At 51.8% G+C, this 56624-nt stretch carries 56 protein-coding genes (1 of these 56 running past the window's edge); 25 read left to right on the top strand and 31 right to left on the bottom strand.

The annotated features are described in order from the left end of the window. Window positions 1-245: 245 nt before the first annotated feature. Window positions 246-1058, bottom strand: coding sequence for a cytochrome C assembly family protein (locus tag ACTHTA_RS08430; RefSeq protein ID WP_308887490.1), 813 nt, complete (start codon window positions 1056-1058; stop codon window positions 246-248). A 182-nt stretch (window positions 1059-1240) separates the two neighbouring features. On the opposite strand from ACTHTA_RS08430, the gene ffh reads away from it, so the two are divergent. Next, window positions 1241-2611, top strand: a complete 1371-nt coding sequence (ffh, locus tag ACTHTA_RS08435) for a signal recognition particle protein (RefSeq protein WP_003684000.1) — start codon at window positions 1241-1243, stop codon at window positions 2609-2611. A gap of 167 nt (window positions 2612-2778) precedes the next feature. On the opposite strand, the gene ACTHTA_RS08440 is transcribed toward ffh, so the two are convergent. From ACTHTA_RS08440 to ACTHTA_RS08500, 13 genes are all read right to left on the bottom strand, one after another. After that, on the bottom strand, window positions 2779-3474 hold the full coding sequence (locus ACTHTA_RS08440; RefSeq protein WP_308887491.1) for a thiol:disulfide interchange protein DsbA/DsbL: 696 nt from the start codon (window positions 3472-3474) through the stop codon (window positions 2779-2781). Window positions 3475-3644: 170 nt separating this feature from the next. Beyond that, entirely contained in the window at window positions 3645-5756 is a 2112-nt protein-coding gene (locus tag ACTHTA_RS08445; protein WP_308887492.1) for a TonB-dependent receptor, read from the bottom strand. Between the two features lie 159 nt (window positions 5757-5915). Next, complete coding sequence (locus ACTHTA_RS08450) at window positions 5916-6449, bottom strand: alpha/beta hydrolase (protein WP_250591520.1); 534 nt, start codon at window positions 6447-6449, stop codon at window positions 5916-5918. Between the two features lie 10 nt (window positions 6450-6459). Next, window positions 6460-6804: a hypothetical protein gene (locus ACTHTA_RS08455; RefSeq protein ID WP_308887493.1), complete on the bottom strand. Its 345-nt coding sequence runs from the start codon at window positions 6802-6804 to the stop codon at window positions 6460-6462. Then, on the bottom strand, window positions 6791-7570 hold the full coding sequence (locus ACTHTA_RS08460) for an exodeoxyribonuclease III (protein WP_308887494.1): 780 nt from the start codon (window positions 7568-7570) through the stop codon (window positions 6791-6793). Before ACTHTA_RS08460 ends, ACTHTA_RS08455 begins: the two co-directional genes overlap by 14 nt. A gap of 44 nt (window positions 7571-7614) precedes the next feature. Continuing rightward, window positions 7615-8928: an amino-acid N-acetyltransferase gene (argA, locus tag ACTHTA_RS08465; protein ID WP_308887495.1), complete on the bottom strand. Its 1314-nt coding sequence runs from the start codon at window positions 8926-8928 to the stop codon at window positions 7615-7617. After that, window positions 8925-9320, bottom strand: coding sequence for an MJ0042-type zinc finger domain-containing protein (locus ACTHTA_RS08470; protein ID WP_308887497.1), 396 nt, complete (start codon window positions 9318-9320; stop codon window positions 8925-8927). Before ACTHTA_RS08470 ends, argA begins: the two co-directional genes overlap by 4 nt. A 99-nt stretch (window positions 9321-9419) precedes the next feature. Continuing rightward, window positions 9420-10061 (bottom strand): orotate phosphoribosyltransferase, encoded by a 642-nt coding sequence (pyrE, locus tag ACTHTA_RS08475; protein ID WP_003682682.1) that lies wholly within the window; start codon window positions 10059-10061, stop codon window positions 9420-9422. 145 nt (window positions 10062-10206) lie between these two features. After that, window positions 10207-10677: a 23S rRNA (pseudouridine(1915)-N(3))-methyltransferase RlmH gene (rlmH, locus tag ACTHTA_RS08480; protein ID WP_003682681.1), complete on the bottom strand. Its 471-nt coding sequence runs from the start codon at window positions 10675-10677 to the stop codon at window positions 10207-10209. 163 nt (window positions 10678-10840) lie between these two features. After that, complete coding sequence (pyrH, locus tag ACTHTA_RS08485) at window positions 10841-11560, bottom strand: UMP kinase (protein ID WP_002243681.1); 720 nt, start codon at window positions 11558-11560, stop codon at window positions 10841-10843. A gap of 217 nt (window positions 11561-11777) precedes the next feature. Next, window positions 11778-12632, bottom strand: coding sequence for a translation elongation factor Ts (gene tsf / locus ACTHTA_RS08490; protein WP_012779539.1), 855 nt, complete (start codon window positions 12630-12632; stop codon window positions 11778-11780). Between the two features lie 123 nt (window positions 12633-12755). Then, window positions 12756-13484 carry a 30S ribosomal protein S2 gene (gene rpsB, locus ACTHTA_RS08495; RefSeq protein WP_002230071.1) on the bottom strand — a complete coding sequence of 243 codons (729 nt, stop codon included), beginning with the start codon at window positions 13482-13484 and terminating at the stop codon, window positions 12756-12758. Between the two features lie 177 nt (window positions 13485-13661). After that, window positions 13662-13904 (bottom strand): hypothetical protein, encoded by a 243-nt coding sequence (locus tag ACTHTA_RS08500; RefSeq protein ID WP_070608453.1) that lies wholly within the window; start codon window positions 13902-13904, stop codon window positions 13662-13664. A 78-nt stretch (window positions 13905-13982) separates the two neighbouring features. Here ACTHTA_RS08500 and ACTHTA_RS08505 point away from each other — a divergent pair, with 78 nt between their 5' ends. Both ACTHTA_RS08505 and ACTHTA_RS08510 read left to right on the top strand, forming a co-directional pair. Next, complete coding sequence (locus tag ACTHTA_RS08505; RefSeq protein WP_440364272.1) at window positions 13983-14573, top strand: 5-formyltetrahydrofolate cyclo-ligase; 591 nt, start codon at window positions 13983-13985, stop codon at window positions 14571-14573. A gap of 95 nt (window positions 14574-14668) precedes the next feature. Beyond that, window positions 14669-15256, top strand: a complete 588-nt coding sequence (locus ACTHTA_RS08510) for a GNAT family N-acetyltransferase (RefSeq protein WP_440364271.1) — start codon at window positions 14669-14671, stop codon at window positions 15254-15256. Between the two features lie 157 nt (window positions 15257-15413). Here the strand turns inward: ACTHTA_RS08510 and mnmG are convergent, their stop codons facing one another. Together mnmG and amgK are read right to left on the bottom strand one after the other, a co-directional pair. Further along, window positions 15414-17309 carry a tRNA uridine-5-carboxymethylaminomethyl(34) synthesis enzyme MnmG gene (gene mnmG / locus ACTHTA_RS08515; protein WP_440364270.1) on the bottom strand — a complete coding sequence of 632 codons (1896 nt, stop codon included), beginning with the start codon at window positions 17307-17309 and terminating at the stop codon, window positions 15414-15416. 82 nt (window positions 17310-17391) lie between these two features. Further along, on the bottom strand, window positions 17392-18396 hold the full coding sequence (amgK, locus tag ACTHTA_RS08520) for an N-acetylmuramate/N-acetylglucosamine kinase AmgK (protein ID WP_440364269.1): 1005 nt from the start codon (window positions 18394-18396) through the stop codon (window positions 17392-17394). 69 nt (window positions 18397-18465) lie between these two features. Between amgK and ACTHTA_RS08525 the strand changes: the two genes are divergently transcribed. The 3 genes from ACTHTA_RS08525 to ACTHTA_RS08535 all read left to right on the top strand — a co-directional run bounded on the left by ACTHTA_RS08525 (window position 18466) and on the right by ACTHTA_RS08535 (window position 22775). Beyond that, window positions 18466-20865, top strand: coding sequence for an LPS-assembly protein LptD (locus ACTHTA_RS08525; protein WP_372510574.1), 2400 nt, complete (start codon window positions 18466-18468; stop codon window positions 20863-20865). Then, the gene (locus tag ACTHTA_RS08530; RefSeq protein WP_308887505.1) at window positions 20862-21851 is read left to right on the top strand and encodes a peptidylprolyl isomerase; all 990 of its coding nucleotides are present in this window, start codon (window positions 20862-20864) and stop codon (window positions 21849-21851) included. Before ACTHTA_RS08525 ends, ACTHTA_RS08530 begins: the two co-directional genes overlap by 4 nt. Before the next feature lie 114 nt (window positions 21852-21965). Further along, window positions 21966-22775, top strand: a complete 810-nt coding sequence (locus ACTHTA_RS08535) for an alpha/beta hydrolase (protein ID WP_440364268.1) — start codon at window positions 21966-21968, stop codon at window positions 22773-22775. A 157-nt stretch (window positions 22776-22932) separates the two neighbouring features. Here ACTHTA_RS08535 and rsmI read toward each other — a convergent pair whose 3' ends face one another. Continuing rightward, on the bottom strand, window positions 22933-23811 hold the full coding sequence (rsmI, locus tag ACTHTA_RS08540) for a 16S rRNA (cytidine(1402)-2'-O)-methyltransferase (RefSeq protein ID WP_308887507.1): 879 nt from the start codon (window positions 23809-23811) through the stop codon (window positions 22933-22935). A 65-nt stretch (window positions 23812-23876) separates the two neighbouring features. On the opposite strand from rsmI, the gene ACTHTA_RS08545 reads away from it, so the two are divergent. From ACTHTA_RS08545 to ACTHTA_RS08570, 6 genes are all read left to right on the top strand, one after another. After that, window positions 23877-24224 carry a YraN family protein gene (locus tag ACTHTA_RS08545; protein WP_308887508.1) on the top strand — a complete coding sequence of 116 codons (348 nt, stop codon included), beginning with the start codon at window positions 23877-23879 and terminating at the stop codon, window positions 24222-24224. A 4-nt stretch (window positions 24225-24228) separates the two neighbouring features. Beyond that, the gene (locus ACTHTA_RS08550; protein ID WP_308887509.1) at window positions 24229-24822 is read left to right on the top strand and encodes a phosphoheptose isomerase; all 594 of its coding nucleotides are present in this window, start codon (window positions 24229-24231) and stop codon (window positions 24820-24822) included. Window positions 24823-24896: 74 nt separating this feature from the next. Continuing rightward, window positions 24897-25508 carry a BON domain-containing protein gene (locus ACTHTA_RS08555; RefSeq protein WP_440364267.1) on the top strand — a complete coding sequence of 204 codons (612 nt, stop codon included), beginning with the start codon at window positions 24897-24899 and terminating at the stop codon, window positions 25506-25508. A gap of 67 nt (window positions 25509-25575) precedes the next feature. Continuing rightward, a complete protein-coding gene (locus ACTHTA_RS08560) occupies window positions 25576-26181 on the top strand; it encodes a hypothetical protein (RefSeq protein WP_070631725.1) in 606 nt (201 codons plus the stop codon). Between the two features lie 42 nt (window positions 26182-26223). Then, window positions 26224-27024, top strand: a complete 801-nt coding sequence (gene map, locus ACTHTA_RS08565; RefSeq protein WP_440364274.1) for a type I methionyl aminopeptidase — start codon at window positions 26224-26226, stop codon at window positions 27022-27024. A 404-nt stretch (window positions 27025-27428) separates the two neighbouring features. Continuing rightward, complete coding sequence (locus ACTHTA_RS08570; protein WP_003680641.1) at window positions 27429-27725, top strand: helix-turn-helix domain-containing protein; 297 nt, start codon at window positions 27429-27431, stop codon at window positions 27723-27725. A gap of 94 nt (window positions 27726-27819) precedes the next feature. Here the strand turns inward: ACTHTA_RS08570 and ACTHTA_RS08575 are convergent, their stop codons facing one another. Genes ACTHTA_RS08575 through ACTHTA_RS08585 form a run of 3 tightly spaced genes read right to left on the bottom strand, consistent with a single transcriptional unit; the run spans window position 27820 to window position 30209 of the window. Then, window positions 27820-28770: a YheT family hydrolase gene (locus ACTHTA_RS08575; protein WP_440364266.1), complete on the bottom strand. Its 951-nt coding sequence runs from the start codon at window positions 28768-28770 to the stop codon at window positions 27820-27822. Between the two features lie 12 nt (window positions 28771-28782). Beyond that, window positions 28783-29409 (bottom strand): phosphatase PAP2 family protein, encoded by a 627-nt coding sequence (locus ACTHTA_RS08580; protein ID WP_070748568.1) that lies wholly within the window; start codon window positions 29407-29409, stop codon window positions 28783-28785. Then, window positions 29409-30209, bottom strand: coding sequence for a competence/damage-inducible protein A (locus ACTHTA_RS08585; RefSeq protein ID WP_440364265.1), 801 nt, complete (start codon window positions 30207-30209; stop codon window positions 29409-29411). The genes ACTHTA_RS08580 and ACTHTA_RS08585 overlap by 1 nt, the downstream gene beginning before the upstream one ends. A 110-nt stretch (window positions 30210-30319) precedes the next feature. Here ACTHTA_RS08585 and argG point away from each other — a divergent pair, with 110 nt between their 5' ends. The 5 genes from argG to ACTHTA_RS08610 all read left to right on the top strand — a co-directional run bounded on the left by argG (window position 30320) and on the right by ACTHTA_RS08610 (window position 33355). After that, window positions 30320-31663: an argininosuccinate synthase gene (argG, locus tag ACTHTA_RS08590; protein WP_070645264.1), complete on the top strand. Its 1344-nt coding sequence runs from the start codon at window positions 30320-30322 to the stop codon at window positions 31661-31663. Between the two features lie 42 nt (window positions 31664-31705). Then, complete coding sequence (locus ACTHTA_RS08595) at window positions 31706-31921, top strand: DUF4177 domain-containing protein (protein ID WP_003749376.1); 216 nt, start codon at window positions 31706-31708, stop codon at window positions 31919-31921. After that, complete coding sequence (locus tag ACTHTA_RS08600) at window positions 31914-32129, top strand: hypothetical protein (protein WP_107867925.1); 216 nt, start codon at window positions 31914-31916, stop codon at window positions 32127-32129. The genes ACTHTA_RS08595 and ACTHTA_RS08600 overlap by 8 nt, the downstream gene beginning before the upstream one ends. 129 nt (window positions 32130-32258) lie before the next feature. Beyond that, window positions 32259-32708, top strand: coding sequence for a DUF3290 domain-containing protein (locus ACTHTA_RS08605; RefSeq protein WP_440364264.1), 450 nt, complete (start codon window positions 32259-32261; stop codon window positions 32706-32708). Between the two features lie 14 nt (window positions 32709-32722). Beyond that, entirely contained in the window at window positions 32723-33355 is a 633-nt protein-coding gene (locus tag ACTHTA_RS08610; RefSeq protein ID WP_049336846.1) for a DUF421 domain-containing protein, read from the top strand. 72 nt (window positions 33356-33427) lie between these two features. Here ACTHTA_RS08610 and ACTHTA_RS08615 read toward each other — a convergent pair whose 3' ends face one another. The 3 genes from ACTHTA_RS08615 to ACTHTA_RS08625 all read right to left on the bottom strand — a co-directional run bounded on the left by ACTHTA_RS08615 (window position 33428) and on the right by ACTHTA_RS08625 (window position 36262). Next, entirely contained in the window at window positions 33428-33799 is a 372-nt protein-coding gene (locus tag ACTHTA_RS08615; protein ID WP_440364263.1) for a DUF488 domain-containing protein, read from the bottom strand. 64 nt (window positions 33800-33863) lie between these two features. Beyond that, window positions 33864-34646 carry an indole-3-glycerol phosphate synthase TrpC gene (gene trpC / locus ACTHTA_RS08620; RefSeq protein ID WP_440364262.1) on the bottom strand — a complete coding sequence of 261 codons (783 nt, stop codon included), beginning with the start codon at window positions 34644-34646 and terminating at the stop codon, window positions 33864-33866. A 143-nt stretch (window positions 34647-34789) separates the two neighbouring features. Continuing rightward, a complete protein-coding gene (locus tag ACTHTA_RS08625; protein WP_440364261.1) occupies window positions 34790-36262 on the bottom strand; it encodes a malate:quinone oxidoreductase in 1473 nt (490 codons plus the stop codon). Between the two features lie 431 nt (window positions 36263-36693). Between ACTHTA_RS08625 and ACTHTA_RS08630 the strand changes: the two genes are divergently transcribed. From ACTHTA_RS08630 to ACTHTA_RS08655, 6 genes are all read left to right on the top strand, one after another. After that, the gene (locus tag ACTHTA_RS08630; RefSeq protein WP_070590457.1) at window positions 36694-37188 is read left to right on the top strand and encodes a hypothetical protein; all 495 of its coding nucleotides are present in this window, start codon (window positions 36694-36696) and stop codon (window positions 37186-37188) included. 82 nt (window positions 37189-37270) lie between these two features. Beyond that, window positions 37271-37900: a 16S rRNA (guanine(527)-N(7))-methyltransferase RsmG gene (gene rsmG, locus ACTHTA_RS08635; RefSeq protein WP_219089095.1), complete on the top strand. Its 630-nt coding sequence runs from the start codon at window positions 37271-37273 to the stop codon at window positions 37898-37900. A 67-nt stretch (window positions 37901-37967) separates the two neighbouring features. Continuing rightward, window positions 37968-38738, top strand: a complete 771-nt coding sequence (locus ACTHTA_RS08640) for a ParA family protein (RefSeq protein ID WP_440364260.1) — start codon at window positions 37968-37970, stop codon at window positions 38736-38738. Window positions 38739-38981: 243 nt separating this feature from the next. Continuing rightward, window positions 38982-40040 carry a DNA cytosine methyltransferase gene (locus ACTHTA_RS08645; RefSeq protein ID WP_440364259.1) on the top strand — a complete coding sequence of 353 codons (1059 nt, stop codon included), beginning with the start codon at window positions 38982-38984 and terminating at the stop codon, window positions 40038-40040. Window positions 40041-40053: 13 nt separating this feature from the next. Continuing rightward, on the top strand, window positions 40054-41718 hold the full coding sequence (locus ACTHTA_RS08650; RefSeq protein ID WP_440364258.1) for a TIGR02391 family protein: 1665 nt from the start codon (window positions 40054-40056) through the stop codon (window positions 41716-41718). A gap of 7 nt (window positions 41719-41725) precedes the next feature. Further along, complete coding sequence (locus ACTHTA_RS08655; protein WP_440364257.1) at window positions 41726-42148, top strand: very short patch repair endonuclease; 423 nt, start codon at window positions 41726-41728, stop codon at window positions 42146-42148. 22 nt (window positions 42149-42170) lie between these two features. On the opposite strand, the gene hrpA is transcribed toward ACTHTA_RS08655, so the two are convergent. From hrpA to ACTHTA_RS08675, 4 genes are all read right to left on the bottom strand, one after another. Beyond that, window positions 42171-46835, bottom strand: coding sequence for an ATP-dependent RNA helicase HrpA (gene hrpA / locus ACTHTA_RS08660; RefSeq protein WP_440364256.1), 4665 nt, complete (start codon window positions 46833-46835; stop codon window positions 42171-42173). 108 nt (window positions 46836-46943) lie between these two features. Then, window positions 46944-47330, bottom strand: coding sequence for a ribosome silencing factor (rsfS, locus tag ACTHTA_RS08665; RefSeq protein WP_250581049.1), 387 nt, complete (start codon window positions 47328-47330; stop codon window positions 46944-46946). 58 nt (window positions 47331-47388) lie between these two features. Next, window positions 47389-47994 (bottom strand): nicotinate-nucleotide adenylyltransferase, encoded by a 606-nt coding sequence (nadD, locus tag ACTHTA_RS08670; RefSeq protein ID WP_308887522.1) that lies wholly within the window; start codon window positions 47992-47994, stop codon window positions 47389-47391. Beyond that, a complete protein-coding gene (locus tag ACTHTA_RS08675) occupies window positions 47991-48596 on the bottom strand; it encodes a beta-class carbonic anhydrase (RefSeq protein ID WP_308887524.1) in 606 nt (201 codons plus the stop codon). The genes nadD and ACTHTA_RS08675 overlap by 4 nt, the downstream gene beginning before the upstream one ends. A gap of 123 nt (window positions 48597-48719) precedes the next feature. On the opposite strand from ACTHTA_RS08675, the gene ACTHTA_RS08680 reads away from it, so the two are divergent. Continuing rightward, complete coding sequence (locus ACTHTA_RS08680; protein ID WP_308887526.1) at window positions 48720-49610, top strand: NUDIX hydrolase; 891 nt, start codon at window positions 48720-48722, stop codon at window positions 49608-49610. 15 nt (window positions 49611-49625) lie between these two features. Further along, on the top strand, window positions 49626-50567 hold the full coding sequence (locus ACTHTA_RS08685) for an ABC transporter ATP-binding protein (protein WP_440364255.1): 942 nt from the start codon (window positions 49626-49628) through the stop codon (window positions 50565-50567). Window positions 50568-50826: 259 nt separating this feature from the next. On the opposite strand, the gene ACTHTA_RS08690 is transcribed toward ACTHTA_RS08685, so the two are convergent. The 4 genes from ACTHTA_RS08690 to ACTHTA_RS08705 form a co-directional block, all read right to left on the bottom strand. Then, window positions 50827-51624 (bottom strand): hypothetical protein, encoded by a 798-nt coding sequence (locus tag ACTHTA_RS08690; protein ID WP_440364254.1) that lies wholly within the window; start codon window positions 51622-51624, stop codon window positions 50827-50829. A gap of 89 nt (window positions 51625-51713) precedes the next feature. Beyond that, complete coding sequence (locus ACTHTA_RS08695) at window positions 51714-54545, bottom strand: valine--tRNA ligase (protein ID WP_440364253.1); 2832 nt, start codon at window positions 54543-54545, stop codon at window positions 51714-51716. Between the two features lie 96 nt (window positions 54546-54641). After that, a complete protein-coding gene (gene zupT, locus ACTHTA_RS08700; protein WP_308887531.1) occupies window positions 54642-55451 on the bottom strand; it encodes a zinc transporter ZupT in 810 nt (269 codons plus the stop codon). Window positions 55452-55631: 180 nt separating this feature from the next. Then, window positions 55632-56624, bottom strand: the 3' portion of a protein-coding gene (locus ACTHTA_RS08705; protein ID WP_308887532.1) for a D-amino acid dehydrogenase. 264 nt of this gene lie beyond the right edge of the window; the window shows 993 of its 1257 coding nt (coding positions 265-1257); its start codon lies off the right edge, out of view; its stop codon occupies window positions 55632-55634.

A 56624-nucleotide genomic window follows, 5' to 3' on the forward strand; every position in this document is an offset into this window, starting at 1 on the left:
ACTGTCTGCTTCGTTTTCTTCACCGCGTCAGCAGCGAAGAACCGAACTATACACCTCACAACAAAACCAGTCAACACTTTTCTCGAAATTATTTTCAGAAAATTAATCACAGACATGTTTTAAAAGGGTTTTTATTTTATAAAAAACTCCAACAACCTTTCTACACTATCCATACATACAAAAAAAATACAAAACAAAGGCCGTCTGAATTGCTCTTTCAGACGGCCTGTTTACATGATTTCTATTTATCCAATACGTTGAAGGACAATTTCTAGGACAAATTTACTGCCTACATAGGCAAAAATCAGACTGACAAATCCGACAATAGTCCAAACGGCAGCTTTTTTGCCGCGCCATGCGGTCATACTGTGTTTCAGCAATAATGCACCATAAATCAGCCACGACATAATACTGAAGATGGTTTTATGCGTGAAGGTCATCGGCTTGCCGAAAACGGTTTCTGCAAAAAATGTACCGCTGATTACGGAATAGGTCAATAAAACGAACCCTGCCCACATACCTTGGAACATAAGTTTTTCCAAACTCAATAATGGCGGCAAGAAGCTGACCAATACGGAAAAGCGGCGTTTGTGCAGATTGCGGTCGAGCAAAAGGATCAGGATGGCAAATAAGGTAACAATGCCAAATAATCCGTATGCGAGCAATGATGATGCGATGTGCGACAGCGGCAATAAGTCTACGATTTGGCGGCCTGAAAAATCACCCGGGAAAAGGAAACCCAACAATAAGGTCAATGCGGCACAGGGATACAACAAGAGTTGCACTCCGCGCAGACAATAAAAGAAGCTGCCCAGGCAGTACATCATCAGCATCAGCCAAACTATCAGACTGAGCGAATAGCCAAAACCGGTAATCAATACCCTATCCTGCAATACCGGGAACATCAATGCTGCGCCATGTACCAATAATGCGCCACTCAAAATCAGCAGCTCGGTTTTCAGCGGGTAAGACTTATTATTGTGCTTTTTATGTTGCAACCAGGAAAATGCGCCCAATCCGGCATACACCAGCATAAGGCAGATTAAGACAATCGGCATAAATATCTTTCTCAATAGACATGTGAACACTTGGCGGACACCCAGCCGGGTTTCAGACGGCCTTAGTGTGCGTATTTGTGTTCTTGAGGCATAACTTCGGACTATCGTGTAAAATAATCCGAATTTTATTTTAACAAAGAATGCCCTATATTGGGCAGCTATTCTCATTATCAAGGATAAGTATGTTAGACAACCTGACCAACCGCTTCAGCAAGGTACTTAAAAATATTCGCGGCCAATCAACGCTGACCGAAGACAATATTAAAGAAGCCTTGCGCGAGGTTCGTCTTGCCCTGCTGGAAGCCGACGTTGCATTACCCGTCGTTAAAGAATTCGTCAACACAGTCAAAGAACAGGCCCTTGGCCAAGAAGTCGTTGGCAGCCTGACGCCTGACCAAGCCTTTATCGGCGTGGTCAACCAAGCCTTAGTCGAATTGATGGGCAAGGAAAACAAAACGCTGGATTTATCGGTTTCACCGCCTGCCATCGTTTTGATGGCCGGTTTGCAGGGTGCCGGTAAGACAACAACCGTCGGTAAACTCGCCCGCCTGCTGAAAAACGATCAGAAGAAAAAAGTCTTGGTGGTATCTGCCGACGTTTACCGCCCTGCCGCGATTGAACAGCTGCGCCTGTTAGCCGAACAGGTCGGCGTGGACTTTTTCCCATCCGATACCAACCAAAAACCGGTTGAGATTGCGACTGCCGCCGTCGATTACGCCAAAAAACATTTTTACGATGTATTGATGGTCGATACCGCCGGCCGTTTGGCAATCGATGAAGAGATGATGAACGAAATCAAAGCGCTTCATGCGGCGGTCAACCCGGTTGAAACTTTGTTCGTTATTGATGCCATGCTGGGTCAGGATGCGGTAAATACCGCTCAGGCATTTAATGAAGCCCTGCCGCTGACAGGTGTCGTATTGACCAAGATGGACGGCGACTCACGCGGCGGTGCGGCATTGTCCGTACGCCATGTAACCGGCAAACCGATTAAATTTATCGGCGTCGGCGAAAAAATCAATGGCCTTGAACCTTTCCACCCCGACCGTCTTGCCAGCCGTATCCTCGGCATGGGCGACGTATTGACCCTGATTGAAGACGTTCAAAAAGGTATTGATGAAGAAGCCGCCGCCAAAATGGCGAAAAAGCTGCAAAAAGGCAAAGGCTTCGACCTCAACGACTTTAAAGAACAAATCCAACAGATGCGCAATATGGGCGGCTTGGAAAACCTGATGTCGAAAATGCCGGGCGAACTGGGGCAAATATCAAAACAAATCCCCGAAGGCACGGCTGAAAAAGCGATGGGCAAAGTAGAAGCCATCATCAACTCGATGACCCCTAAAGAACGCGCCAACCCTGCCCTGCTCAAAGCCAGCCGCAAACGCCGTATTGCAATGGGTGCGGGTACGACCGTACAGGAAGTAAACAAATTGCTCAAACAGTTTGAACAAATGCAACAAATGATGAAGATGTTTAGCGGCAACGGCTTGGGCAAACTGATGCGCTTGGCCAAAGGCATGAAGGGAATGAAAGGCATGTTCCCAGGTTTGTAAGCTGATTTGACAGAAAACGCCGTCTGAAAAGTTTCAGACGGCGTTTTTGTTTTGTATTCTGATTAAAACCATGAGGCTTTAAACAACCATTTCTTTCTATAACGTCTAATATAAAAGGCCGCCTGAAATCCTATTTTCAGACGGCCTTTGCTTATTCAACCTTCAACTTATTGCGACTTTTTCTGCTCTTCGCGTACTTTGTCCACCAACTGGTCAATCGTGGTCATGCCGGACTGCCAGTCTTTAAATTCGACTTGGTATTTGCCGCCGACGATAACGGTCGGTGTGCCGCTGATTTGGAATTTATTGGTCAATTCTTCCATTTGAGCCGCACGTGCTTGGCTTTCGGGCGCTTCAAATGCAGCCAATACTTTTTTGCCGTCAAATGCAGTTTGCTCGGACAACCATTTTTTCAGGGTATCGGTATCGGCCAAGTTGATTTTTTGGTTAACCATCGCATCGAAAATATGGCTGTTGGCTTTATCTGATTCACCGGCCATTTCCACTGCGGCCGCCAAACGTGCCAAAGGTTTCATTTCATCACCCCACACGACATGCTCCCGGCGCATATAGGTATCGTCTTTAAACGTTTTGATGTGCTCGCTCAAGACCGGTTCAAGATGGGCGCAATGCGGGCAGAAGTAGCCGAAGAATTCCAATACTTCGATTTTGCCGGCCTGCTGTTGCGGAATCGGATTGGACAATACGGTGTAATTGACACCTTCGGTCAATGCGGCAGGGGCTGCCGGAGCGGATGCGCTGCTTTGGGCGCTGTCTGCCGGAACGCTGGTTTCAGCCTGTTTGCCGCAAGCGGCCAATGCCAACAGGGTCAATGAAGTCAAAGCTAAGGTTTTCAGTCTCATAGGTATCTCTTTACATTCAAATCAATGTGCGGATTTTATGGCATTTTGTTGAAGGCGTGTTCAATTTGAGTGAAAAAATGTGTTTAGTTTTATTTCAGCCTTTATAAAGGCCGTCTGAAATATGGCTTAGATAATTAGCCTTATTTTCAGACGGCCTTTGCCTGATTTCATCAGAAACGGTAATTTACCCGAGCAGTATAGCCGCGCGGATTACCCGGCATAGAGTCCGAACGCCAGTATTTTTGATTGAGCAGATTGGCTGCGGCAAAGGTAACGTTAACATTTTTATGGTTCCAGCCGAGCATGGCATCAACTCGGGCAAAGCCTGGAAGCGTGGTCACTTCTTTATTTCTTGAGTCGTAGCCGTAGCGTTTGCCTGTACCGGTTACGCCGATTTCGCCGTAGAGGTTTTCAGTCGGGGTATAACGGAAAAACAGGTTGCCGGTAACGTTACTGGTGTTGTCCAAATGGATGCCCACGCGGTTTGGATTTTCCTTGTCTTCAACCACTTTCGCCTGCATTACGCCCAACGATCCGCGCAGGTAGAGTTTTTTGGGGATGATTTGTCCGATGGCGGACAACTCCACGCCGCGCGAACGGTGTTTGCCGCTGACTGCCCAAGTGTAGGGATCATTTTGCGCGTCGGGGCGGTAACGGATATTGAAGCGTTCGATTTGGTAGGCGGACAATGTGGTGCTGAGGCGGTCGTCCAGCCAACTACTTTTAACACCGGTTTCGTATTGACGGGTGTACTCGGGGTCGGCATTGAACACGGCGGCAGACGAAGTATCGATACTCAAATAGCCGCCGCGGCCGCCATAAGGCGCGAAACCTTTGTTATATGAGGCGTAAAGTGTGTGGACGGGATTAATATTCCACACTGCGCCGATGTTAGGGCTGAAAGAATGGCCGCTGTATTGGCGGCTGCTACCGGTGAGTTTGTTTTCGGAATTAAAGGTGTATTTGTCGTAACGACCGCCGAGGACGAATTTCAAATCGGGCGTGGCGGAGAAGATGTTTTGCACGAAAATGCCGTAGGAGTCGGCTTTGTGGCGGTTTTGGGTCAGAATAGGCTGCAATCTGCCCGAAGCCGGCCAGCTTGCTCGGTCGTATGGATCGATGGAGGCGGTAAAGGCGCGACTGTAACCCAATGTCGGGTTGCGGTGTTCGCGGCTGTAATCCAGGCCTACGGTCAGGTGGTTTTCAAAACGTCCGATGGTGTAGTCGCCGTTGAGTGTGAAATTGGACGACAGGGTTTTGTTGTCGGTCTGCTGCCAGGCGTAGTTGCGTTTGATTCGGCTGCCGTTTTCGCTGCCTGCATAAAAATGGTCGAAATCCTGCGCCGCCGTGCGGTGGGCGAGCTGCCATTGGGCGCGCCATTTGTCGTTGAAGGCGTATTCAAGGTCGGAACGCCAAACTTGCAGCTTGTCTTTGACAAAATCGTTCGGGTGGGCGAAACCCATGCGGTAAGGCAGTCCGAAGCGGTCGTACACGGACTTGGTCGGGCTGCGGTCGGGTGTGCGCTCCACATTGTCGTAGGTGTATTGCCCCGTCCATTTCAAGCCGTTGTCGAGTTTGACGGTAATGCTGGGCGAAACCATGACGTTTTTGCTGTCTATGCCGCTGCGGAACGAATTGGCGCGCCCGACTTCGCCGGTGAGGCGGATGGCGACGTTTTTGTTCAGCACTTCGTTGATGTCCATATTCAGGCTGCGGTTTGCCCACGAGCCATAAACCGCTCCGATGTTGCGGCTTTGTTTGAAGTTGGCGTATTTGCTGACCATGTTGATGACGCCGCCGCCGTTGGTGCGGCCGTAAAGGACGGAAGACGGGCCTTTCAGGATTTCCACGCGCTCGATGTTGGCAGTGCTGCGGCGCACCTGTCCGCTTTCGCGCACGCCGTCACGGTAAATATCGGATGCGTCGGCTTGAAAGCCGCGCAGGAAAATGCTTTCGCCGCGCATATCGTAGGCAGCATCGATGCCGGCGTTGCCTTCAAGGATGGAACTCAAATCGTTCGTGCCGTAATTTTTGTTTTTCTGGATATTGAGCGTATCAACGGTTTGCGGCGTTTCTTTAATGAGCTGTCCGTTGCGGGTAACGGCGGCTTCGTCGTAGTTGATGTAGCCTTTGAGTACGCTGGTATCGGACTGTCCGACCACAGAAACAGTGGGCAAAGTAGCGGTGTAATGTTCACCATTGTCCTGCGTATCGGCGGCAGCAACAGGGAAGGAAGCGATAATCAGCGTGGGTAATAAAGCCAAATGAAATGGTATTTGCATTTTTATACTCAATTTAACGAAACAACCGAATTATATTGCTTCAAAAAAGAAATGAGAATAGTTTCTTTTAATTATATTTAACATGATATTTGTAAACAAAGGCCGTCTGAAACACATATCAGTTTCAGACGGCCTCTCTTCTTGATAGACACTTCTAAACTATTTACTTAACAGCATTTCCTGCATCAGCTTCATACCCCATTGCCAGCCGCCGAGTGCGCTGTTTAACTGGCCGGAATGCGGCGATTGAAGCAGGCGTGCATGCCAACAGTCTGCCTGTTCTTGCGCCCAATCGCGTGGCGTGCCGTTTGTTTCGGCGATAACCAGCGCTGTACGGCAAGGGCAGCGGACACGCTGGAACGTATGGATTTCATCCTCAGGAAAAGCTTCTGGACGCGGCGAGACCAAAATAATATTGGTCAGGCGTTTTTGCGTCATGATGTCGGCTTGATACAGCCATGCCAAAAATGCGGATACGCCGGCACCATGAGCCACGACGGCAATATTTTTGCTGACAATATGGTCGAAGGCCGTCTGAATGGCGTGTTGCCATTCGGAAATGGTCTGCCGACTATCGGCTTCAGCAGTTTGAACAATCGGATAGCTGACCGCCCAGCGGTCTATCCACATTTCCGCTTCATCCGCATCGCGTATCAGAAACAGTGCCATTTCTTCGAGTTCGAAGCTCTGCATTTCAGACGGCCTATTTGAGCAAGTCGTTGAGTGTAAATGCAATCAACAATGCGGCAGGCACGCTGAGGATGGCACAAGTCACCAGACAAAGTACGATGTTGGCAATCAGCCGCCAGCCCTTCCAAGCAAAGCATTTGGCCGCAATCAGCAGGCAAGGCAGGGAAAACAGCAGCCATACCAACGCCCAAGTCGGATTGGCCTTGGTCGGCGCAACCCAGCCGGACATCCGCGCCAGCATAAACACCGCCCACACCAGCATAGGCAATACAAATGCTGCCACGACCCACGCCGCGCCTACGCCGGTTTTGCCGTTTATATTCCAATCATATTTACCCAAAACCTTATTCGGCAACATAGTCATACTCCACAACTAAAGGGGCGTGATCCGAGAATTTTTCGTCTTTATAAACATGTGCGGAAACGGCTTTGGCGGCCAACTCCGGCGTAACCATCTGATAATCGATACGCCACCCGACATCTTTCGCATACGCTTGTCCGCGGTTGCTCCACCAGGTATAGCCCGGCACATCGGGATAAAGTGTGCGCCACATATCCGTCCAACCAAGCTTGTGGATGACTTTGCCTATCCATTCGCGCTCTTCAGGCAAGAAGCCCGAATTTTTCTGATTGCCCTTCCAGTTTTTCAAGTCGATGTTTTGGTGGGCAATGTTCCAGTCGCCGCAGACAATGATGTCGCGTCCTTCGTTTTTCATGGCTTCGAGCATGGGATAGAACGCGTCCAAAAAGCGGTATTTCACTTGTTGGCGCTCTTCCGCGCTGCTGCCGCTGGGCAGATACAGCGAAATCACCGACAACTTGCCGAAATCGCAACGGACAAAACGGCCTTCCCTGTCAAATTCTTCAATGCCCATGCCGATTTGCACATTGTCAGGTTTGCGTTTGCTGTACACCGCCACACCGCTGTAACCGCGCTTTTCCGCGCAATGCCAGTAGCCGTGCATACCGTGCGGATTTTTCATATCGTCTGACAGGTCGGCCTCTTGAGCTTTCAGTTCCTGCACGCAGACGATGTCGGCACCGGAAGCAGCGATGTATTCATAAAAACCTTTTTTATAGGCGGAGCGGATGCCGTTGACGTTGGCAGAGATGATTTTCAACATAAGATTTGAGTGATTTTTAAAAACGGATAATAGGATTGAGGTTTTCAGACGGCCTGCAAGTCATAAACAAATACTTTGGAATTGCGGCCGTTGGCATTGTATTCCTGCCGGCGTTCGGCAGGCAGGTCATCGGCTGAGGCCGTCTGAAAGCCCCGTTCGACAAACCATTCGCCCGTGTGCGTAGATAAGGCGAAAAGCGTTTTGATATTTAAGGCGCATGCTTTTTGAAACAGATGTTCCAACAGTAATTCGCCGTAGCCGCCATCGCGCGCTTCGGGCGACACCACCAGACAGGCCAATTCGCCGCAGTCCGACTCGGAAAAGGTTTTCAGCGCCACGCAGCCGTAAATGTTTTGATCGTGTTCCAATACGGAAAAACTGGAAATATGGTTTTCCAAATACTCGCGGCTGCGGTGTAACAAGATGCCTTGTTCCGCCAACGGACGGATTAAGGCGATGATGTGCGGAATGTCGTCGCTGCGTGCCTGACGGATGGAAACAAACGGCTCACGCGCAATAGATGTACCGCTGCCCTCGCGGGTAAACAGCTCGCGCAACAGGCTACCATCTTCACGGCCGTTGAGAATCTGTACCCGCGATACGCCGTTTTCCAACGCGCCTACCGCCGCATGCAGCAAATCGGCCGGCGCATCGGGATTGTCGTGTATCAGTTCCTGCACTTCACCGACAGACAAAGTATTGGCCAACGAGCCGTCGGCACGACGAATACCGGTTTCTTCGGTCAAGAAAACCAGTTTCTCCGCCTGCAAAGCCATGGCCACTTCCTGAGCGGTTTCGCACATACTCAGGTTGAAGGTTTTGCCGCTGTACGAATGTCCCAAAGGACTGATCAGCACCACCGCGCCGCCATCCAAACGCAAACGGATTTCTTCCGCGTCGATTTTGCGGACGGTACCGGTATAGCCCATGTCCACGCCGTCGATAACGCCCAACGGCCGGGCGGTAATAAAGTTGCCACACGCGATAACCGGCGGCTTGCTCCGTTGCGGTGCGGATACGCTGCTGAACAAGGCTGCTTCCACATCGCTGCGGATAATCCCCGCCACCTGCTTCACTTCCATCAAAGTCGCTTCATCGGTAATCCGTCGGCTGCCGCTGTATTTCGGAACAAAATCCCGACCCGAAGCCAATTTGTCGAGCAAATGCCGCGAACCGTGTACCAAGACCAAACGCAAACCCAAGCTGGCCAACAGATTTAAATCTGCGGCCAAACGAATCAAGGTTTCGCCTTCCAACAGGCTGTCGGTCACGCCGACCACCATGGTTTTGTCGCGCAAATATTGGATATAGGGCGCGGCCTCACGAAAGCTGGCGACAAAATGGGCGATGGCACTCATAGCAAGGCAAGATAAAAGAGTTGCATAATCAAAACCGTCAGCGCAATCAGCGATGCCAAAGTCCAGTTGAAACCGTCCTTGCGCGTTTTGACCGCCGCCTGCTCTTCCGCCTTGGGCTCTTCCTTGAGCGCGCTGTTGAGCAAATCGGAAATTTCTTTGCGCGAGAGTTTGGAATGTTTGAGGATTTGCGCGCCGATGTTATGCACGAGGCGCACATCCGTTACCGCCACAGGCAGATGGGCCGGATCGGCCGGCAGGTTGCCCGACAGATAATCCTTGGCCTTAAACATCCCCGAACAACGCGTGCAGACCACGAAACCCTGCGCCACGTTAAACTGGGCATCTTTCACCCAATGCGGTGTTTTACAATGAGGACAAGAACAAGCAGGCATGAGTATTTTCCGTAAGTGTATTAAATCAAAAATATATTTTAGCTAATGTTTCAGGCCGTCTGAAAAATGTTTCAGACGACCTGAGCATGATGTTATGGTTTAAACCGCGCCGTAACGTTCGCGATAAGCTTTGACCGGCTCGAAGAAGCCGCCAAATTCGGCATTGTTTTGCAAGAGCGTGAACAAATCGTTCAAGTTGGCAATCGAAACCACCGGCAGGCCGTATTGTTTTTCGACTTCCTGCACCGCCGACAATTCGCCCGTGCCTTTTTCCATACGGTCGAGCGCAATAGCCACTGCGGCAGGCGTTGCGCCTTCGGCCTCAATCAGTTTGACCGACTCGCGCACGGATGTACCGGCGGAAATCACATCATCGATAATCAGCACGCGGCCTTTCAAAGGCGCGCCCACCAACACACCGCCTTCGCCGTGGTCTTTGGCTTCTTTGCGATTGTAGGCAAACGGTACGTTTACGCCTTTTTCCGCCAACATCATCGCTGTTGCCGCCGCCAAAATAATACCTTTATAGGCTGGGCCGAACAGCATATCGAACTTCACGCCGCTGGCAATAATGGCCTCGGCGTAAAACTTCGCCAGTTGCAAAGTCGATGCGCCGTCATTAAACAAACCGGCATTGAAAAAATAAGGCGACTGACGGCCGGCCTTAGTCGTAAATTCGCCGAATTTCAATACGTTTTGTGCCAAAGCGAATTTGAGGAAGTCTTGACGGAAATCGGACATTTGGGTTCTCCCGAAAGATGTTGATTTATCAAAGAAACGATTATAAAGGATTCATGCGGAAAAATCAGGCCGTCTGAAAACAGGTTTACCCCCACTTTAAACCGACAAGGCGGCATTGCCGTCTTATCCCTGCAATCAAAACGGATTATTCCCGATGATACGGATGGTTGTGCAAAATCGAAACGGCGCGATAAAGCTGCTCGGTCAATAAAACGCGCACCATGCCGTGCGGCAAGGTCAGGCTGGAAAGGCGCATCATCATGTTTGCCTGCTGTTTCAATCGATCGGTCATGCCGTCTGCGCCGCCGATAATAAAGCAGACGTGTTCGCCGTTTTGCTGCCAGCCTTTCAAATGTTGCGCCAATTCGACCGAAGTCGGCGCTTTGCCGCGCTCGTCCAATACCACCAAAAACGCGCCCTGCGGTATGGCTTCCAACAGGCGTTTTTCTTCAGCCGCCATGCCCTGAGCCGCATTCACACCCGCGCCGCGTTTCTCTGGCTTGATTTCTTTCAGCGCATAATTGACATCGCGCCCGAAGCGCTTGGCGTACTCGCCGACGGCTTCATCCACCCAACGCGGCATTTTCGTGCCGACAGCCAAGACGGTGATATTCATGGAGTATCCTTTTGTTATCGAATTGTCGGTTGGGGATTATGGTCAAGCAAGTTCTTAACCTTTTCAAACCATGAGCCAATACCCACCTCAACCGACTGAAAATAAAAGGCCGTCTGAAAGCCGAATGTATCCCGTTCGGCTGTTTCAGACGGCCTTTCAATGATTAGCAGTGAACCAGCGTACCTTCGTTTTCGCCGGTTACCACGCGTTTGAGCGAGCCTTCTTTAGCAATGCCGAATACCACGATATTGAGCTTGCGTTCTCGGCAGAGGGCGAAAGCGGTGGCATCCATCACTTTGAGGTTTTTCAACAAGGCTTCGTCAAAAGTAATGGTTTCGTAGCGTGTTGCAGATGGATCTTTTTTCGGATCTGCGGTGTACACGCCGTCAACGTTGGTGGCTTTGAGCATCACGTCGCAGTTCATTTCCGCACCGCGCAATGCGGCGGCAGTATCGGTCGTGAAGAACGGGTTACCGGTACCGGCGGCAAAAATCACGACTTTGCCTTCTTCCAAATATTGAATGGCTTTAGGACGGGCGTAAGTTTCAGCGATTTGCTGCATAGACAGTGCGGATTGTACGCGCGCTTTGATGCCCAAAGTTTCAAATGCGTCTTTAAGTGCCAACGCGTTCATTACAGTTGCCATCATGCCCATGTAGTCAGCAGTGGCGCGGTCCATGCTGCCTGCTTGTGCAGATACGCCGCGGAAAATGTTACCGCCGCCGACAACGATACCGACTTGCACGCCCATTTTAACGACTTCGGCAATTTCGCCGACAGTTTGAACGATGGTATCGTGATTGATGCCGAACGGATCGGAACCCATCAGGGATTCGCCGGAGAGTTTCAGTAATACGCGTTTGTATTTGATTTGCTGTGTCATGGGATACCTTGCTTTCTTGAATGTCGTCGGTCGGAGTTGGGCCGTCTGAATTTCAAACGGTCGGATTACAATGATATGGCGTGTTGTTCTATTATTGTTTTGGTTTTCAGACGGCCTGAATATTCGGTCGTCTTAAAATAGGTACCGTAAACGGTTTTCTCAAAAAAAAGCACCCTGATTCGTTTGGAATCTAGGTGCTTTCTTTTTCATAAGTGCCTTACACTTTAGCAGCGGCAGCGACTTCGGCTGCGTAGTCAACAACGGCTTTCTCGATACCGTCGCCTACTTTGTAGCGTACGAAGCTAACCACTTCAGTGCCGTTTTCTTTAGCGAATTGGGCAACAGTTTGGTCAGGGTTCATCACGAATGCTTGGCCGTTCAGAGTGATTTCAGCCAAGAATTTGCGGATACGGCCTTCAACCATTTTAGCGGCGATGTCGGCAGGTTTGCCGGAAGCGATAGCTTGTTCGGTGTAGATGTGGCGTTCTTTTTCAACGGTTTCAGCATCTACTTCGGCTTCGCTTACGCATTGTGGTTTAGCGGCAACGATGTGCATACCGATTTTGCGTGCTACGTCTTCAGAGCCTTTGAACTCAACCAATACGCCTTCGGTAGCCAAAGCACCGTGGATGTAGGCAACCAGTTGGTTGGCAGTGTCGATCACTTGGAAGCGGCGAACAGACATGTTCTCGCCCAATTTAGCAATGATGGCTTTACGTTCTGCTTCAACCAGTTCGCTCAGTTCTTCAACAGAAGCCGGTTTTTTCTCGGCAGCAGTTTTAGCAACGAAGTTGGCAAATTCTACGAAGCCGGCGTCTTTAGCAACGAAGTCGGTTTCGCAGTTTACTTCAACCAATGCGCCGACATTGCCGTTGATCGCGTAAGCCAATACGCCTTCGGCAGCAGTACGGCCAGCCAGTTTACCGGCTTTCGCACCAGATTTAATACGCAGGATTTCTTCGGCTTTGTCGAAGTTGCCTTCAGCTTCAACCAAGGCTTTTTTGCATTCCATCATGCCCAGGCCGGTAGCGGCGCGCAGGTCGGCAACCATTTTTGCAGTAATTTCTGCCATTTTGAATCTCCTAGATTTTTGGGAACACGGCGATTGCCGTGTTTGGAAATAGTGGCCGTCTGAAACGGATTTCAGAACGGGATTTGAGAAAAGGGGCATAACGCCCCTCTTCTGTGTACCGAATTACTCGGCAGCAGCTTCTTGGGCAGCGGCTACAGTTTCTTGCAGCGCTTGGTTTTTGCCTTCCAAAACTGCGTCGGCGATGCCGCGACAGTACAGGCGGATAGCTTTAGCGGAGTCATCGTTACCAGGGATAACGTATTTCACGCCGTCAGGGCTGTTGTTGGTATCGACTACGGCGATAACAGGGATGCCCAATTTTTCAGCTTCAACCAGAGTACCTTTTTGGTAGCCGGTATCGATAACGAAAATCGCGTCAGGCAGGCCTTTCATGTTTTTGATACCGCCCAAAGAACGTTCCAGTTTTTCAACGTCGCGTTGCATTTCCAGAATTTCTTTTTTGTTGAAACCGCCTTCAGCAGCGTTTTCCAGGGCAGCAGTTTTTTCTTCCAGGCGTTTGATGGATTGCTTAACGGTTTTGTAGTTAGTCAGCATACCACCCAACCAGCGGTAATCAACGAAAGGCATACCGGCACGGGTAGCTTCTTCGCGGATGATGTCGCGGGCTTGGCGTTTGGTACCTACGAACAATACTGTACCTTTGTTGGCAACCAGACGACGTACGGCTTCTTGCGCCTCTTGGAACATCGGCAGGGTTTTTTCCAAGTTTACGATATGGATTTTGTTGCGCGCACCGAAAATGTATTGAGCCATTTTCGGGTTCCAGAAACGGGTTTGGTGACCGAAGTGAACACCGGCTTCAATCATCTGACGCATAGTAATTTGAGACATGTTATTTCCTTGAAAGGGTTAAAGAGCACACATTCAATCGCATAGAACTTGATAGGCGGCGCCTATTGTCAAGCACCCTTCGGCGAAAGTGGGCATAAGTTTTAAAAAATAAAAGAGTGTTTCCGAAATGGAAAACTGACGGATTATAGCGGATAAGAGGCCGTCTGAAAAGGGATTTTATACCTTTCCGTCCTGTTTTTCATCCGTCTGTACCGCCTTTTGGCGAGCCGCTTCAAACTCCGCCTGCTCCTGCCGTTTCATCCGGCGGTTGCGGCGGCGGATGGTCACGACGAAGACCGTGAACACGGTGGGCAACACTGCCCAAAAAACCAAATAAATCAACGCGCGCGCAATACTCGGCTGCGCGGCGGAAAACATCACGGCAACAAAAAGATAGCCGATGGCGACAATGTGCCACATTGTATGCGTCCTGTTTGAATGTTAACAAAATCGTTATAATCGCAACATTCTACCGCAATCCCGAAAGGCCGTCTGAAAATGAGGAACCCCGAAAAATCGGCATTACGCAAACAGTTCCGCCGTGCACGCGCACAAATGAGCGCAGACGAGCGAAACGCCGCCACAGAAACCATCAACCGCCTGCTCAAACTCTACATCAAAAAAGGACGGAAAATCGGCGTGTATTGGCCGATGGGCAAGGAATTGCGATTGGACGGCTTTGTCCGTGCCGCACAAAAGCGCGGCGCAAAACTCTACCTGCCCTATATAGAACCGCACACGCGGCGGATGTGGTTCACCCCCTACCCTGCCGACGGTGCCAAACAAGAACGCAAACGCGGCCGCGCTAAATTGAGCGTCCCCCAATTCACCGGCAAAAAAATCCGCGTCCACCAACTCAGCCTGCTGCTGGTTCCCATCGTCGGCATCGACAAACGCGGCTACCGCCTCGGACAAGCTGGCGGCTATTACGACGCCACCCTCTCCGCCATGAAATACCGCCTGCAAACCCAAACCCTGGGCGTAGGCTTCGGCTGCCAACTGACCGACACACTGCCGACCGAACCCCACGACCTGCCGCTGGACGGGTTTGTATCGGAGTCGGGCGTGCTGATGTTCAAACATCATTAATCAATAGCTTTCAGACGACCTCAGAGATGCCGTCCGTTAAGACACTATAAAAGGTCGTCTGAAAACTCAAACCATCAAATACAAAGGAAACCCCCATGACTGATTTCTCATCCACTCCCGTTTTATCCTTCGACCGCGTCCGTCTCGAACCTTTAACAACGGCACACGAAGCCGGTTTGCGCGAAGCAGTTTGCGACGGCGAAGTTTGGAAGCTGAACGTAACCACCGCGCCCGAACCCCACCAAGTAGCTGACTATATCCGCACCGCCATACAAACCCGCCTCGCCTTTGCCGTCATCGACGAAGACACGGGAAAAATTGTCGGCTCGACTTCGCTTTACCACATCAACCCTGCCATCCCACGCCTCTACATCGGTTTCACATGGTATGCCCTGTCGGCACAGCGCACGCACATCAATACCGCCTGCAAAATCATGTTGCTCGACTACGTCTTCAACACTTTAAACTGCCGCTGCGCCTGCTGGCAGACCGACAACCTCAACACCGCCTCCCAACGCGCCATCGAACGCTTGGGCGCACACCAAGACGGCATCTTGCGCTGCCACAAGCTGCGGAAAGACGGTAGCGTGCGCGATACGGTCGAATACAGCCTGCTGCGTGAGGAATGGCTACAGGCAAGGGCAAAACTGCTCAAAAAAGCGGCAGCTTATGACGCATCCTGAAAAAACGTTTTCTTCTTCATTTTTTCATCAAAACACGCCCATCTTGCTGACAATCCGAACTCTTTAAAAAATTAATGAAATAAGGTGCAACACCGTCAATCCCCTGATAAATAAAGGCCGTCTGAAACTTTCAGACGGCCTTTATTCAAATTAACCCTTACTTAGCATCTTTAAATCCGCGTTTCAAATGCACCATCAACAATGCGACGGCGGCAGGCGTGACGCCGGAAATGCGGCTGGCTTGGCCGACGGTTTCGGGTTTATGCTGATTCAGTTTTTGCTGCACTTCTGCCGACAAACCTTTGACTTTGCTGTAATCGATATCCTCGGGCAGCTTTAAGGTTTCGATGTCGCGGCGGCTGTCAATTTCTTCGTTTTGGCGGTCGATATAGCCTTGGTATTTGACTTGGATTTCGACTTGTTCGACCACGCTGTCGGCAAGTGCGGTTTCAGGTTGTGCGTCGGGCAGGGTCATCAGTGCGGCGTAGTCGAGGTTCGGGCGGCGCAGGAGGTCGTGCAGGTTGGCTTCGCGGCTGAGTTTTTGGCCGAATACGCGCAGCTGTTCTTCTTCGGCGAGTTTTTGCGGTGTGTACCACGTTGTTTTCAAACGTTGGATTTCGCGTTCGATGGCTTCGCGTTTTTCGTTGAACATGCGCCATTGCTCTTCACCCACCAAGCCGATTTTGTAGCCGTCTTCGGTCAGGCGCATGTCGGCGTTGTCTTCGCGCAGTTGCAGGCGGTATTCGGCACGGCTGGTGAACATACGGTAGGGTTCGTTCACGCCTTTGGTGATGAGGTCGTCCACCAATACGCCGAGATAGGCTTGTTCGCGGCGCAGCAGCAGCGGGTCTTGTTCGCGGACGTATTGCACGGCGTTCGCGCCTGCGAGCAGACCTTGCGCGGCGGCTTCTTCGTAGCCGGTCGTGCCGTTGATTTGTCCGGCGAAGAAGAGGCCTTGGATGGTTTTGGTTTCGAGGCTGGCTTTGAGGTTGCGCGGGTCGAAGTAGTCGTATTCGATGGCGTAGCCCGGGCGCAGGATATGGGCGTTTTCGAGGCCTTTCATGCTGCGAACGAGCGCGATTTGGATGTCGAACGGCAGACTGGTGGAGATGCCGTTGGGGTAGTATTCGTTGGTGGTTAGGCCTTCGGGTTCGAGGAAAATCTGGTGGCTGTCTTTGTCAGCGAAGCGGTTGATTTTGTCTTCGATCGACGGGCAGTAGCGCGGGCCGACGCCTTCGATTTTGCCGGTGAACATGGGGCTGCGGTCGAAGCCGCTGCGGATAATGTCGTGTGTTTTCAAATTGGTATGCGTAATCCAGCAGGACACTTGGCGCGGGTGCATTTCGGCGTTGCCGCGCACGGAAAAGACGGGCACGGGCGTGTCGCCGGGCTGTTCGGTCAGTTGGGAGAAATCAATCGTGCGCCCATCAATGCGCGGCGGCGTGCCGGTTTTCAGACGGCCTTGCGGTAGGTTCAATTCGCGCAAGCGACCACCGAGCGATTTGGCGGCTGGATCGCCGGCGCGGCCGCCTTCGTAGTTTTCCAAACCGATGTGGATTTTGCCGGACAAAAATGTGCCGGCGGTCAATACGACTGCGCGTGCTTTAAACTCCACGCCCATCGCGGTGATCACGCCTGAAATGCGGTCGCCGTCGAGCGTTACGTCTTCGACGGCTTGTTGAAAAAGGTCGAGGTTTTCTTGGTTTTCCAACATTTCGCGGATGGCGGCTTTATATAGGATGCGGTCTGCCTGCGCGCGCGTGGCTCGCACTGCTGCGCCTTTGCTGGCGTTCAAGCGGCGGAACTGGATACCGGATTTGTCGGTGGCCAATGCCATTGCGCCGCCGAGCGCGTCGAGTTCGCGCACAAGATGGCCTTTGCCGATACCGCCGATGGAGGGATTGCACGACATTTGTCCGAGGGTTTCGATGTTGTGCGAGAGCAGCAGGGTTTGCGCACCCATGCGTGCGGCGGCAAGCGCGGCTTCGGTACCGGCATGGCCGCCGCCGACGACAATCACGTCGTAGGTTTTGGGGTAAATCATATAAGTCATGTTTGTGTGTTCTGTAAAGGTTTCAGACGGCCTTTTGTTGATCAGGCCGTCTGAAAAGTGGAATCAAATCTTAAAACCAAGCTTAGAAGGTATAGCCTGTTTCCAATTCGTCATCGCCGACCAATTCGACCAGCAACGCATACAGCGGTGCCAAATCATTGTAACGGCGCGATACGCGGCGCAAGTAGTTCAGGAAGCGCGGGATTTCAGGGCGGTATTTGTCTTTGCCGTCGCGGTAGCACAGGCGGGCAAAAATGCCGGCCACTTTCAAATGGCGTTGTACGCCCATCCATTCAAACCAGCGGTAGAACTCGTCAAACTCGGCAGGCACAGGCAGCTGGGCAGCACGTGCTTTTTCCCAGTAACGGATGACCAAGTCCAATACAAATTCTTCTTCCCATTCGATAAATGCATCACGCAACAGCGACACCAAATCATAGGAAATCGGGCCGTAAAGCGCGTCTTGGAAGTCCAACACGCCCGGGCGGCCTTTTGCCAGCATCAGATTGCGGACGATAAAGTCGCGGTGGACATACACTTTAGGCTGCGCCAACAGGGGCGGCAACAGCGTATCGACGGTTTGCTGCCACAACTGGCGTTGCTTGAAGGTCAGCTCGCGGCCCAATTCTTTGGCCACAAACCATTCGGGGAACAAGTTAATCTCGCGCAGCATGACTTCGCGGTCGTATTCCGGCAGTTTGCCGGGTTGGCTGGCTTTTTGCAGTTCGATCAATTCGTCGATGGCTTCAAGCAGTAGGGCTTTGTGGGCGGTTTCACTGTTTTCCTGATTCATGGCGGCCAGGAATGTGGTATTGCCCAAATCGTTCAACACCATAAAGCCCAACGCTTCATCCACATGAAGCACTTGCGGCACATTGACCATGTTAAACAGTTTTTGCACTTTCAAATACGGCGCAACACTCATCTTCTCAGGAGGCGCATCCATACAGATAACGGTCTGGCCGTCTGAAAACGTCGCGCGGAAATAGCGGCGGAAGTCGGCATCGGCTGCCGCAAAGCTCAATTCGAACGGCTGGTTCGGGTAAACAGACTCCAGCCAGTTTTGTAATTCGGTTTGTCGTTGCATAGCGGTATCGCAGAATTTCAGGTTACAATAACCGCTATTCTAACTGGCAAACCGATTTAAGGGGCGATTTTGGCTCGTTTATTTTCACTCAAACCCTTGGTACTCGCCTTAATTATGGGCTTTGGCGCAACAGCCGTGCGCGCGGAAGATGCTTCTGTTCCGCAGGCGGAAGACTATACCCCTGCCCCCACCACTGCATCCAAACCGGCACAAACCAGCCAAAGCGAAGCCGATCCGCTTTCTTTGGGCAGCACGTGCCTGTTTTGCGACCATGAAGATGCCAAGCCGGTCGAAACCGCCGAAATCAAACGCAGCGGCGAGCCTGCCCTGCCTGCCGATTACACCCGCGTCAACGCCGATAAAATAGAAGGTCAGACCCAAGTCGGCGTCCGTGCTGAAGGCGACGTCATCGTTGAGCGCAATGCCGATGTTCTCAATTCCGATTGGGCGCAATACGACCAAGCCACCGATACCGTTACCGCCGGTGACCGCTTTACCCTGTATCAAAACGGTTCGACCGTATCCGGCGACCAATTGGTTTACAACCTCAAAGACCAAACCGGTTCCGGCACCGCCGTGCGCCTCAATACCGAACAAGGCGGACGCCGCCTTCAAAGTGTCAGCGAAAAAGCCGAACTCAAAGGCAAAGGCCTCTACAAACTCATCAACACCAAATTCAACACCTGTTCGCCCGGCGATGCCAGCTGGTATATCCAAGCGCAAAGCATTGAGGCCGATGAATCGACTGGTATCGGCGTGGCCAAACACGCTTCGCTCGTATTCGGCGGCGTATCCGTCCTCTACACGCCTTGGGCGGACTTCCCCATCAATGGCAACCGCAAAAGCGGCCTGCTCGTTCCGACCATTGCCACAGGTTCAGACGGCCTTGAGCTGAGCCTGCCCTACTACTTCAACCTTGCGCCGAATTTGGATGCCACCATCCGCCCGGGCATTATCAGCAAACGCGGTGTGCAACTGGGCGGCCAAGTCCGTTATCTGCAACCAAATTACAGCGGCGAAGTCGATGGCGACTGGATGCCCAACGACCAAAAAAGCGTCCACAACAATCGCTACCAGTTTAAATGGAAACACCAGCAGCAGCTGAACAGCAAAATCAGCGGCGGCATCAATTACAACCAAGTTTCCGACGATGATTACTACCGCGACTTCTACGGCCGCGAAGACATCGCGCGCAACGTCAACCTCGACCGTCAGGCATGGCTCAATTACAGCGACAAACTGTTGGGCGGCAGCTTTGACGGCTCGTTGCGCGTACAAAAATATCAAACGCTGGCCAACCAAGACGGTTATAAAGACGAGCCTTATGCCATCATGCCCCGTCTGACCGGCCGTTGGCAAAGCCATATCGGCAAGGCTCAGCTTAACGTATTAGGCCAATTCACCCACTTTAACCACGACACCAAGCAAGACGGCAGCCGCGTAGTACTCTATCCGAGCGTCAAATGGGATTTCCACAACCAATGGGGCTACATCCGGCCTAAAGTCGGCGTACATGCCACTTATTACAGCCTCAACAGCTTTAACGGTCAAAGCGGCCGCAATGTCAGCCGCGTCCTACCGATTATCAACGTCGACAGCGGCCTGACTTTCGAGCGCAGGGCCCGACTCTTCGGCGGGGAATACCTGCAAACGCTTGAACCGCGCCTGTTTTACAACTACATTCCGACCAAGTCCCAAAACGACCTGCCCAATTTCGATAGCTCCGAAAACAGCTTTACCTATTCGCAGCTGTTCCGAGAAAACCTGTATTCGGGCAACGACCGCATCAATTCGGCCAACAGCCTGACGCTGGCCACACAAAGCCGTATCCTCAACCCCAATACCGGTGCAGAACTCTTCCGTGCAGGTATCGGCCAGAAGTTTTATTTCAAAAAAGACAACGTCCTGCCTGACGGCAACGTCAGCAATTATCCGCGCAGCCAATCCGACTGGGTAGCCTTTGCACACGGCAACCTTACTCCGAGTACCCGCATTGATTTGGACATCCACTACAACCAAAACCTAAGCCGTGCCGAAAGCTACGCCGCAGGGATTACCTACAACCCCAAACCCGGCAAAGTCTTAAGCGCGCGCTACAAATACGGACGCAACGAACGCATCTATCTGCAAGCCAACGGCAACTATTTCTACGACAGGCTCAGCCAAGTTGACCTTGCCGCCCAATGGCCGTTGAGTAAAAACCTGTACGCCGTCGCCCGTTACAACTACGAAATCGAAGCCAAAAAACCGCTGGAAATGCTCATCGGTGCAGAATACAAAAGCAACTGCGGCTGCTGGAGCGCAAGCTTGGTCGGCCAACGCTATGTTACCGGCGAAAACAGCCACAAAAACGCCGTATTCTTCAACCTACAACTCAAAGACTTGAGCAATATCGGCAACAACCCATTCGAAAAACTCCGCTTAGCCATCCCCGGTTACAGCAAAACCAACGAGGTAGTCAAACAATGAACTTCAAACCCCTGATTCTCGTCGCCGCACTCACTCTCGCAGTAGGCGCACATGCCGCTCCTAAAGCCAAAGCAACCAAAGCGCGTGCCAACAAAACTCCAGTCGTCAGCGCCACCACCATGCCAGCCGTACAAGGCGGCGTACATCTTTCAGACGGCATTGCCGCGGTTGTCGACAACGAAGTCATTACCCACCGCCAAGTAGCACAAGCCGTAGCGCAAGCGCGTCAAACCATGCCTAAAGGCACACAAATGGACGCCAACGAGCTGCGCCAACAGGTTTTGGCACAAATGATCAACCAATCCCTGATCCTCCAAGCAGGCAAACGCCGCAACATCCAAGCGACCGATAGCGAAATCGAAGCCGTTATCGCGCACAACCCCAACATCAAAAATCCGTCTGCCGCCGTCCGTCAAGACATCGCCGACAGCATTATTGTGGAAAAAGTGCGTCAACAGGCCATCATGCAAAACAGCCGCGTCAGCGACTCCGAAGTGGCACGCTACATCGAACAGGCCAAACAACAAGGCGTAACCCTGCCTGAAGCAGACCCTGTGCGCCAATACCATGCCCAACACATCCTCATTAAAGCCGACAACGACAATGCCGCCGTCGGCGCAGAAAGCACCATCCGCAAAATCTACTCACAAGCCCGCAGCGGCGCAGATTTCGGTGGTTTGGCACGCCAATACTCGCAAGACAGCAGTGCCGGCAATGGCGGCGATTTGGGCTGGTTTGCCGACGGCATGATGGTTGCCCCATTTGAAGAAGCTGTCCACAAACTCAAACCCGGCCAAATCAGCGCCCCTGTCCGCACCCAATTCGGCTGGCACATCATCAAGCTGAACGACGTCCGCGAAGCAGGTACGCCTGAAGAGCGCCAACAAAACGCCGTCCGCCAATACCTGTCCCAACAAAAAGCGCAACAGGCGACCACCAACCTCCTGCGCGAACTGCACAGCAGCTCATACGTTGACGTACGCTAATCGCGCGTATTGTTAAAAAGGCAGAAATCCGTACAATAAGGCCGTCTGAAATCCATTGTTCAGACGGCCTTCTCTCCTTTTACTTAAGCAACCCATTGATTAAAGCACCCCATCATGCCCATCCGTCCCAACTGGCAAACCGCCACCCTGCTGCAAGCCGAAGAAACCTCCGTTACCTCCGCCCACACCGGCCGCACCTACCGCATTCAAGCCGCGACACTCGGCGAGCGTCCGGCTGGCGGCTATCCCGTGCTGTATATCCTTGACGGGGATGCCTTTTTCCCCGCCATCCTCAATATGGCGCAATCCCTGCTCATCAACCCCATCACCAAAAGCCATGCCGCCTGTCTGATTGTCGGTATCGGCTACACCGGCGGCAACATCCGCGACTTAAGCCAACGCGCCCTCGACTACACGCCGCCGCTGCCCGGCAACGCGCCCGAATCCGAACGCAAACAATACGGCCAAGCTGAGCGCTTCAGCCGCTTTATCGATGACGAACTCTCCGCCCTGCTCAACAGCAAATACCGCATCGATACCCAAAACCAAGCCGTCTTCGGCCATTCGTTCGGCGCCTTGTACGGCCTCTATTCACTGTTCACCCGCCCCGAACGCTTCCGCCATTATTTGCTGGTTTCGCCGTCTATCTGGTGGCAAGAGTGCCGCGTACTCGATTGGCTGCCCGACACTTTGCCGCAAGGAATCGGCATCCGCCTCGGCGCAGGCGAACATGAAGGCAAAAACAACCGCCCCGACCAAACCAGCCGCGGCATGGTCGCACAAGCCAAAATCCTTGCCGGCACTTTGCACCACCTCGGCGCAGATGTCCGCTTCACCCTCTACCCCAACGCCAATCACGGCAACGCCCCGTTTTACGCCCTGACCGACTGCATCGAATATTTGCGCAGCGCATGGCAACGTTGAAGCAGGTTTACCAAACATTGAGGCCGTCTGAAACGCAAACTTAGAAGCGTATTGAACCTATTGGATCAATTTAAAACCCTCTAAAATCCAATTATAAAAAGACCGTCTGAAATCTATTGTTCAGACGGCCTTTGATATACGGTTTGCCAATCAGCCATTATCCCTGCTTTTTCCATTCCAAAGCCAAATCATACAGCGCCTTTTTATTCTCGCCGGTAATCTTGGCGGCAAGTTCGGCGGCTTGTTTGGTCGGCAACTCAGCCGCAAGGATTTTCATGGTGTTTTGCGCCGCCTCGGGCAAATCGCTGTGTTTCTCTTTCACCGCGGGGTACAACACCAGCACCATCTCGCCACGCGTTTGGTTGCTGTCGTTTTTAAGGGCGGCTTGGATTTCGGCAACCGTGCCGCTGAGGAAGGTTTCAAACGTTTTGGTGATTTCGCGCGCCAAAGTCAAACGGCGATCGGGGAACTGCGCGGCCATATCCGCAAGGCTTGCCTCAATGCGATGCGGCGTTTCAAACATCACAATCGGAAAATCAGCTTCCGCCCATTTGGCCAGCAGCTTTTGGCGTTCGCCGGCCTTAGGCGGCAGGAAACCGTTGAAGTAAAAATCGGATTCTGTCACACCGGCCACGCTCAACGCCCCCATGACCGCGCTTGCGCCGACTACAGGCACCACTTTAAATCCGGCTTCACGCACGCGGGCGGCAAGTTTCGCACCGGGATCGCAAACCGCAGGCGTACCCGCATCCGAAACTTGGGCGACGCTCAGGCCGTCTGAAAGATGGGCGATGATTTTGTCGGCCATTTGCTGCTCGTTGTGTTCGCGCACGCTCACGAGTTTGCCCTGAATGCCGTACGCACTCAAAAGCTGGGCGGTAACACGGGTGTCCTCGGCGCAGATAATATCGGCCTTTTGCAGAACGGCCAGCGCGCGCAGCGTTATGTCGGCTAAATTGCCGATGGGTGTGGCGACAACGTATAATGTCTGTTTTTCGATGCTGTCGACGGCTTTTTGCAGGTGTTTTGTGTACATAGATTTAAGGCCGTCTGAAACGGCGTCTCTTTAAAAACAATGATTATATAACGGGTAAACTTTTCATGCGCTTAAACCACAAACAGGGGGCGGCGGCCGAAGATGCGGCACTGACATTCCTGCTGGGCAAAGGCTGCTCGCTGCTGGCGCGGAACTGGCATTGCGCCTACGGCGAAATCGATTTAATCGTCAAAAACGGCGGTACGATTGTGTTTGTTGAAGTAAAATACCGCAAAAACCAAGGTTTCGGTGGTGCCGCATACAGCATCTCGCCGTCCAAATTATTGAAATTGCAACGAAGTGTAGAGTATTATCTGCAAAAGCACGGGTTAAACCATGCGCCCTGCCGCCTGGATGCGGTACTGATTGAGGGCGACGGCCAACCCGAATGGATTCAAAATATTACAGGTTAACCTCATGACAACATTACAAGAACGCGTTTCCGCGCATTTTGCCGAGAGCATCCGCGCCAAGCAGGAAGCCGAAAAAGTACTGGTCGAGCCGACCGTACAGGCTGCCGAGCTGATGCTGCAATGCCTAATGAACGACGGCAAAATTCTGGCCTGCGGCAACGGCGGTTCGGCTGCCGACGCGCAGCACTTCGCCGCAGAAATGACCGGCCGTTTTGAAAAAGAACGCATGGAATTGGCCGCTGTCGCGCTGACGACAGACACTTCCGCCCTGACCGCCATCGGCAACGACTACGGTTTCGACCATGTATTCAGCAAACAAGTGCGTGCACTCGGGCGTGCCGGCGACGTATTGGTCGGTATCTCCACCTCCGGCAATTCCGTCAACGTCATCGAAGCCATCAAAGCCGCACACGAGCGCGACATGCACGTCATCGCCATGACCGGCCGCGACGGCGGAAAAATCGCCGCCATGCTCAAAGATACCGACGTTTTGCTCAACGTCCCTTATCCGCGCACTGCCCGCATTCAGGAAAACCATATTTTGCTGATTCACGCCATGTGCGACTGCATCGACTCCGTCCTGCTTGAAGGCATGTAACCCTTTCTTTTCAGACGGCCCATCCCTTAAAGACCGTCTGAACACCCAACCGTCCATACCCAAGGAAAAAGGATATGAAGAATATCAAACGCTACGCCCTCCCCGTTCTGACTGCGACCCTCTTGAGCCTGAGTCTGAGCGGCTGCGTCGGCGCACTGATCGGCGGTGCAGCCGTCGGCACCAAATCCGCCGTCGACCGCCGCACCATCGGCGCGCAAACCGACGACAACGTTATGGCCTTGCGCGTCGAGACCACCGCACGCTCCTACCTGCGCCAAAACAACCAAGTCCAAGGCTACACGCCCAAACTGAATGTTGTCGGCTACAACCGCCACCTGCTCCTGCTCGGCCAAGTGGCTACAGAAGGCGAAAAACAATTTGTTGAACGCATCGCCCGTTCCGAACAAGCCGCAGAAGGCGTGTACAACTACATCACCGTTGCCTCACAAGCGCGTTCGCTCGGCGACGTGACCAACGATACTTGGGGTACATCCAAAGTCCGCGCCTCCCTGCTGGGCATCAGCCCGGCTACCCAAGCACGCGTCAAAATCGTGACTTACGGCAACGTGACCTATGTGATGGGCATCCTCACGCCTGACGAACAAGCCCGCGTGACCCAAAAAGTCAGCACGACCGTCGGCGTACAAAAAGTCGTGACCCTCTATCAAAACTACGTTGCCAACTGATTCACAGGCAACCCGGGGCCGTCTGAATATTCAGACGGCCATTCCTCCAACAATTACCCGACCCATCATGTCCAAGAATAATAAACCCCCTTTCCAACTTAAGCCCAAACACCTAATCCGCGCTTTATTCCTTGTCAGCTTTATCGCCGTCGCAGCCCTTGTTGCCGGCGTATTCAGCACCCTACACTCCGGTAAAACCGACGTACCCGAAAAAAGCCCTGCCGAACAAACCGACACACGCATTGAAGTTTGGCGCCCCAACGGCACAGTCGAACCTGAAACCGTTCAGCCTGCCAAGGACGGCGACGCAAAAACTGCCTCCGGCAATCCTGTCGTCCCACAAAATGAAAAAGGTGAAAAAGCGGAAGAAGGTGTAAAAAACGACCGCGCCGCTGCACACCGCGGCAAACGCACAGAAAACAAACGCACTGAAGCCGACAAATCAGAAAACACACCATCCGACAACAGCAGCCCTGCCGCTCAAAACAAACCTAAAGCAGACAGCCAGCCGGTAGAAAACAAAGCCGCAAGCAACAAACCTGCCGCACAAGCGGTAGAAAACAAACCGGAAAAAGCCAAAGCCCCCGAGTCCAAACCGACTCCGAAAGCCGAGCCTGGGGCAAAACCACAAGCCAAACCGCGCAATAAAGACAATCTCGACAACCTGTTTTAAACAGACGGCACACCCGTCCCGTTCAGACGGCCTCCATGCCGTCTGAAACAAGAAGGAAACCTCATGAACGAAGTCATCATCAAAACCCCCGAAGAAATCGAAAAAATGCGCGAACTCGGCCGCTTGGTCGCCGAAGCCCTCGATTACATCGGCCAATTCGTCAAACCCGGCGTCACCACCAACGAAATCGACAAACTCGTTTACGACTACCACGTCAACGTCCAAGGCGGTTATCCGGCCCCCCTCAACTACGGCAACCCGCCCTACCCGAAATCCTGCTGCACCTCCGTCAACCATGTCATCTGCCACGGCATTCCCGATGACAAGCCGCTGAAAGAAGGCGACATCGTCAACATCGACCTGACCATCAAAAAAGACGGCTTCCACGGCGACTCCAGCCGTATGTTTACCGTCGGCAAAGTCTCACCGATTGCCCAGCGCCTGATCGACGTGACCCACGCCTCCATGATGGCAGGTATCGAAGCGGTCAAACCCGGCGCCACCCTCGGCGACGTCGGCTATGCCTGCCAACAGGTTGCCGAAAATGCCGGCTACTCCGTCGTACAGGAATTCTGCGGCCACGGCATCGGCCGCGGCTTCCACGAAGCGCCGCAAGTAGTCCATTACGGCCGCAAAGGCGAGGGCCTCGTTCTGAAACCGGGCATGATTTTCACCATCGAGCCGATGATCAACCAAGGCAAACGCCACCTGCGCATCCTGAACGACGGTTGGACAGTGGTCACCAAAGACCGTTCCCTCTCCGCCCAATGGGAACACGAAGTTTTGGTTACCGAAACCGGCTACGAAATCCTCACCGTCAGCCCTGCCAGCGGTAAGCCTTAACCTTGAAAAAACCTTCAGGCCGTCTGAAAACATAGATTCAGACGGCCTAAAATTTATTCGCATTCTCAATCCAGAAAACCGAATAAAAACTCGAAATTAAGTTTTTACCCATATTGAATTGTTTAATTATGTAAAAATTTGCTTATGCCATATCTAAGATAAACGCATAATTTAATGATTTATATAACAAAATTTTACTGAAATAATGAATTAAGAAATATTTACACAAATTATGGCAGACAGCAGAAAACTTCTTTCGAATATACTGTCTAATTATCTAGATCAGCCATTTGCAATACGCCCACATATCACCCCAAAAAACAATAGGGAAAAGGATGCCGGCATTCTTGCAGACCTTTTTTATGCCTAATGGCATACACTAAATACCACAATAAGGAAGATTCATGAAATCGTTCGAAAAAATTGAAAATATCCGCGATATCCGTAAAAAACTCGGCCTGAACCAAATGGACTTCTGGAGTCGCATTGGTGTGACTCAATCCGGTGGTTCCCGTTACGAATCCGGCCGCAATATGCCTAAACCTGTACGCGAATTGCTGCGTTTGGTACACATCGAGCGCGTCGATTTGGCTAAAGTAAACCGTGACGACTTGGCCGTTGCGTCCTTGCTGAAAAACCGCGACCCTGAGTTGTACGCTTCTCTGAAAAAAGAAGCCAAAGCCGACAACAAAGGCAAATAATCAAGCCATTCAAAAGGCCGTCTGAAATTCGTTTTCAGACGGCCTTTTTACTTTCTACACTCTAAGGGCATGTCGCATACATGTCCTTTTTCATTTACGGCTGATACTGCTTGAAATAGTCCAACACCGTTTGCGGCAGCCATTGCAGATTCAGACGGCCCCGATCGCGGCTGACAAAGCCGACATGACCGCCGTATGCCGGTTGCAGCAGCGTAACGGCCGAGGACACGTCCCGCCCGGTCGGCAGGGCTTCCGGCGGCAGGAAGGGGTCGTTGACGGCATTGAGCAGCAGCAACGGCGTATCCACGCCTTTCAAAAACGGTTTGCAGGAATTGCGGCGATAGTAATCGTGGCGGTCGGCAAAACCGTGTAACGGCGCGGTAAAGCGGTCGTCAAAATCGCCAAGCGTTTTGCAGTTTTGCTGGCTTAAGGCCGTCTGAAACTGAGGAATCGCCTGGGCTTTCGGCAACAGCGAATTTAAAAAATAGCGCGTGTAAATCAGTCGCGTCATGCCCTGATCAAAACGCGTACCGGCCGCCACGGCATCAACCGGCGCGGAAACGACGGCAGAAGCGCGCGGAACGGCATTGCTGCCCTGCTCACCCAAATATTTGGCCAGAGCATTGCCCCCCAAAGAAACGCCGACGGCGTAGATGGTTGAATAGCGTTGAGCCAGCGTGTTGAGCATAAAGGCGATTTCGGGCGTATCGCCGAGGTGGTAAAACACGGGCGCGGTGTTTTCTATGCCGCCGCAACTGCGGAAATGGGCAACCACGCCGTTCCAACCGCGCTGCTGTACGGCTTTCATCAACTCGACCGCGTAATGGCTCTCGCTGCTGCCTTCCAGTCCGTGGAACAAAACCACCAGCGGCGCATCAGGGTCGGCGCTGTCGACAAAATCGTAGGCAACTTGGGTTTTGCCGGTACTGTCGGGCAGAAGCTCGCGGCGGTAGTCGGGCGCTTTGCCTTGCAGCAACTTGGCAAACAGGGTGTCGGCATGGCCGTTTCTGAGCCAATAAGGCGTGTTGGGTGAACGTGTATTCATGATTCGTTTCTTCTATTTTTCAGACGGCCTGAAGATGAGCATATACACCAGCAAGGCAGTCAGCGTGCCGTTTGTCCAGCCTGCCCAAACGTCGGTGGGATAATGCACGCCCAAATAAATGCGCGAAAACCCGGTCAACAGGGCAAAGGAAATACCGCCTATCCAAGCGGCGCGGCGGTAGCGCGTGCGGCGGCAAAGCAATATCAGCATGACGGCAATGGCGGCGGAAAACGTACTGTGGCCGCTGGGGAAGGAAAAATTGCTCTCTTCAATCAGGCGCGGCCAAAGCAGCGGACGTTCGCGGGCAAACCATACCTTCACAATCAGCATGTTCAAAGTCGGCACCAATGCCGCCAACACGCAAAACAGTGCTTCGCGCTTCTTATCGGCAAAATACAGGGCTGCGGCGACTGCGCCGATCAGCGGCACGGCAATCGCGGTTTTGCCCAGATAATGCAACACGGTGGCAATCGGATCAAACCATGTGCCCGCATGGGCATGGACGGCGTGCATCAGCGGCGGCTCAAAAGCAAAGCCGCCATATTGCGCCAGCCAAATACCGATGATGAGGGTCGGCGGTAAAAACAGCAAAGAGGCAAAAGTCAGTGCGCGTCTGGATTGGGCTGGGGATAAGTGCATTATTCCACCGTTTCTTTCAAAGTCGCGCCAATCGCCTGCAAACCCTGCAACGCATCTTCCCACGCAGCATCCAACAAGCGGCAGGCCTCGCCTTCCGCTTTGATGCCGAACTCGATATGCGGCGGAGTATAACGGCCGTCTGAATCGGTACGGCCCACGGTGGGCAGGCTGTACGAACGGAAACCGGCGTAGGTATGTTCAAGATGTTCCATAATCGGCGTAATGCGCGATTCGGGTTGCTCGAACACATACACGCTGCGGCTGCCGCGTTCGGTTTGGTTGAAGCGGTCGGCGTAATAAGTTTCCAATACCCATTCGGCCATCGGGTGCGCCATCACGGGGAAGCCGGGGAAGAAATAATGCTCGCGGATGGAAAATCCGGCGATATTGTTAAACGGATTGGGCACCAATTCCGCGCCTTCGGGAAAATCCGCCATCTTCAGGCGTTGGGCGTGTTCCGGCGAATCGAGCGGCTCGCCGCGTTTCTGGGTCACGCCTTCGATAAACTTGGCGGCTTCAGGATGGCGGACGACAGGCAAATCCAAAGCGGCCGCTGCGGCTTGGCGTGTGTGGTCGTCAGGCGTAGAACCGATACCGCCGGTAACGAAAGTCGGCAGGCCGTCTGAAAAACTGCGGCGCAGTTGTTTGACCAGCAAATCGGGCTCGTCAGGCAGATATTGCACCTGATTGAGCTTCAGCCCGTGCGATTCCAATAAGGATTTAAAAAAGGCGAAATGCTTGTCTTGACGGCTGCCATGCAGGATTTCATCGCCGATGATAATGAGGTTAAAAGTGTTCATGATGAGGTTTCTTTAATACGGCCCTCCGAACATTCAGACGGCCTAATTGCTGACAATGTATTCCATTTATAAGATAATGGTTTCAACTTTTCAAGTCTGGAGGAATCCCAATGAGCCAAAACCATACCATTTTACAAAATCTCCCCATCGGTCAAAAAGTCGGCATCGCCTTCTCCGGCGGTCTTGATACCTCCGCCGCGCTGTTGTGGATGAAACTCAAAGGCGCGCTGCCTTATGCCTACACCGCTAACCTCGGTCAGCCCGACGAAGACGATTACAATGCCATTCCTAAAAAAGCGATGGAATACGGCGCAGAAAACGCCCGCTTAATCGACTGCCGCGCGCAGTTGGCACACGAAGGCATCGCCGCCATCCAATGCGGCGCGTTCCACGTTTCCACCGGCGGCATCGCCTACTTCAACACCACGCCTCTGGGTCGTGCCGTTACCGGCACCATGCTCGTTTCTGCCATGAAAGAAGATGATGTGAATATCTGGGGCGACGGCAGCACCTACAAAGGCAACGACATCGAGCGTTTCTACCGCTACGGCCTGTTGACCAACCCGGCGTTGAAAATCTACAAACCTTGGCTCGACCAACAATTTATCGACGAACTCGGCGGCCGTCACGAAATGAGCGAATTTCTGATTGCCAACGGCTTCAACTACAAAATGTCGGTTGAAAAAGCCTACTCTACCGACTCCAATATGCTGGGTGCCACCCACGAAGCCAAAGACTTGGAATTCCTCAACAGCGGCATCAAAATCGTTAAGCCCATCATGGGCGTTGCCTTCTGGGACGAAAGCGTCGAAGTCAAACCCGAAGAAGTCAGCGTGCGCTTTGAAGAAGGCGTGCCGGTTGCACTGAACGGCAAAGAATACGCCGATCCTGTCGAACTCTTCCTCGAAGCCAACCGCATCGGCGGCCGTCACGGCTTGGGCATGAGCGACCAAATCGAAAACCGCATCATCGAAGCCAAATCACGCGGCATTTACGAAGCCCCGGGAATGGCATTGTTCCACATCGCCTACGAGCGTTTGGTTACCGGCATCCACAACGAAGACACCATCGAACAATACCGCATTAACGGCCTGCGCCTCGGCCGCCTGCTCTACCAAGGCCGCTGGTTTGACAGCCAAGCGCTTATGTTGCGCGAAACCGCCCAACGCTGGGTTGCCAAAGCCATTACCGGCGAAGTCACCCTCGAACTGCGCCGCGGCAACGACTACTCGATTCTGAACACCGAATCGCCCAACCTGACCTACCAACCGGAACGCCTGAGTATGGAAAAAGTTGAAGACGCAGCGTTCACACCGCTCGACCGCATCGGCCAACTGACCATGCGCAACCTCGACATTACCGACACCCGCGCCAAACTGGGTATTTACTCACAAAGCGGTTTGTTGGCATTGGGCGAAGGCTCCGTATTACCGCAGTTGAATAATAAGGAGTAGAATAAGGGGGCTTTAAAGCCCCCTTATTTTTAAAGGAATAAAATGAAAGAATATAAGGCCGTCATTTATCAAGAGAACCTGCTTTCCAGTTTGGTTTTCGGCAGCGCCAAAATCAATCCGGTCAAATTCAGCGATTTCCTCAATAGCCACGCTTCGCAAGGCTGGAAGGTCGTTACCATGGAAAAAGACCAGCGCCGCATGCTGCTGTTTTTCGTGCGTGAAGCCTACGTCGTCATTTTGGAAAAAGAACGTGTTTAAACTCGGCGTCTATGCCTGTCTCGGATTGTTCGTCAGCTGGGTGTTGCTCTTGATTTTTCAACTTTGGTTTTCCTTCGTCGATGCCGATTTGTTTCTCAAAATCACCCTGACCATGGCAGGTCTTTTCATTATCATTCTGGCCAGCTTACTGGTCATCGGCCAGTATTTTTCCGAAAAGAAAATGAAAGACGACGGATTTATCAACTGATACTACTTCGGGAAGCGCCATGTATGCTTTATCCGAAACCTTGACGCAACATCCTTGTTTAATAGACAAGGCCGTCTGAAATGTAAGTTTCAGACGGCCTTATTACCCTTCCCAAATTTATCAAATACCATGAAATTCTTTTCTCACTTTTATCTTGAAAACCATATGTATTTCAACGACTACTTGAAATACGTCCTGATTTTCGCCGCCCTCGTCATCCTCCTGCTCGCCGTATCGCAATACCTGCGCCACCGCATGGACACCAAATACCGCGACCTGAGCATTATTGCGCTGTTGTTGCTCATCCTCATCTGCGGCACGCAATATCTTTCATACAGCGAGCGTCAAAACTTTGCCGCCGATACTTCGCGCATGGTGGGTTTTCTCAATGCCTTGATTGGAAACCAAAAAGTTGAAAAACAAGACATCATCGTCAACAGCACGCGCCTGTTCAACGGCATGATTATCGGCATCAAAAACCAATACTACGAAGTCCATTTCAATCAAGACTTCTCCGCCTACACGCTGACGCCCATCAATTTGGTCAACAACAATATCGAACTCATCGATAAAGAATAACAGGATACACACACATGGAAGCATACTCCCTGCTCGCCCTCAAACTGCTGATGGGTATTTTAGGTTTGATTTTGCAAATCAACCTCTTAGGTAAAGGCAACCTCGCGCCGACCTCCGCCATGGACCAAGTGCAAAACTATGTACTCGGCGGCATCATCGGCGGCGTGATTTACAGCGACAGCGTCGGCCTGTTGCAATTTTTCCTCGTGCTGATTTTGTGGACGCTGTTGGTCTTGAGCCTGAAATTCATCAAAAACCACAACCGCTGGGTCAAATCCATCATTGACGGCAAATCCGTCTGGGTTATCGTCAACGGCAAAATCCAAACCGATGAATGCATGAAAAACGGCATCAGCGCACACGACCTCATGTTCAAACTCCGCGCCGCCGGCATCTACGAAATCTCTGCCGTCAAACGCGCCGTGATGGAACAAAACGGCCAGCTCGCCGTCATTAAGTACGGCGACGAAAGCCTGCGCTATCCACTGATTACAGACGGCCAAGTTGACCCCGACATCCTCGAAATCATTAAGCGTGATGAAGAGTGGCTGCAACAAGAGCTTGACCGCCTCCACCTTGAAGCCTCGCAAGTCTATATCGGCGAATACATAGACGGAAAATTGGTGGCACACCGTTATCCTTCTTGATTTGAAAATAGCAGGCCGTCTGAAATGCAAGTTTCAGACGGCCTTTTTGTATTCAGCTCAAACACTGATTTTTTAATCGCGATATTCAAACGTTGCGCCCAAAAATTGAGCCAGCGCAGAAACGTGGGAATGTCGGGGGGCTTTGACGGCGGTCAGCAACAAGATATTGCCGTGCTGTTTTTCCAAATCCAGCAGCCGCTTGATGGCGGCCTGCTCGGCATCGCCTTGCAGCTCTTCATGATAACGGCTGACAAAACCGTCAAAATTCTCAGCCGGATTTTCGTGATACCAGCGACGCAGGTTTGCACTGGGCGTAATGTCTTTCAGCCAAAGTGTAGTAGCGAAAATCTCTTTACGGACGCCGCGCGGATAAAGGCGGTCGATAAAGACGGCGGTTTGTTCGGGATTGGGCTGATACGCGTAAATGCGTTGTACGGTAAACATTATATCTGCCTTCAAATCGATTCAAGCCGTCTGAAAATTCAGACGGCCTGATGTTTTTTAGGGTTTAAAACAGTTTTTTGACTTCGGCTTCGATATCTTCGGCTCGCATAAAGGTTTCGCCGATCAGGAAAGTATGCACGCCGTGGCTGCGCATGAAATCGACGTCTTCTTTGTTGCGGATGCCACTTTCGGTTACAACGGTTTTGCCGCTCAACTCAGGCAAGAGGTCGAGGGTTTGTTGCAGGGTCACTTCAAACGTACGCAGGTTGCGGTTGTTGACGCCCCACAACGGCGTGGTCATGTTGCGGCATTTTTCCAGCTCGGACGCATCGTGCAACTCCAACAAGACAGTCATGCCCAATTCGTGGGCAACTGCTTCAAAACGCTCAAGCTGCCCGGCTTCCAATGCGGCGGCAATCAGAAGAACCGCATCCGCACCCCACGCGCGCGCCTGATAGATTTGGTATTCGTCGATGATGAAATCTTTACGCAAGACCGGCAGCGCCACGGCCGCACGCGCCTGTTTCAAATACTCGGGCGAGCCTTGGAAATAAGGTTCGTCCGTCAACACGGACAAACAGGCCGCGCCGGCTTTTTCATAGGCAACGGCAATTTCGGCAGGATGAAAATCAGGACGGATCAGGCCTTTGCTCGGGCTGGCTTTTTTGACTTCGGCAATAATAGCTGGCAGATTCTGCGCGTGTTTTTCACGGATCGAGCCGATAAAGCTGCGAACCGGCGTGGCTGCCTGCGCTTGGGCTTTGATGTCTTCCAAGGAAACGGCGGCTTTTTGGGCGGCTACTTCTTCTGCTTTGGTGGCAAGGATTTTGTTGAGAATATCGGTCATGGCGTTTTTCTATTGGGGCTGATTTTCGGGTTTGAATCGTGCAACATACTGCCGCAGATTAGATTTCAGACGGCCTGAATGCCGCTATTTTAATGGTTTGAAAAAAGGCGGGCAAGAATGCCCGCCTTTGTGTCTGCTTCAATTTAGTGATGAATGCCCAAAACGGACGCGTTGTGGCTGATGATTTCGTCCGCCAAAGTCGGATTGTCGTTCAGCTTGATACCGTAGCCGGGCACCAATTCTTTCAGACGGCCTGACCATGATTCGGCATGATCTGGGAAGCATTGGTTGATCAGCTTAATCATCAAAGGTACGGCGGTTGATGCGCCTGGGGACGCGCCCAGCAATGCGGCCAGCGAGCCGTCGGCATGAGCGACGATTTCGGTACCAAATTGGAGTACGCCGCCTTTTTTCGGGTCTTTTTTGATGATTTGTACGCGTTGACCGGCGGTAATCAGTTCCCAATCGTCAGGATTGGCTTCCGGATAATACTCTAAGAGCGAAGTGAAGCGTTCTTCTTTGGTTTTACGCAATTCGCCCAAGAGGTATTTGGTCAGCGGCATATTAGCCCAACCGGCGCGGAGCATAGGATAGAGGTTGTCCATGTGGATGGACATCGGCAAATCCATGAGCGAGCCTTGTTTGAGGAAGTTGGGACGGAAGCCTGCATACGGGCCGAACATCAAATGGCGTTGGCCGTCCACGTTGCGGGTATCCAAGTGTGGAACGGACATAGGAGGCGCGCCAACGGAAGCTTGACCGTACACTTTGGCATTGTGTTGGGCAACGGTTTCAGGGTTGCTGTTGCGGAAGAACAGGCCGGAAACAGGGAAGCCGCCGTAGCCTTTGCCTTCCGGAATACCGGATTTTTGCAGCAGGGTCAGTGCGCCGCCGCCTGCGCCGAGGAACACGAAACGGCTGCGGAGGGTCAAATGGTCTTCATGGTTTTCAGTGTTGCAGGTTTTGAGTACCCACGCGCCGTCAGATTCGCGTTTGATGTCTTCAACATGGCGGTTGAATTCCATTTTCACGCCTTTTTCGCGCAGATATTGCACCATTTGACGGGTCAAGTTACCGAAATCAACGTCCGTACCTTCGGCGGAGTAGTTGGCGGCAATGGGTTGGCTTTCATCACGACCGTTGACAACCAGCGGCGCCCATTCGGCGATTTTGGCGCGGTCGGTAGAAAACTCCATTTTTTCAAAGAGTTTTTGGGTTTTGAACACGTCGAAACGTTTTTGCAGATAACTGCAATGGTCGGCGTTCATCACCAGCGACATATGGGGGACGGAATTGATGAAAGAACGGTCGGTCAGTTTGCCTTCTTCGACCAAAGTCGCCCAAAATTGGCGGCTGATATGGAATTGTTCGGCAATATTGAGGGCGCGGGTCGGATCGATCGTGCCGTCGGCAGTCAGGGGCGCATAGTTCAATTCGCACAGCGCAGAGTGTCCCGTACCGGCATTGTTCCATGCATTTGATGATTCCAACGCTACATCTTCCAAGCGTTCGATCAGGGTGATTTCCCAAGATGGTTCGAGTTCTTTGAGCAATACGCCCAAAGTGGCGCTCATAATGCCGCCGCCTACTAATACGACATCGGTTGCTTCAGCCATGGTTTTACTCCTACTAAAGTCAGGCATGGTTTGCCTTGTGGTTATCTATCATTATAAACAACTGATTTCAGAGGAATTATTTTTTGGTTTTGTTGTGTGTGAAACTTTTTGCCTGCTGAGTTTCCGAGCGTAAATGGCGGAAGGCAGTTTCGGTTTGGGTTCCAGATTTCAGGTCTTTATAATATGTTATTAAGAATTTAGTAGATTTTACGGAGAAATGCAAAGATTTTCTGTTCGGTTCATATAAAAATAATAGATTAGGCCGTCTGAAAACGTTTTCTTACCCTTTATCTGCCAATGTTTGCCAAGAAAAAAGAATTTTTCATTTCTTTTTTAATTGACTGTTTTTGTCAGCAATTTCAGCAGCAGACTAACGTGAATCAACCGCCGATCTGCTATCATTTCAACTTATTTCCCCAAGGCAAGCCGCCATGTACCTGACTCAAGAAAAGCCCTACCGCCCCCTATTGGTCGCACTGATGTTCCTCACCCTGCCACTGGCGATGATATTGCACAATATCGTGCAAATTGCCTTTTCAGACGGCCAAGGGCTGTTGGTCACGGTCAAAGACGGCGCGTGGGTATGGCAAAGCGGTTGGCAGGATTCCGTCGCATGGTTCGTCTGCGGCATGTTTGCCTTCCTCAACCTGCCGATTGCAGGCGGACTGACCAAGCTGGCGTATAAAAAAATGATGCGCCGGCATTCGCGTTACGCCATCTTCCTTGCCGGTGTCGCAGCGTGTGCCTCGGCGGCGGCAGGTTTGATTTTTGAAGCCATCTTAGGCAATGCCGCATTGGCCGGTATGCGCGGACAAGGCGTGTTCTACTACACCCTCTCGGTATGGATCATCGCCATGCTGACCCTGCCCAAACAGCTCACGCGCGCGCCGGAGCAGCCCATCGTCTTTCACAAAATGAAACGTTGATTCGACAGGCACAAACATTTTCAGACGGCATGCTTTCCGTTACCATTACATCCAACGCGTTTTAACCAATAAGGAATAACAAATGAATCAGGCGCAACAGCTCCGCGACGGCATACAGGCACTGGGTTTGGACATCGACGAAGCCAAACAGGCCAAACTGCTAGACTATGCCGCCCTGCTGCAAAAGTGGAACAAAACCTACAACCTGACCGCCCTGCGTGATCCCGCCCAAACCGTCAGCCACCACCTGCTCGACAGCCTGACCCTCCTGCCCTATATCGAACACGCACAAACCATGCTCGACGTCGGTTCCGGCGGCGGACAGCCCGGCATACCCACCGCCATCTGCCGCCCCGACCTCGACATCACCCTCCTCGATGCCAACACCAAAAAAACCGCCTTTTTACAACAAGCCGTCATCGAACTCGGCCTTAAAAACGTCCGCATCATCAGCGGCCGCGTAGAAGCCGCCGCCGACTGCCGCGCCGACGTCATCACCAGCCGCGCCTTTGCCGAACTCGCCGACTTCGTCAACTGGACCGAGCACCTCCTCAAAGACGGCGGCTACTGGGCGGCCATGAAAGGCGTATATCCGCAAGAAGAAATCGACAAACTGCCCGAAAGCGTCGCCGTCGAAAAAGTCGAAGCATTGCACGTCCCCCAACTCAATGCCGAACGCCATATCGTCATCATCCGCAAAAAGGCCGTCTGAAAACAACCCAAGCATACCGAATAACGGTACAATCCAGCCATCCACACTTAACACGACAGCAAAGCACATGAGCGCACAAATCCTCGCCGTCGCCAACCAAAAAGGCGGAGTCGGCAAAACCACCACCACCGTCAACCTAGCTGCCTCCCTAGCCTCCAAAGGCCGCCGCGTCCTCGTCGTCGACCTCGACCCCCAAGGCAACGCCACCACAGGCAGCGGCATCAACAAAGCCACCATCGAAAACGGCGTTTACCAAGTCGTCCTCGGCGAAACCGACATCCCCAACGCCGTCGTCCGCAGCAAAGAAGGCGGCTACGACGTATTGGGCGCCAACCGTACACTGGCCGGCGCAGAAGTCGAACTCGTCCAAGAAATCGCACGCGAAATCCGCCTCAAAAACGCCCTGCAGCTCGTTGCCGACAACTACGACTACGTCCTCATCGACTGCCCCCCATCCCTAACCCTGCTCACCCTCAACGGCCTTGTCGCCGCCAACGGCGTCATCGTCCCCATGCTTTGCGAATACTACGCCCTCGAAGGCATTTCCGACCTAGTGGCCACCGTCCGTAAAATCCGCCAAGCCATCAACCCCGACCTCGACGTAACCGGCATCGTCCGCACCATGTACGACAGCCGCAGCCGCCTCGTTGTCGAAGTCAGCGAACAGCTCAAACAACACTTCGGCAACCTGCTCTTTGATACTGTCATCCCCCGCAACATCCGCCTCGCCGAAGCCCCCAGCCACGGCCTCCCCGCCCTCGCCTACGATGCCCACGCCAAAGGCACACAGGCTTATCTCGACTTGGCCGATGAACTGATTACACGGTTGGAAAAATAAACAGAAATATGAATATAAAAAGGCCGTCTGAAAGTTGGGAAATACTTTCAGACGGCCTTTGGTTTGATTGGAAAGAACTTTTTAAAAAGACCGCGTGCGTGCCTAGGGGTGCACACGCGGTTTGATGCAAGCTACGGTTTACTATAACAGGCTATGCTAGCTAAAAAATTAATTTTTCTTGATAAACAATAAATTATATGTTATACAAAACAAATTTTTACTAATGTGGTTATTTAAATAAAAATGAAGAATGGTACTTTTTTAAAAGCAATTGATTTTTTCTGTGGTGGCGGAGGAATGAGCTATGGAATGCAATCTGCTGGCATCAAAGTTCTAGCTGGAATAGATTACGAACCTAGTTGCAAAGAAACATATGAAGCCAATATAAATGCCAAATTTATACAGGCTGATGTTTTTGAATTACAGCCTGAAACATTGGAAAAGGAACTCGACTTAAAAAAGAATGATGATGATTTGATTCTTATAGGTTGTAGTCCTTGTCAATATTGGAGTGTTATTCAAACGGACAAACGAAAATCGGAAAAATCCAAGAGTTTGCTTTTAGAGTTTCAGCGGTTTGTAGAATATTTTAATCCCGGATATGTTGTTGTAGAGAACGTACCGGGAATTCTGAGCAGAATGAAAGAAAGCGGGCTTGATAATTTCATAAAATTATTGGAAGAAAAAGGATTTACCGTCCATTTCGGTATTCACAATACGGCTGATTACGGAATCCCCCAAAGCCGTAAGAGGTTTACTTTGATTGCAAACAGAATAACCAAAGAAAAGCTGGAACCAGTCAAGTATTCGGGCAAACGGCTTACGGTACGCGATGTTTTGGGAATGGAGAACGGCTTTCCCAAAATTATTGCAGGGCATCAAGACGAGACGGATTTTATGCATAGTTGTGCGGGATTATCCGATATCAATTTGAAACGATTGGCTTTGATACCTAAAAACGGAGGAAACCGTTTGGCTTTTGCGCATATTCCCGAATTACAGCTGGAATGTTTTATCGGAAAAGACAATAGTTTTAAAGACACGTTCGGTAGGCTATGGTGGGATAAGCCCGCACCTACCATAACGACCAAGTTCTTTAGTATTTCCAACGGGAGGTTTGCCCATCCTGAAGAAGATAGGGCGTTATCCCTGCGCGAAGGTGCAACATTGCAATCGTTCCCTCGTAACTATGTCTTTAAAGCGGGCAGCAGGGACAAAATAGCCCGTTTGATTGGTAATGCCGTTCCTCCGATGTATGCGGAAAAAATAGGTAGGGCAATTGTTGATAATATCGAATGTTAGAAAAGGAGAAAACATGTCTGAAGAAAAATTGAAAATGAGTTTCGAGCCAACCGTAATCGAACATTTGGGTGTAAAGATGTATTCGCACACTGTTCCTGCGATTGCCGAGTTGATAGCGAATGCCTACGATGCATGTGCCACGGAAGTGGAAGTTAAGTTATTCGATCAACCGGAGCATAAAATCGTTATTAAAGATAATGGTATAGGAATGAGCTTCGATGAAATCAATGATTTTTATTTGAGAATCGGCCGGAACAGAAGGGAAGAAAAACAAGCCTCACCGTGCAGAAGAATTCCAACGGGTAAAAAAGGTCTTGGTAAATTAGCATTATTCGGGCTGGGTAACAAAATTGAAATCTCTACTATTCAAGGAAACGAACGGGTTACTTTTACTTTGGATTATGCAGAGATTCGAAGAAGTAAGGGTATTTATCAACCGGAGTTTCGGAAAGAATCTGTTGAACCCAATATCGAAAGCGGAACAACCATAACTTTAACCGAACTGACGAAAAAACAAGGATATCCGTTAGATAATTATGTAGAGCATCTTGCCCGCTTGTTTGATTTTCCAGCCCAGGATTTCCAAATTAGAATGAGCTTGAACGGCTCGGAACCAAGAATCATTGACGGAAACCTTAAATATAATCTTTTAACTCCTGAATTTGAATGGGAATACGAGGATTTGATAACAGACATACCTGTTTTATCTACAAAATTCGAACAGTATGAATACAGCGGATTAATACAAGGTAAGTTCATTACAACGGAAAAACCTTTAAAGAATAATATGAAAGGTATAACGTTGTTTGCTAACGGCAGAATGGTAAATACCCCTGAATTCTTTATAGATAGTGCATCCAGCCATTTTTATTCATATCTGACAGGATGGTTAAGTGTTGATTTTATAGATAATGACAGTGAAGATTTAATTGCTACTGACAGAACATCATTGGATTGGAAACATCCTAAAACTTCACAGTTGCGCGTTTTCCTTGGAGAAATCGTTCGTGCTCTTGAGCAAGCTTGGAGACAAAAAAGAAAAGAGAAAAGAAATGAGAATGTTAAACAAAGCACTGGGTTAGATGTTAATAATTGGCAAAGCAAATTGCCTGAAGAAATAAAGGGGGCGGTCAAAGAAATATTGGATCATATTGATGAAGCTGAACTGCCTAAAGTTGAACACACAAAAGTAGTCGGGGTATTGCACGAGTTAGTCCCTGAATATCCCTATTATCATTGGCGAGGTTTACATTCGGAAATACAAAATGCGTCTAAGCAGTATTATGAGCAGCAAAATTACTATCAAGCATTTTTAGAAAGCGCAAAAAGATATATTTCGAATACTCGAGATAGATCGGGATGTCATCAGTCTAGAGATCAGGGGCTCATGGGTGAAGTATTTGGTGCGGAAAAGAAAGAAGGAAAGCAAAAGTTAAAGGTAACAACTAAGTATCAAAGACCTAACGGGCAAAAATTTTCTGATGATACTTTGACATCGATAGAGGAGGGGCAGAAATATCTTTCAATGGGAGTTGTCACGGGATGTCGTAACCCTGTTGCACATGCCGAATTTGTAGATTTAAAAGACTCTGGTCTATTTACTGAAAAAGATTGTTTAGATGCTCTTGGATTACTATCTCATTTACAAAGGCGGTTAGAGGATTCTGAATTGGAATAATGGTTAAATGGTTGATATTTTAACCCCGTCCCAACGTTCTTTCGTGATGTCAAAAATTCACAGCAAAGAAACCAAACCGGAAATATTGGTAAGGAAATTTCTTTTCTCCCAAGGTTTTCGTTATCGAAAAAATGATAAACGCTATGCAGGCAAACCGGATATCGTTTTACCGAAATATAAAACAGTCGTGTTTATACACGGCTGTTTTTGGCACGGGCACTCTTGTAATAAAGGACATATCCCGAAAAGCAATACGAATTTTTGGTTGGAAAAAATCACAAAAAATCGCGAACGTGATATTAAAAATGAAACCGATCTGGAAAAGATTGGTTTCAAAGTGATTGTCGTTTGGGAATGCGAATTAAAAAATAAAGCTATTTGTAGGGAGCGATTAAATCGTTTGGTCAGGGAAATAAAAGATGCCGTCTGAAAAAATCAGACGGCATCTTCCTTTAATTAAGACCTTCCCACACCTTCAACAACCTCTTCACCGACACCGGATACGGTGTCTTCAATTCCTGCGCGAACAGCGACACTCTCAATTCTTCAATCATCCATTTAAACGCGGCGAGGTCATCTGAAATGGGTTGTCCTTGTTTCACCAAGCCGTCGGTTTTTTCCTGCCACATTTGTTCAAGCTCTTGAATATCGGCTTCGCGGGCTGCGTCGCGGGCGGGGTTGCCGCTGTATTTTTCGAGGCGCAGGGTCATGGCCTTGAGGTAAATAGGCAGGCGCGGCCATTGTGCCCACGGGGTATGGCTGGCGAAACCGGGGGCAAGCAGGGTTTGCAGGCGTTGTCGCAGGAGCTGGGTAAGCGGGTGTTTGCCGAGTTTGCCGTTCAGTTCGGCGTAGGCGGCGGCAGTTTCCTGCAAGTAGCGGCTGAGGGCTTCTTTGACGGCGGGCAGGCGGCTGCGGGCGCGTTTGATTTGTTCTTTGAAGGCTTTTTCGTTGCGCGGCAGCTCGTCTTCGCCGATAAAGGCGCGGTCGCAGACGGCTTGGGTGAGGTCGTCGCGCAGGGTGTCGGCGTTGATGTGTTTGAGCAGCATGGCGGCTTGGGTGAAGCCTTGGATGCCTTTGTTCAGGTCTTTAACTTGTTCTTTTAGTTGTAGTTTCATGAGTTCGATCACGCCTAACCTGTGGGCTTGTTCGGCGGCGGCAGATGTGTCGAACAGGCGCAGGGCGATGCGGCCGTCTTTTTCTTTTTGCAGGCCGAGGTAGCCGGTGAGCTGTTGTTTGCCGCGTGCGAATTTGATGGATTCGGGCAGGGTGCCGATGTCCCATGCGGTAACGTTGTCGCGCTCAAATTCTTGGGTGTTGTCGCGGAAGGTAACGGCGGCGGCTTGGCCGAGTTGTTGTTGCAATTCGTGCAGTTTGCGGCCGCCGGCAAGCTCTTGTCCGCCGTCGTCGATGATGCGCAGATTCAGATAGCAGTGTTCGGGCAATTCTTGCGCCGCCCATGCGTCTTGGTCGATTTGCTCGAGAATCCGCATATCGCCGGCGCTTTTGGCGATAAAGTGTGCCAACTGGGGAATGATGGCCGCTTGGCGGTCGGGATTGCTTTCGAGAAATTTGGTGATGAAATCGGGTACGGGCACGCAAATGCGGCGGATTTGCTTCGGCAGTGCTTTAATCAGCAGCTGGATTTTTTCGCGCAACATACCGGGCACCAGCCATTCGAGCGACGGCGCGTGCAGGCGGTTGAGGACGGTCAGCGGCACGGTCATGGTCACGCCGTCGAGCGGATGGTGCGGCTCGAAGCGGTAGGAAAGTTTGAACTTGCCGTCTGCGGTTTGCCAGAATTTGGGGAACTGCTCTTCGGTAATGTGCGCGGCGGCGTGTTGCATCAAATCGTCGCGGCTGAGGAACAGCAGACGCGGATTGTCGCGCTCGGCGGTTTTGAGCCAGGCTTCAAAGGTGCGGATATCGGCAAGGGGTTTTTCAGACGGCGTTTGGGGTTTCAGGCTGCCTTTGGGGTCGTCTGAACGGTTTTCAGGCTGCCTTTGGGCTTTCAGGCTGCCTGCCTGACGAACCATGCGGTAATTGGTCAAAACCAAGCCGTTGCGCGGGATTTGGTTTTCGTGTTGCCGCACAAAGCCTTGTTTTTGAAAAAATACCAATGCGGCTTTGGACACGTCTGCCGTTATCGCCTTGCCGCTGCCTGTCGGCGGCAAAACAGCAGCCAACAGCGCGGTAGCGATGCCCTGCCGCTGGTGGTGCGGGTCGGTATAAAGGCAGTTTAGGTGGCTTTGTTCGGGCTGGTATTCAATGAAACCGAGCACGCGCCCGTTATGCGTTGCCACGCGGACATTGCCGCCGTCGATGTGTTTTTGCCAGAAATCGGCATCGTCTGCGCCTTGCAGCCATGCGTTTTTTTCCTGCTCGCTGTAATGGCGGTTTGAAATGTGCTGCACGGCGCGGCGGAATAATTCGGCAACGGCGGTAGCATCGCTAGTTGTGGCGGGGCGGATATTTGGTTTCAGGCTGCCTGAAAGGCCGTCTGAACGGTTTTCAGGCTGCTTTTGTGCATTTTGTTGGGTCGCGACCCAGCCTGCCTTATTTTCAGACGGCAAAACCGCATTTTCAGGCTGCCCGACTATCTCGCCGCCGCTTTTAAACACAGTTTTGGGCAAGCGCGCATCGTAAAACTCAAACAAAATCTCATCGTCCACCAACACATCTTGGCGGCGCGATTTGTGTTCCAGCTCGGCGACTTCGCGGATCAGTTTTTGGTTGTGCACGAAAAACGGCGCGGTGAAACTGCCCATTTCTTGGGCGACCAATGCGCTGCGGATAAAGATTTCGCGGGCTTCTTCGGGCGCGATTCTGCCGTAGGAAACGGGGCGGCGCGGCAATACGGTCAGGCCGTAAAGCGTCACGCGTTCGCTGGCGACGACTTCGCCGCGTTTTTGCTCCCAGTGCGGCTCGAAATAATGGTAGCGGACGAGGTGCGGCGCTTCCTGCTCTATCCATTCGGGCTGGATAACGGCGACGTCGCGCGCGTAAAGGCGCGTGGTTTCAACCAATTCTGCCGCCATCACCCATTTAGGTTTGGCTTTAAACAAGGCTGATGCAGGGAAAAGGTGGAAGCGGCTGCCGCGCGCGCCGGTATAGTCGTTGCCGTCGGGCGATTTCATGCCGACGTTGGCGATAAGGCCGGTGAGCAGGGCGCGGTGGATTTGTTCGTAGCCGGCTTCTTTGGCGGCGCGGATTTGGGCGCGGTGTTGTTTCTTATCCAGTTGTTTTTGTTTGAGTTTGGCCGCCAAATCTTGGTCACCTTGGCTTTCAGACGGCCTTAATTGCTCTTGGGTAGGAGGTTGTCTAAACGCGGCTTCTTTGGTGGTCAAACCCATTTCAATCGCGGTTTGGGCAAGCTGGTGGTGCAGCTCGCGCCATTCGCGCATACGCAAGTGTGACAGGAAATATTGGCGGCACCATTGCACTAACTGCTTGTTGGACAAACCTTTGTCGCGCTCGCGCTGAAAGCTGTTCCAAATATTCAGATAGGCAAGAAAGTCGGACTGCTTGTCGGTAAAACGCTCATGTGCCTTGGCCGCGGCATTACGCGCTTCCAACGGCCGCTCGCGCGGGTCTTGAATCGACAGCGCGGACGCAATCACCAATATTTCTGCCATGCAGTCGTGTTTCTTCGCCGCCAGCAAAATGCGTGCAATTTTCGGGTCGATGGGCAGGCGCGCCATTTGTTCGCCGAGGCGGGTCAGGCGGTTGTGTTCATTAACCGCCCCCAATTCCAACAACACCTGAAAACCGTCATTGATATACCGCGAATCGGGCATTTCTAAAAATGGGAATGCTGCTACGTCGCCCAGGTTCAGTGATGCCATGCGCAGGATGACGGCGGCGAGGTTGCTGCGGACGATTTCGGGGTCGGTGAATTCGGGACGGCTGTTGAAATCTTCTTCTGAAAACAGTCGGATACATACGCCTGCGGAGACGCGGCCACAGCGGCCGGAGCGTTGGCGAGCAGCGGCTTGGGAGATTTTTTCGACATGAAGCTGCTCCACTTTCGCCCGTGCGGAATAGCGTTTGACGCGTGCGAGGCCGGTGTCGATGACGTATTTGATGCCCGGCACGGTGAGCGAGGTTTCGGCTACGTTGGTTGCTAACACGATGCGGCGTTTTGCGCCTGAAGGGTGGAAGATTTTGTGCTGCTCGGCATGCGACAGGCGTGCGAACAGGGGCAGGATTTCGTCGTTGCGGCGCAGCGTGGATTTGCGCAGGGCTTCGGCGGCTTCGCGGATTTCGCGTTCGCCCGGCAGGAACACCAAAATATCGCCTTCGCCGTGTCGCGCCAATTCGTCCGCCGCATCGACAATCGCGTCGGTCAACTCCACTTCCGCGTCGTCTTCGTCTTTGCTGGTCAGCGGGCGGTAGAGGATTTCGACGGGATAAGTGCGCCCGCTCACTTCCAGCACGGGCGCGCCGTTGAAGTGTTGGGAGAAGCGTTCTGCGTCTATGGTTGCCGAGGTGATGATGACTTTTAAATCGGGGCGGCGCGGCAGGAGCTGTTTCAAATAGCCCAAGAGGAAGTCGATATTCAGGCTGCGTTCGTGTGCTTCGTCGATGATAATCGTGTCGTAGGCGGCGAGATAACGGTCGGTCTGGGTTTCTGCCAACAGGATGCCGTCGGTCATCAGCTTGACACAGGCATCACGCGAGGTGTGGTCGGTAAAACGCACCTTATAGCCGACCGCGCTGCCGATTTCGGATTTCAGCTCTTCGGCAATCCGCTCTGCTACGGAACGCGCGGCCAAACGGCGCGGCTGGGTATGCCCGATTAATCCTGCCGCCCCGCGCCCGAGTTCCAAACAAATCTTGGGCAGCTGCGTGGTTTTGCCCGAACCGGTTTCGCCGCAGATAATCGTTACCTGATTCTCGGCAATGGCTTTTTTGATTTCGTCGAGTTTTTCGTGAACTGGCAGTGTGTTGTCGAATTCGGGCTTGGGCAGTTTGGACAGGCGTTGCAGATAGAGGTCGTGCGATTTTTTGTACTTTTCCTCAACCTTGGCCAAGCCGCCGTATTTATTGGGGTTTTTAAAGGCAGATCGCAGAAAATGGCGGTCTTTGGAGAGGGTTTGGGCGAAATCGGGTTGCGGCATGATGGTGCAATAAATTCAATAATGTGAAAAGAATGGAATTATAGCAAAAGGCCGTCTGAAACTTGCTTGCTTTCAAGTTTCAGACGGCCTTTGTATGGATAAACCGTTTTAGTCGGCGGCGTGCCAAGGTTTTTGCATACCGGCGTGGAAACTCGGTTTTTCTCCGCCCCACAAGGTGTCGATGTCGTAGAAGTCGCGCACAGCAGGGAGCATGACGTGGACAATGAGGTCGCCTGCGTCGACGAGCGTCCATTCGCCGCTGTCGCCTTCGGTGCTGAGGATTTCGAAACCGGCTTCTTTCAAATCGACGGCAACGTTGTTCGCCAGTGCTTTGACTTGGCGTGTGCTGTCGCCGCTGGCAATAATCATGCGGGCGAACAGGGAGGTTTTGTCTTGGGTTTCCAAAACAGAGATGTCTTTGGCTTTAATGTCTTCAAGGGCGTTTACGGCCACTTCGACCATTTTTTGCAGGTCTTGCAATTCTTGTTCGTTCATTATTTTCCTAGTTGAAATGTTTTCAGACGGCATTATAGCTTATCTGCCTGAATAAACGCTATTTTTCATAGAGTTTGTGTTGGCGGATGTATTGGGCGACGGATTGCGGCAGGCCGTCTGAATGGTGCGTTTTAGCGAGATCGGCGCGGATTTGGATGGAGCTGGTGTTGTGCAGCGGCGCGTCGAGGATGCGGACGCTGCCGTTTTGCAGGGCTTCGCCGAGCCATGCGTGCAATTCGCGCGGGGTTTTGTTGAGGTTGTCGCCTTGGCGCATAGCAATGGCGATATGGGTCTGGCGCACGAGGGTTTGCCATTTTTTCCATGTGTGCAGCTGCATCAGGCTGTCGCTGCCCATCAGCCACCACAGTTGCGCGCCGGGAAACTGCTGACGGAAGATTTGGACGGTGTCAAACGTATAAGTCGCGCCGTCGCGGACGATGTCGCAGTCGCTGGCGGCGAATTTCGGCTCGTCGGCGATGGCGAGTTCGACCATATTGAGGCGCTCTTGTGCCGGTGTACGCGTGCTGTCTTTGTGGTATGGGTCGCCTGCCGGCAGGAAGACGACAAGGTCCAAACCGATTTCGTCAGCGAAGGCGCGGGCGATGTGAAGGTGGCCGTTGTGGATGGGGTCAAACGTGCCGCCGAATAATCCGATATTTTTCATTTCGTGGTGGTGTCTGCGTTAGATGTTGGGCCGTCTGAAACAGGCAGGCTGCCGTCAACAATCAGGTTGAGCTTGCCTGTGGTCGGGTGGATGACCAGGCCGTGGATGGCGATGTTGTCGGGCATCAGCGGATGTTTGCGGATCAGCTCGACGGTATGGCGCACGCTGTCTTCGACGTTGTCAAAACCGGTCAGCCAGCCGTCCAAATCAATACCGGCATTGCGCAGGGTTTCGATGCGGTCGTCGGGGATATTGCTGTCGTGTACGCGCTGGAGGAACTCTTCTGCGTGTAGTCCGCGCATACCGCAGTCGTGGTGGGCAATGACCATGATTTCTTTGACTTTGAGTTCAAATACGGCCACCAACAAACTGCGCATCACCGAACCCCAAGGGTGGGTCACCAGCGCGCCGGCGTTTTTGATGAGCTTGGCATCGCCGTTTTTCAAGCCCAAGGCATTGGGCAGCAATTCGATAATGCGTGCGTCCATGCAGGAAAGAATGGCCAGCTCGCGGCCGGGGTATTTGTCGGTGAAATATTTTTCGTACTCTCCCGATTCAACGAAATGTTGGTTGTAGGAAAGAATATCAGTCAATTCACTCATGATGATGTGCTCGTTTCGGATGGTTTACTCTATTATAGCGGTTTTCAGGGGGTATGGTCGTTTTGCAAATTCGCCGTAAACGGCTAAAATCGATGTATCTTTAGTTCTTTTGGAGGATGCGCCATGTCTCAGTCTTTCCGTTTTGAACAAGTCTTCACACCCGATGTCCACGACGCATTGTGGGATTGGGCGCAAACAAGCTATGGCGCATCCGACGATTGGTGCATTCTGTATCTCAACGGCCTGCCTTTAGGCCGTCTGAACCCGTTATGGTGCGAACGCCTCGGACAAGATTGGACAGGCAGGCAGTCAATCCTTTCAGACGGCCTGAATTTGGAAACAGACAGCTGGGCTCAGATGGGCGACAGTTTGCAAACACTGGCGCAACAATGGCGCGAGTGCGGTTGGCTCAAAGGTTGGCGCGGTGAAAAGTTCGACATCTGCGACCAGTCGGGCAAGCCTTTATGCGCACTCGAACGCGCCGCCTTCCGTCCGTTCGGCCTGATGAGTCAGGCAGTGCATTTGAACGGATTGGTCGAAACAGAAGACGGTTTGCGCTTTTGGATAGGCCGCCGCAGTCCGCACAAAGCCGTCGATCCGAACAAACTCGACAACCTGACCGGCGGCGGCATCAGTAGCGGCGAGAGGCCGTCTGAAGCTGTCTGCCGCGAAGGCGAAGAAGAAGCCGGCATTCCCGCTTCTCTGACACCCCATATCCGACCGACTGCCCAAATATATAGTTTGCGCCCCGTTAATCGCGGTGTCCACAACGAAATCCTGTATATTTTCGACATTGTCCTGCCCGAAGACTTCCAACCCGCCAACCAAGACGGCGAAGTTGCCGGTTTTGAACTGATGGACATCCCCACCCTGCTCGATGCCATGTTGTGCGGACACATGATGCACGATGCCCAGCTGGTCACGATCGAAGCCTGCCGTCGATACGGCCTGATTGACCCCAAACATCCGCTGTCCGCATGGCTCGACAGCATCCGTTGCCGACCCCATTTTTAAAGGCCGTCTGAAACCATGTTGCAACTCAAAAACATCAACAAACGCTTCGGCAGCAAAACCGTTGCCCAAGACATCAACCTAAACGTCGAAGCAGGAGAAATCCTCGCCGTACTCGGCCGATCCGGCTGCGGCAAATCCACCCTGCTCAAAACCATCGTCGGCCTGGTGTATCCCGACAGCGGCGAAGTCTGGCTCAACGGCGACAACATCACCGACATGCCGTCTGAAAAACGCAATATCTCGCTGATGTTTCAAGACTACGCCCTTTTGCCGCATTTAACCGCCCTCGACAACGTCGGCTTCGGCCTCAAAATGCGCCGCCTGCCCAAAGCCGAAATCGAAGAACAATCCATGCAGGCCTTGCGCGACATCGGTTTGGAACACGAAGCGCAACGCAAACCCGAAAGCCTCTCCGGCGGCGAACAGCAACGCCTCGCCCTCGCACGCGCCCTCATCACGCGCCCGTCGCTGTTGCTCTTGGACGAAGCCTTCTCCAGCCTCGACACCCACCTGCGCCACCACCTGCGCACCCTGACCGCCGAACGCATCCGCAGTCAAAACATCCCCGCCATCCTCGTGACCCACTCCGCCGAAGAAGCCTGCACAATGGCCGACACCATCGCCATCATGCACGAAGGCCGCATCCTCCAACACGGCACGCCGGAAACCCTTATCCGCCGCCCCGTCAACGCCCAAGCCGCCCTGCTGCTCGGTTTGGCCAACACCGGCGACACACGCTACATCCCCCAACACGCCATCCGATTCGACCCGAACGGCACGGCCGTCCGCATCAGCGAAGCCGTCCCCCTCGCCGAAGGCACACGCCTCACCCTCGCCCATCCGCAATACGGCGATTTGATTTGGTATCCCCACGCCGACCACGATACGGACAAACCGCAAACCGGACAGGAAATCCGCATCAGCGTGGATGAAAATCAGATTGTTTGGTTTGATTGAATGTGATGGATTAAAAAAAAGAAAAAGGCCGTCTGAAAAGCAACAAACACCGTCATTCCCGCGCAGGCGGGAATGACGGCGGATGGGTTTGGGGCGGGGGAAAGGTTTCAGGCTGCCTTGGGGAAGGGCAACCTGAAAATGGGGAGGCCGTCTGAAAGAGCAGTTTCAGACGGCCTTTTGGTCGCTTGGGTTGTAAACCCAACGCAAAACAGATGATTTAATGGTTTGGTTGAGTCTTGGTTCAAGCTATGCTGCTTGCTCAATTTACGTTTATTTCTCTGTCTGAAATATTTTTTACAATTGACTCAGCAACTAAATAATATGGAATAAACCTGATTAAATCATCATTTGCGCGCATAGCAATACCGACCCATTCAATGGAGTTGCCACATGCTCTTAAAACTACACCGCCACTCATGCCATTAACAGTCATACCAAATTCGCTATTGGCATCTTCTTTTTTTATAGCAAATCCAATTTCATCTCTTATACATCTACCGCCAAAAAGCCTAGCCTCATGATTAACTCTGTTTATTTGGCTGATACTACCATCATCACTTATTTCAAAATCAATTTCATTTTTCTCTAACGGAAATCCATAAGCAAATAAAGTTTCACCTAGAATTGGATCTTTATCAGACAATAAATATTGTCGCATCTTATCGTCATCAAAATCTAAATATCCGTGTGGAGTTAAATTGTTTATTCCTGCTAATTCCATCGTTAAGATTTCCTCACTAAGCATTAAATCATTTTGGATTGTGGTCGCAGAGCAGTTCATAGGAATAAGCAATAATTTTTCTAATTCAATATTTTCCCTATCAAAATCTCCTAAATATGTTTTATACATTATTTGTAAACCTCGAACTGCCTCTTCATCAATTTCGTTATTTCTATCTGAAAAAGAGTGGTAAAGGCATGAGAGATAGTATTTATTATTGAGTTTTATAATTATTCCTGTTCCAGCATTGCTAAAATAATCATGTGATATATATAGAAGTCTTCTAATAGACTGTCCTACTTCGGATTCAATAATTTGTTTTGCTATTTGTTCCATAAAATACCTAATTAGGGTTTGTTTCTAAAGTCAGTGAAAAAAGCAGCCTGAAACCGTTTCCAGGCTGCCTTTCTCACAACCAAACAATACTACCCTTTCAACTTCGCCAACTGCCCTTCCACTTTTCCCATCTTATCCGTCAACTCCGCCAAATCGGCTTTGTCTTTTTCCACCAAATGCGCAGGGGCTTTTTCGGTGTAGCCGGGTTTGGAGAGTTTGGCGTTGAGTTTGTCCAAGGCTTTTTGCAGCTTCTCGGCTTCTTTGCTCAAACGAGCGGTTTCGGCAGCTTTGTCGATTTCGACTTTCAGCATCAGGCGCGCGCCGTTGCAGACGGCGACGGGGGCGTCTTCCGCTTCGGGCAGGCTGTCCACCAGCTTGGCTTCGGTCAGTCGGGTCAGCGACGGCAGGTATTTGAGCAGGCCTTCGAGTTCTGCACTGCCTTCGACGAAGAGCGGCGCTTTGACGTTTGGCGCGATACCCATTTCGCCGCGCAGTTTGCGCACTTCTTCCACCAAGTCTTTCAATGCAGCCATTTTGTCGAAGGCCGTCTGAACGATTTTTTCTTTATCGGCTTGCGGATAGGCGGCCAACATGATGCTGTCGGAGGTTTTGGCATTCGCCAGAGGCGCAACGACCTGCCACAGCTCTTCGGTAATGAAAGGCATGATTGGGTGCAGCAGGCGCAGGATGGTTTCGAGTACGCGCACGAGGGTGCGGCGTGTGGTGCGCTGGGTTGTCGGGCAGCCGGTTTGGATTTGCACTTTTGCCAGCTCGATGTACCAGTCGCAATATTCGTTCCACACAAATTCGTACAGCGTTTGCGCGGCAAGGTCGAAGCGGTAGGTTTCAAAGGCTTCGGCAACGGCGGCTTCGGCTTGTTGCAGTTTGCCGATAATCCATTGGTCGGCAAAGGTAAACGCCAACGGCTGCATTTCATCTTGACCGCAGTCTTTGTCTTCGGTGTTCATCAACACGAAGTTGGTGGCGTTCCACAATTTATTGCAGAAGTTGCGGTAGCCTTCGGCGCGTTTGAAGTCGAAGTTGACGCTGCGGCCGAGGCTGGCGTAGCTCGCCATGGTAAAGCGCAAGGCGTCCGCGCCCATGCTGGGGATACCTTCGGGGAAGAGTTTTTTCGTGGCTTCTTCCACTTTCGGCGCGGTTTCGGGTTTGCGCAGACCAGTCGTGCGTTTCACCAGCAGCTTGTCCAAGTCGATGCCGTCAATCAAATCGACGGGGTCGATGACGTTGCCTTCGGATTTGGACATTTTTTTGCCTTCGTGGTCGCGCACGATGCCGTGAATGTACACATCTTTAAAGGGTACTTTGCCGGTGAAGTGGGTGGTCATCATAATCATGCGCGCCACCCAGAAGAAGATGATTTCGTAGCCGGTGACCAAGACGTTGGACGGCAGGAAGGCTTTGAGTTCGTCGGTCTCAGACGGCCAGCCTAGCGTGGAGAACGGTACGAGTGCGGAGGAGAACCATGTGTCCAATACGTCTTCTTCGCGGGTCAATCCTGTTTTGCCGGCTTGTTTTTCGGCTTCCGCCTGATTGCGGGCGACGTAAACATTGCCTGCTTCATCGTACCACGCGGGGATTTGATGCCCCCACCACAGTTGGCGCGAGATACACCAGTCTTGGATGTTGTTCATCCATTGGTTGTAGGTGTTGACCCAGTTTTCGGGGATAAAGCGCACCGCGCCGCTGTCGACGGCTTTTTTGGCTTTGTCGGCGAGGCTTAAACCTTTGAATTCGCTGTCAGGTTCGCCGCCGTTTGGCGTGGCGGACATGGCGACAAACCATTGGCTGGTCAGCATCGGCTCAATCACTGAGCCTGTTCGGTCGCCTTTCGGCGTCATCAGCGTGTGCGCTTTGATTTCGACCAACAAGCCTTGTTCTTGCAAATCGGCAACCATTTGTTTGCGCGCGGCAAAGCGGTCTAAACCTGCGTATTTTTCAGGCAGGGCAAAGCCTTGCTGCGCTTCACCTTTGAAGTTGAACACTTCGGCGTTTGCCAGCACTTTGGCTTCCAAATCGAACACGTTAATCAGGCGCGTGTCGTGGCGTTTGCCGACTTCGTAGTCGTTGAAATCGTGTGCAGGCGTGATTTTTACGCAGCCTGTGCCGAAGTCTTTTTCGACGTATTCGTCGGCAATCACGGGAATGGTGCGGCCGGTCAGCGGCAGGATTAATTCCTTGCCGATCAAATGGGTATAACGTTCGTCTTCAGGGTTGACGGCAACGGCCACGTCGCCCAACAGCGTTTCGGGACGGGTGGTCGCCACGATAACGGCTTCGGCAGGATTGTCCGCCAGCGGATAGCGGATGTGCCACATAGAGCCTTGTTCTTCCACGCTTTCCACTTCCAAATCCGATACCGCCGTGCCAAGCACCGGATCCCAGTTCACCAAGCGTTTGCCGCGGTAAATCAAGCCCTGTTCATACAGGCGCACAAACACTTCGGTCACGGTTTCGGCACGCACGTCGTCCATTGTGAAATACTCGCGCGTCCAGTCTGCGGAACAGCCCACGCGGCGCATCTGCTGCGTAATCGTGCCGCCGGAAACTTCTTTCCATTCCCACACTTTTTCCAAGAATTTTTCACGACCCAAATCATGACGGGACACGTTTTGCGCGGCAAGCTGGCGTTCGACCACAATCTGCGTGGCGATGCCCGCGTGGTCGGTGCCGGGAATCCAGGCAGTGTTGCAGCCTTTCATGCGGTAGTAGCGGGTCAGGCCGTCCATGATGGTTTGGTTGAAGGCATGGCCCATATGCAGCGTGCCGGTTACGTTGGGTGGCGGCAGTTGGATGGAAAAAGACGGTTTCGTCAAATCCATATCGGGCTGGAAATAACCTTGGGTTTCCCAGTTTTGATAGTGTTTGGATTCGATTTCGGCGGGATTGTATTTGTCTAACATGATGGAACTTTGTGAAATTAAGGTTATTTTTGATGTGCGGATTATAACGCAAAAAGGCCGTCTGAATCATTTCAGACGGCCTTTGGCATACGGGTTTTAAAAATGGAACAATACCAGGCTGACGGCAATCACCGCCATACCCGTTGTCAGACCGTAAACGGTTTCGTGGCCGTCTGAATAGCGTTTGGCGGCCGGCAACAGCTCATCCAACGCCAAAAACACCATCACGCCGGCTATCACGCCAAACACCGAACCAAACACGGCAGGCGACAAAAACGGCTGCAAAACCAAATAGCCCAAAGCCGCACCCAACGGCTCGGCCAAGCCGGATAGCAGACACGCCCATACCGTTTTCTTACGGCTGCGGGTGGCAAAATAAACCGGCGCGGCGATGGAAATGCCCTCCGGGATATTATGGATGGCAATCGCCAAGGCCAAAGGCATCCCGACCGCCGGATTTTCCAAGGTGGCAAAAAATGTCGCCAAGCCTTCGGGAAAGTTGTGCGCCGTAATCGCAAACGCCGCCATCATGCCGACTCGCGCGATATGGCGGCGTTTGCTTTCTTGAAACGACGGGTCTTGCGCGTCTAAGGTTTCATGCGGGTTCGGCACCAGGCGGTCAATCAGCGCAATGCCGCCCATACCGGCCAAAAATGCCATGGTCGCCGCCGCAAACGCGTGGTCTTTATCATAAATTTCAGCGAACGCCTCACTGGATTTACTGAAAATCTCCGTCAGGGAAACATACACCATCGCACCGCCGGCAAATGCCAAACCAAACGACAACACGCGCGGATTGGGCGTTTTGGAAAACATTACCAAGCCACTGCCTAAAACGGTAAACAAACCGGCAGCCAACGTGATGGAAAAGGCAATAGCCAAATTGGACATCGAAAAATCGGGCATGAGAAAACCTGCGCTAAAAGCTGGGACAGGTTCAGACTAACACTTTTTAATGCGCATGATAATAGTTATTATTTATTTTATTGATTGGATACACGGATTTTGAAACAAAAGGCCGTCTGAAAAATAATTTTCAGACGGCCTTTAAATTTGAAATGTCGCTAAACCTTATCGCTTTCCAGCTTAAGCCTGATAGCGCGACAGGCTCAAATCGTCGCTTCGGATTTCGGTATCTTTGCCGCTCACGATATCGGCAGTTAATTTTGCCGAACCCAGCGACATGGTCCAGCCCAAAGTGCCGTGGCCGGTATTTAGGAAGAGATTATCAAAGCGGGTGCGTCCAATTAACGGCGTGCTGTCGGGCGTCATCGGTCTGAGACCGCTCCAGAACAATGCTTGGCTCAAATCGCCGCCTTCTGGGAACAAGTCGTTGACGACCAAAGCCAAGGTTTCGCGGCGTTTTTCGGGCAGTTTGATTTCGTAGCCCGACAATTCCGCCATGCCGCCGACGCGGATTCTGTTATCAAAGCGCGTGATGGCGACTTTGTAGCTTTCATCCAAAACGGTGGAAACCGGAGCGCCGTCTGAATTGGTGACCGGCAGGGTCAAGGAATAGCCTTTGACGGGATAAATCGGCAGATTGAGATCCAACTGCGCCAAAACCGTCCTGCTGAAGCAGCCGAGCGCACAGACGAAGACATCTGCTTCAAAGCGTTCTTTTTCGGTTTCGACTGCGCTGATGCGCTGCCCATTGTGTTCGATGCGGCGGATGGTTTGGTTGAAATGGAACTGTACGCCTTTTTCCAGACAGAGTTGGTACAGGTTTTGGGTGAAGAGGTGGCAGTCGCCGGTCGCGTCCGCAGGCAGGTGCAGGCCGCCGGCAATTTTGGCGGTAACGCGTGCCAGCGCAGGCTCAAACTCTGCGCATTCTTCGGGTTTCAGACGGCGGTACGGCACGCCGTAGCGTTCCAAAACGGCAATGTCTTGTTCTGCCGCTTCGACTTCTTTGGCTTGGCGGAAAATCTGCAACGTCCCTTTTTTGCGCCCTTCAAAATTCATGCTGGTTTGCGCTTCAAAACGGCGGAACATCTCACGGCTGTATTCGGAAATCCTGACCATGCGCTCTTTGTTGGTTTGATAGCGTGCTGCCGTGCAGTTTTGCAGCATTTGCCACAG

Source organism: Neisseria sp. P0013.S005 (assembly GCF_051958425.1).
GTDB classification, from domain to species: domain Bacteria; phylum Pseudomonadota; class Gammaproteobacteria; order Burkholderiales; family Neisseriaceae; genus Neisseria; species Neisseria subflava.

Coding starts and splice junctions, on each gene's coding strand:
- rsmG (WP_219089095.1), top strand. CDS start 37,271: ATGAATCAGGCGCAACAGCTCCGCGACGGCATACAGGCACTGGGTTTG.
- ACTHTA_RS08470 (WP_308887497.1), bottom strand. CDS start 9,320: ATGCCTGCTTGTTCTTGTCCTCATTGTAAAACACCGCATTGGGTGAAA.
- ACTHTA_RS08655 (WP_440364257.1), top strand. CDS start 41,726: ATGGTTGATATTTTAACCCCGTCCCAACGTTCTTTCGTGATGTCAAAA.
- ACTHTA_RS08690 (WP_440364254.1), bottom strand. CDS start 51,624: ATGGAACAAATAGCAAAACAAATTATTGAATCCGAAGTAGGACAGTCT.
- ACTHTA_RS08505 (WP_440364272.1), top strand. CDS start 13,983: ATGAGGAACCCCGAAAAATCGGCATTACGCAAACAGTTCCGCCGTGCA.
- ACTHTA_RS08605 (WP_440364264.1), top strand. CDS start 32,259: ATGAAATTCTTTTCTCACTTTTATCTTGAAAACCATATGTATTTCAAC.
- ACTHTA_RS08500 (WP_070608453.1), bottom strand. CDS start 13,904: ATGTGGCACATTGTCGCCATCGGCTATCTTTTTGTTGCCGTGATGTTT.
- rlmH (WP_003682681.1), bottom strand. CDS start 10,677: ATGAATATCACCGTCTTGGCTGTCGGCACGAAAATGCCGCGTTGGGTG.
- amgK (WP_440364269.1), bottom strand. CDS start 18,396: ATGCAACGACAAACCGAATTACAAAACTGGCTGGAGTCTGTTTACCCG.
- ACTHTA_RS08595 (WP_003749376.1), top strand. CDS start 31,706: ATGAAAGAATATAAGGCCGTCATTTATCAAGAGAACCTGCTTTCCAGT.
- ACTHTA_RS08550 (WP_308887509.1), top strand. CDS start 24,229: ATGACAACATTACAAGAACGCGTTTCCGCGCATTTTGCCGAGAGCATC.
- ACTHTA_RS08575 (WP_440364266.1), bottom strand. CDS start 28,770: ATGAATACACGTTCACCCAACACGCCTTATTGGCTCAGAAACGGCCAT.
- tsf (WP_012779539.1), bottom strand. CDS start 12,632: ATGGCAGAAATTACTGCAAAAATGGTTGCCGACCTGCGCGCCGCTACC.
- ACTHTA_RS08460 (WP_308887494.1), bottom strand. CDS start 7,570: ATGTTGAAAATCATCTCTGCCAACGTCAACGGCATCCGCTCCGCCTAT.
- ACTHTA_RS08680 (WP_308887526.1), top strand. CDS start 48,720: ATGTCTCAGTCTTTCCGTTTTGAACAAGTCTTCACACCCGATGTCCAC.
- ACTHTA_RS08555 (WP_440364267.1), top strand. CDS start 24,897: ATGAAGAATATCAAACGCTACGCCCTCCCCGTTCTGACTGCGACCCTC.
- rpsB (WP_002230071.1), bottom strand. CDS start 13,484: ATGTCTCAAATTACTATGCGTCAGATGATTGAAGCCGGTGTTCACTTC.
- hrpA (WP_440364256.1), bottom strand. CDS start 46,835: ATGCCGCAACCCGATTTCGCCCAAACCCTCTCCAAAGACCGCCATTTT.
- argG (WP_070645264.1), top strand. CDS start 30,320: ATGAGCCAAAACCATACCATTTTACAAAATCTCCCCATCGGTCAAAAA.
- ACTHTA_RS08455 (WP_308887493.1), bottom strand. CDS start 6,804: ATGTTGCCGAATAAGGTTTTGGGTAAATATGATTGGAATATAAACGGC.
- pyrH (WP_002243681.1), bottom strand. CDS start 11,560: ATGACACAGCAAATCAAATACAAACGCGTATTACTGAAACTCTCCGGC.
- ACTHTA_RS08445 (WP_308887492.1), bottom strand. CDS start 5,756: ATGCAAATACCATTTCATTTGGCTTTATTACCCACGCTGATTATCGCT.
- ACTHTA_RS08535 (WP_440364268.1), top strand. CDS start 21,966: ATGCCCATCCGTCCCAACTGGCAAACCGCCACCCTGCTGCAAGCCGAA.
- ACTHTA_RS08615 (WP_440364263.1), bottom strand. CDS start 33,799: ATGTTTACCGTACAACGCATTTACGCGTATCAGCCCAATCCCGAACAA.
- trpC (WP_440364262.1), bottom strand. CDS start 34,646: ATGACCGATATTCTCAACAAAATCCTTGCCACCAAAGCAGAAGAAGTA.
- ACTHTA_RS08440 (WP_308887491.1), bottom strand. CDS start 3,474: ATGAGACTGAAAACCTTAGCTTTGACTTCATTGACCCTGTTGGCATTG.
- rsmI (WP_308887507.1), bottom strand. CDS start 23,811: ATGTACACAAAACACCTGCAAAAAGCCGTCGACAGCATCGAAAAACAG.
- ACTHTA_RS08430 (WP_308887490.1), bottom strand. CDS start 1,058: ATGCCGATTGTCTTAATCTGCCTTATGCTGGTGTATGCCGGATTGGGC.
- ACTHTA_RS08650 (WP_440364258.1), top strand. CDS start 40,054: ATGTCTGAAGAAAAATTGAAAATGAGTTTCGAGCCAACCGTAATCGAA.
- ACTHTA_RS08545 (WP_308887508.1), top strand. CDS start 23,877: ATGCGCTTAAACCACAAACAGGGGGCGGCGGCCGAAGATGCGGCACTG.
- ACTHTA_RS08640 (WP_440364260.1), top strand. CDS start 37,968: ATGAGCGCACAAATCCTCGCCGTCGCCAACCAAAAAGGCGGAGTCGGC.
- ACTHTA_RS08625 (WP_440364261.1), bottom strand. CDS start 36,262: ATGGCTGAAGCAACCGATGTCGTATTAGTAGGCGGCGGCATTATGAGC.
- ACTHTA_RS08580 (WP_070748568.1), bottom strand. CDS start 29,409: ATGCACTTATCCCCAGCCCAATCCAGACGCGCACTGACTTTTGCCTCT.
- ACTHTA_RS08510 (WP_440364271.1), top strand. CDS start 14,669: ATGACTGATTTCTCATCCACTCCCGTTTTATCCTTCGACCGCGTCCGT.
- nadD (WP_308887522.1), bottom strand. CDS start 47,994: ATGAAAAATATCGGATTATTCGGCGGCACGTTTGACCCCATCCACAAC.
- ACTHTA_RS08645 (WP_440364259.1), top strand. CDS start 38,982: ATGAAGAATGGTACTTTTTTAAAAGCAATTGATTTTTTCTGTGGTGGC.
- pyrE (WP_003682682.1), bottom strand. CDS start 10,061: ATGTCCGATTTCCGTCAAGACTTCCTCAAATTCGCTTTGGCACAAAAC.
- argA (WP_308887495.1), bottom strand. CDS start 8,928: ATGAGTGCCATCGCCCATTTTGTCGCCAGCTTTCGTGAGGCCGCGCCC.
- ACTHTA_RS08560 (WP_070631725.1), top strand. CDS start 25,576: ATGTCCAAGAATAATAAACCCCCTTTCCAACTTAAGCCCAAACACCTA.
- ACTHTA_RS08675 (WP_308887524.1), bottom strand. CDS start 48,596: ATGAGTGAATTGACTGATATTCTTTCCTACAACCAACATTTCGTTGAA.
- ACTHTA_RS08585 (WP_440364265.1), bottom strand. CDS start 30,209: ATGAACACTTTTAACCTCATTATCATCGGCGATGAAATCCTGCATGGC.
- ACTHTA_RS08630 (WP_070590457.1), top strand. CDS start 36,694: ATGTACCTGACTCAAGAAAAGCCCTACCGCCCCCTATTGGTCGCACTG.
- mnmG (WP_440364270.1), bottom strand. CDS start 17,309: ATGACTTATATGATTTACCCCAAAACCTACGACGTGATTGTCGTCGGC.
- ACTHTA_RS08570 (WP_003680641.1), top strand. CDS start 27,429: ATGAAATCGTTCGAAAAAATTGAAAATATCCGCGATATCCGTAAAAAA.
- ACTHTA_RS08450 (WP_250591520.1), bottom strand. CDS start 6,449: ATGCAGAGCTTCGAACTCGAAGAAATGGCACTGTTTCTGATACGCGAT.
- ACTHTA_RS08530 (WP_308887505.1), top strand. CDS start 20,862: ATGAACTTCAAACCCCTGATTCTCGTCGCCGCACTCACTCTCGCAGTA.
- ACTHTA_RS08695 (WP_440364253.1), bottom strand. CDS start 54,545: ATGTTAGACAAATACAATCCCGCCGAAATCGAATCCAAACACTATCAA.
- ACTHTA_RS08685 (WP_440364255.1), top strand. CDS start 49,626: ATGTTGCAACTCAAAAACATCAACAAACGCTTCGGCAGCAAAACCGTT.
- ACTHTA_RS08610 (WP_049336846.1), top strand. CDS start 32,723: ATGGAAGCATACTCCCTGCTCGCCCTCAAACTGCTGATGGGTATTTTA.
- ffh (WP_003684000.1), top strand. CDS start 1,241: ATGTTAGACAACCTGACCAACCGCTTCAGCAAGGTACTTAAAAATATT.
- zupT (WP_308887531.1), bottom strand. CDS start 55,451: ATGCCCGATTTTTCGATGTCCAATTTGGCTATTGCCTTTTCCATCACG.
- rsfS (WP_250581049.1), bottom strand. CDS start 47,330: ATGAACGAACAAGAATTGCAAGACCTGCAAAAAATGGTCGAAGTGGCC.